At 66.6% G+C, this 56,518-nt stretch carries 52 protein-coding genes and 1 rRNA gene (1 of these 53 cut by a window edge); 39 read left to right on the top strand and 14 right to left on the bottom strand.

Annotated features, from left to right (window positions below; genetic code table 11):
* Positions 1 to 323 carry the end of a diaminopimelate epimerase gene (dapF, locus tag BS38_RS0117305; protein WP_028271942.1) on the top strand. It extends 622 nt beyond the left edge of the window, so 323 of the gene's 945 nt are visible here — the last part of the coding sequence; its start codon lies off the left edge, out of view; it ends in the stop codon at positions 321 to 323.
* Here the strand turns inward: dapF and BS38_RS0117300 are convergent.
* Positions 304 to 918, bottom strand: coding sequence for a class I SAM-dependent methyltransferase (locus BS38_RS0117300; RefSeq protein WP_028271941.1), 615 nt, complete (start codon positions 916 to 918; stop codon positions 304 to 306). The genes dapF and BS38_RS0117300 overlap by 20 nt on opposite strands.
* Positions 919 to 1,365: 447 nt before the next feature.
* Here BS38_RS0117300 and hflX point away from each other — a divergent pair, with 447 nt between their 5' ends.
* Complete coding sequence (hflX, locus tag BS38_RS0117295) at positions 1,366 to 2,934, top strand: GTPase HflX (protein ID WP_028271940.1); 1,569 nt, start codon at positions 1,366 to 1,368, stop codon at positions 2,932 to 2,934.
* The gene (locus BS38_RS0117290; protein ID WP_028271939.1) at positions 2,927 to 4,999 is read left to right on the top strand and encodes an ATP-dependent DNA helicase; all 2,073 of its coding nucleotides are present in this window, start codon (positions 2,927 to 2,929) and stop codon (positions 4,997 to 4,999) included. Before hflX ends, BS38_RS0117290 begins: the two co-directional genes overlap by 8 nt.
* A 12-nt stretch (positions 5,000 to 5,011) precedes the next feature.
* Here BS38_RS0117290 and lexA read toward each other — a convergent pair whose 3' ends face one another.
* Complete coding sequence (gene lexA / locus BS38_RS0117285) at positions 5,012 to 5,761, bottom strand: transcriptional repressor LexA (RefSeq protein WP_028271938.1); 750 nt, start codon at positions 5,759 to 5,761, stop codon at positions 5,012 to 5,014.
* Positions 5,762 to 6,086: 325 nt separating this feature from the next.
* On the opposite strand from lexA, the gene BS38_RS0117280 reads away from it, so the two are divergent.
* From BS38_RS0117280 to BS38_RS0117245, 8 genes are all read left to right on the top strand, one after another.
* Positions 6,087 to 6,545: a LysM peptidoglycan-binding domain-containing protein gene (locus BS38_RS0117280; RefSeq protein WP_028271937.1), complete on the top strand. Its 459-nt coding sequence runs from the start codon at positions 6,087 to 6,089 to the stop codon at positions 6,543 to 6,545.
* 97 nt (positions 6,546 to 6,642) lie between these two features.
* Complete coding sequence (locus BS38_RS0117275; protein WP_028271936.1) at positions 6,643 to 7,761, top strand: histidinol-phosphate transaminase; 1,119 nt, start codon at positions 6,643 to 6,645, stop codon at positions 7,759 to 7,761.
* An 89-nt stretch (positions 7,762 to 7,850) separates the two neighbouring features.
* Positions 7,851 to 8,477: an imidazoleglycerol-phosphate dehydratase HisB gene (gene hisB / locus BS38_RS0117270; protein WP_028271935.1), complete on the top strand. Its 627-nt coding sequence runs from the start codon at positions 7,851 to 7,853 to the stop codon at positions 8,475 to 8,477.
* On the top strand, positions 8,474 to 9,235 hold the full coding sequence (gene hisH / locus BS38_RS0117265) for an imidazole glycerol phosphate synthase subunit HisH (RefSeq protein WP_028271934.1): 762 nt from the start codon (positions 8,474 to 8,476) through the stop codon (positions 9,233 to 9,235). Before hisB ends, hisH begins: the two co-directional genes overlap by 4 nt.
* Complete coding sequence (locus BS38_RS27430) at positions 9,236 to 9,394, top strand: hypothetical protein (protein ID WP_197024972.1); 159 nt, start codon at positions 9,236 to 9,238, stop codon at positions 9,392 to 9,394.
* Between the two features lie 57 nt (positions 9,395 to 9,451).
* Positions 9,452 to 10,198, top strand: a complete 747-nt coding sequence (priA, locus tag BS38_RS0117255; RefSeq protein WP_028271933.1) for a bifunctional 1-(5-phosphoribosyl)-5-((5-phosphoribosylamino)methylideneamino)imidazole-4-carboxamide isomerase/phosphoribosylanthranilate isomerase PriA — start codon at positions 9,452 to 9,454, stop codon at positions 10,196 to 10,198.
* 13 nt (positions 10,199 to 10,211) lie between these two features.
* Entirely contained in the window at positions 10,212 to 11,111 is a 900-nt protein-coding gene (locus tag BS38_RS0117250) for an SseB family protein (RefSeq protein WP_028271932.1), read from the top strand.
* A 58-nt stretch (positions 11,112 to 11,169) separates the two neighbouring features.
* Positions 11,170 to 12,471: an MFS transporter gene (locus BS38_RS0117245; protein WP_028271931.1), complete on the top strand. Its 1,302-nt coding sequence runs from the start codon at positions 11,170 to 11,172 to the stop codon at positions 12,469 to 12,471.
* 161 nt (positions 12,472 to 12,632) lie between these two features.
* Here the strand turns inward: BS38_RS0117245 and BS38_RS0117240 are convergent, their stop codons facing one another.
* On the bottom strand, positions 12,633 to 13,031 hold the full coding sequence (locus BS38_RS0117240) for a DUF1844 domain-containing protein (protein ID WP_028271930.1): 399 nt from the start codon (positions 13,029 to 13,031) through the stop codon (positions 12,633 to 12,635).
* A gap of 387 nt (positions 13,032 to 13,418) precedes the next feature.
* Here BS38_RS0117240 and infC point away from each other — a divergent pair, with 387 nt between their 5' ends.
* From infC to BS38_RS0117220, 4 genes are all read left to right on the top strand, one after another.
* The gene (infC, locus tag BS38_RS0117235; RefSeq protein ID WP_028271929.1) at positions 13,419 to 14,483 is read left to right on the top strand and encodes a translation initiation factor IF-3; all 1,065 of its coding nucleotides are present in this window, start codon (positions 13,419 to 13,421) and stop codon (positions 14,481 to 14,483) included.
* 116 nt (positions 14,484 to 14,599) lie between these two features.
* Positions 14,600 to 14,794, top strand: a complete 195-nt coding sequence (gene rpmI / locus BS38_RS0117230) for a 50S ribosomal protein L35 (RefSeq protein WP_009358635.1) — start codon at positions 14,600 to 14,602, stop codon at positions 14,792 to 14,794.
* Positions 14,795 to 14,912: 118 nt separating this feature from the next.
* Positions 14,913 to 15,371 carry a 50S ribosomal protein L20 gene (gene rplT, locus BS38_RS0117225; RefSeq protein ID WP_028271928.1) on the top strand — a complete coding sequence of 153 codons (459 nt, stop codon included), beginning with the start codon at positions 14,913 to 14,915 and terminating at the stop codon, positions 15,369 to 15,371.
* Between the two features lie 47 nt (positions 15,372 to 15,418).
* The gene (locus BS38_RS0117220) at positions 15,419 to 16,315 is read left to right on the top strand and encodes a TrmH family RNA methyltransferase (RefSeq protein ID WP_028271927.1); all 897 of its coding nucleotides are present in this window, start codon (positions 15,419 to 15,421) and stop codon (positions 16,313 to 16,315) included.
* 139 nt (positions 16,316 to 16,454) lie between these two features.
* Here BS38_RS0117220 and BS38_RS0117215 read toward each other — a convergent pair whose 3' ends face one another.
* A complete protein-coding gene (locus tag BS38_RS0117215; RefSeq protein ID WP_028271926.1) occupies positions 16,455 to 16,721 on the bottom strand; it encodes a GlsB/YeaQ/YmgE family stress response membrane protein in 267 nt (88 codons plus the stop codon).
* A gap of 230 nt (positions 16,722 to 16,951) precedes the next feature.
* On the opposite strand from BS38_RS0117215, the gene BS38_RS0117210 reads away from it, so the two are divergent.
* Entirely contained in the window at positions 16,952 to 17,869 is a 918-nt protein-coding gene (locus BS38_RS0117210; RefSeq protein WP_028271925.1) for a cation diffusion facilitator family transporter, read from the top strand.
* Positions 17,870 to 17,928: 59 nt separating this feature from the next.
* Here the strand turns inward: BS38_RS0117210 and BS38_RS0117205 are convergent, their stop codons facing one another.
* Positions 17,929 to 19,140 (bottom strand): MFS transporter, encoded by a 1,212-nt coding sequence (locus tag BS38_RS0117205; protein WP_028271924.1) that lies wholly within the window; start codon positions 19,138 to 19,140, stop codon positions 17,929 to 17,931.
* 180 nt (positions 19,141 to 19,320) lie between these two features.
* Between BS38_RS0117205 and BS38_RS0117200 the strand changes: the two genes are divergently transcribed.
* The 4 genes from BS38_RS0117200 (at position 19,321) to BS38_RS0117185 (ending at position 22,515) form a co-directional block, all read left to right on the top strand.
* On the top strand, positions 19,321 to 19,773 hold the full coding sequence (locus tag BS38_RS0117200; RefSeq protein ID WP_028271923.1) for a (deoxy)nucleoside triphosphate pyrophosphohydrolase: 453 nt from the start codon (positions 19,321 to 19,323) through the stop codon (positions 19,771 to 19,773).
* Positions 19,774 to 19,931: 158 nt separating this feature from the next.
* Positions 19,932 to 20,912, top strand: a complete 981-nt coding sequence (locus BS38_RS0117195) for a methionine ABC transporter ATP-binding protein (protein WP_028271922.1) — start codon at positions 19,932 to 19,934, stop codon at positions 20,910 to 20,912.
* Entirely contained in the window at positions 20,909 to 21,610 is a 702-nt protein-coding gene (locus tag BS38_RS0117190; protein WP_028271921.1) for a methionine ABC transporter permease, read from the top strand. The genes BS38_RS0117195 and BS38_RS0117190 overlap by 4 nt, the downstream gene beginning before the upstream one ends.
* Before the next feature lie 101 nt (positions 21,611 to 21,711).
* Complete coding sequence (locus tag BS38_RS0117185; protein ID WP_028271920.1) at positions 21,712 to 22,515, top strand: MetQ/NlpA family ABC transporter substrate-binding protein; 804 nt, start codon at positions 21,712 to 21,714, stop codon at positions 22,513 to 22,515.
* Between the two features lie 125 nt (positions 22,516 to 22,640).
* Here BS38_RS0117185 and BS38_RS25515 read toward each other — a convergent pair whose 3' ends face one another.
* On the bottom strand, positions 22,641 to 23,774 hold the full coding sequence (locus BS38_RS25515; protein WP_043439072.1) for an Rv2578c family radical SAM protein: 1,134 nt from the start codon (positions 23,772 to 23,774) through the stop codon (positions 22,641 to 22,643).
* Between the two features lie 79 nt (positions 23,775 to 23,853).
* Here BS38_RS25515 and pcp point away from each other — a divergent pair, with 79 nt between their 5' ends.
* Entirely contained in the window at positions 23,854 to 24,504 is a 651-nt protein-coding gene (pcp, locus tag BS38_RS0117175) for a pyroglutamyl-peptidase I (protein WP_028271919.1), read from the top strand.
* A gap of 64 nt (positions 24,505 to 24,568) precedes the next feature.
* On the opposite strand, the gene BS38_RS0117170 is transcribed toward pcp, so the two are convergent.
* Both BS38_RS0117170 and BS38_RS25510 read right to left on the bottom strand, forming a co-directional pair.
* Positions 24,569 to 25,213, bottom strand: coding sequence for an SIMPL domain-containing protein (locus BS38_RS0117170; protein WP_028271918.1), 645 nt, complete (start codon positions 25,211 to 25,213; stop codon positions 24,569 to 24,571).
* 1 nt (position 25,214) lies between these two features.
* Positions 25,215 to 25,676 carry an eCIS core domain-containing protein gene (locus BS38_RS25510; protein ID WP_043439070.1) on the bottom strand — a complete coding sequence of 154 codons (462 nt, stop codon included), beginning with the start codon at positions 25,674 to 25,676 and terminating at the stop codon, positions 25,215 to 25,217.
* A gap of 303 nt (positions 25,677 to 25,979) precedes the next feature.
* Between BS38_RS25510 and pheS the strand changes: the two genes are divergently transcribed.
* The 3 genes from pheS to BS38_RS0117150 are packed head-to-tail and all read left to right on the top strand — an operon-like array spanning position 25,980 to position 30,323.
* On the top strand, positions 25,980 to 27,041 hold the full coding sequence (gene pheS / locus BS38_RS0117160) for a phenylalanine--tRNA ligase subunit alpha (RefSeq protein WP_028271917.1): 1,062 nt from the start codon (positions 25,980 to 25,982) through the stop codon (positions 27,039 to 27,041).
* Between the two features lie 2 nt (positions 27,042 to 27,043).
* Complete coding sequence (pheT, locus tag BS38_RS0117155) at positions 27,044 to 29,587, top strand: phenylalanine--tRNA ligase subunit beta (protein WP_028271916.1); 2,544 nt, start codon at positions 27,044 to 27,046, stop codon at positions 29,585 to 29,587.
* Between the two features lie 55 nt (positions 29,588 to 29,642).
* A complete protein-coding gene (locus BS38_RS0117150; protein ID WP_028271915.1) occupies positions 29,643 to 30,323 on the top strand; it encodes a 4'-phosphopantetheinyl transferase family protein in 681 nt (226 codons plus the stop codon).
* Positions 30,324 to 30,332: 9 nt separating this feature from the next.
* Here BS38_RS0117150 and BS38_RS0117145 read toward each other — a convergent pair whose 3' ends face one another.
* The 4 genes from BS38_RS0117145 to BS38_RS0117130 all read right to left on the bottom strand — a co-directional run bounded on the left by BS38_RS0117145 (position 30,333) and on the right by BS38_RS0117130 (position 38,079).
* The gene (locus tag BS38_RS0117145) at positions 30,333 to 31,700 is read right to left on the bottom strand and encodes a M1 family metallopeptidase (RefSeq protein ID WP_028271914.1); all 1,368 of its coding nucleotides are present in this window, start codon (positions 31,698 to 31,700) and stop codon (positions 30,333 to 30,335) included.
* A 51-nt stretch (positions 31,701 to 31,751) separates the two neighbouring features.
* Positions 31,752 to 35,657 (bottom strand): Pls/PosA family non-ribosomal peptide synthetase, encoded by a 3,906-nt coding sequence (locus BS38_RS0117140; protein ID WP_028271913.1) that lies wholly within the window; start codon positions 35,655 to 35,657, stop codon positions 31,752 to 31,754.
* A gap of 205 nt (positions 35,658 to 35,862) precedes the next feature.
* A complete protein-coding gene (locus tag BS38_RS0117135; protein WP_028271912.1) occupies positions 35,863 to 36,828 on the bottom strand; it encodes a quinone oxidoreductase family protein in 966 nt (321 codons plus the stop codon).
* A 162-nt stretch (positions 36,829 to 36,990) separates the two neighbouring features.
* Positions 36,991 to 38,079: a fatty acid desaturase family protein gene (locus BS38_RS0117130; protein ID WP_028271911.1), complete on the bottom strand. Its 1,089-nt coding sequence runs from the start codon at positions 38,077 to 38,079 to the stop codon at positions 36,991 to 36,993.
* 214 nt (positions 38,080 to 38,293) lie between these two features.
* Between BS38_RS0117130 and argC the strand changes: the two genes are divergently transcribed.
* From argC to BS38_RS0117080, 10 genes are all read left to right on the top strand, one after another.
* Positions 38,294 to 39,325 (top strand): N-acetyl-gamma-glutamyl-phosphate reductase, encoded by a 1,032-nt coding sequence (gene argC / locus BS38_RS0117125; RefSeq protein WP_028271910.1) that lies wholly within the window; start codon positions 38,294 to 38,296, stop codon positions 39,323 to 39,325.
* Positions 39,322 to 40,488, top strand: coding sequence for a bifunctional glutamate N-acetyltransferase/amino-acid acetyltransferase ArgJ (gene argJ / locus BS38_RS0117120; protein WP_028271909.1), 1,167 nt, complete (start codon positions 39,322 to 39,324; stop codon positions 40,486 to 40,488). The genes argC and argJ overlap by 4 nt, the downstream gene beginning before the upstream one ends.
* 28 nt (positions 40,489 to 40,516) lie before the next feature.
* Complete coding sequence (argB, locus tag BS38_RS0117115) at positions 40,517 to 41,464, top strand: acetylglutamate kinase (protein WP_028271908.1); 948 nt, start codon at positions 40,517 to 40,519, stop codon at positions 41,462 to 41,464.
* Entirely contained in the window at positions 41,461 to 42,765 is a 1,305-nt protein-coding gene (locus tag BS38_RS0117110) for an acetylornithine transaminase (RefSeq protein ID WP_028271907.1), read from the top strand. Before argB ends, BS38_RS0117110 begins: the two co-directional genes overlap by 4 nt.
* Positions 42,762 to 43,769 carry an ornithine carbamoyltransferase gene (argF, locus tag BS38_RS0117105; RefSeq protein ID WP_028271906.1) on the top strand — a complete coding sequence of 336 codons (1,008 nt, stop codon included), beginning with the start codon at positions 42,762 to 42,764 and terminating at the stop codon, positions 43,767 to 43,769. The genes BS38_RS0117110 and argF overlap by 4 nt, the downstream gene beginning before the upstream one ends.
* Entirely contained in the window at positions 43,769 to 44,299 is a 531-nt protein-coding gene (locus BS38_RS0117100; protein ID WP_028271905.1) for an arginine repressor, read from the top strand. The genes argF and BS38_RS0117100 overlap by 1 nt, the downstream gene beginning before the upstream one ends.
* Positions 44,300 to 44,342: 43 nt before the next feature.
* Positions 44,343 to 45,548, top strand: a complete 1,206-nt coding sequence (locus tag BS38_RS0117095; RefSeq protein WP_028271904.1) for an argininosuccinate synthase — start codon at positions 44,343 to 44,345, stop codon at positions 45,546 to 45,548.
* 6 nt (positions 45,549 to 45,554) lie between these two features.
* Positions 45,555 to 46,994, top strand: coding sequence for an argininosuccinate lyase (gene argH / locus BS38_RS0117090; protein ID WP_028271903.1), 1,440 nt, complete (start codon positions 45,555 to 45,557; stop codon positions 46,992 to 46,994).
* 148 nt (positions 46,995 to 47,142) lie between these two features.
* Positions 47,143 to 47,682 (top strand): pyridoxamine 5'-phosphate oxidase family protein, encoded by a 540-nt coding sequence (locus tag BS38_RS0117085; RefSeq protein WP_028271902.1) that lies wholly within the window; start codon positions 47,143 to 47,145, stop codon positions 47,680 to 47,682.
* A gap of 31 nt (positions 47,683 to 47,713) precedes the next feature.
* Positions 47,714 to 48,451 (top strand): maleylpyruvate isomerase family mycothiol-dependent enzyme, encoded by a 738-nt coding sequence (locus BS38_RS0117080; RefSeq protein WP_028271901.1) that lies wholly within the window; start codon positions 47,714 to 47,716, stop codon positions 48,449 to 48,451.
* A 60-nt stretch (positions 48,452 to 48,511) separates the two neighbouring features.
* Here BS38_RS0117080 and BS38_RS0117075 read toward each other — a convergent pair whose 3' ends face one another.
* Together BS38_RS0117075 and BS38_RS0117070 are read right to left on the bottom strand one after the other, a co-directional pair.
* The gene (locus BS38_RS0117075) at positions 48,512 to 49,006 is read right to left on the bottom strand and encodes a methylated-DNA--[protein]-cysteine S-methyltransferase (RefSeq protein WP_028271900.1); all 495 of its coding nucleotides are present in this window, start codon (positions 49,004 to 49,006) and stop codon (positions 48,512 to 48,514) included.
* A gap of 56 nt (positions 49,007 to 49,062) precedes the next feature.
* Entirely contained in the window at positions 49,063 to 50,613 is a 1,551-nt protein-coding gene (locus tag BS38_RS0117070; RefSeq protein WP_028271899.1) for an AlkA N-terminal domain-containing protein, read from the bottom strand.
* A 107-nt stretch (positions 50,614 to 50,720) separates the two neighbouring features.
* Between BS38_RS0117070 and BS38_RS0117065 the strand changes: the two genes are divergently transcribed.
* From BS38_RS0117065 to BS38_RS0117045, 5 genes are all read left to right on the top strand, one after another.
* On the top strand, positions 50,721 to 51,398 hold the full coding sequence (locus BS38_RS0117065; protein WP_028271898.1) for a DNA-3-methyladenine glycosylase: 678 nt from the start codon (positions 50,721 to 50,723) through the stop codon (positions 51,396 to 51,398).
* Positions 51,399 to 51,429: 31 nt separating this feature from the next.
* Positions 51,430 to 51,987: an adenine phosphoribosyltransferase gene (locus BS38_RS0117060; RefSeq protein ID WP_028271897.1), complete on the top strand. Its 558-nt coding sequence runs from the start codon at positions 51,430 to 51,432 to the stop codon at positions 51,985 to 51,987.
* A 180-nt stretch (positions 51,988 to 52,167) separates the two neighbouring features.
* Complete coding sequence (locus BS38_RS0117055) at positions 52,168 to 54,396, top strand: HelD family protein (protein ID WP_028271896.1); 2,229 nt, start codon at positions 52,168 to 52,170, stop codon at positions 54,394 to 54,396.
* A 153-nt stretch (positions 54,397 to 54,549) separates the two neighbouring features.
* Entirely contained in the window at positions 54,550 to 55,863 is a 1,314-nt protein-coding gene (tyrS, locus tag BS38_RS0117050; protein WP_028271895.1) for a tyrosine--tRNA ligase, read from the top strand.
* 513 nt (positions 55,864 to 56,376) lie between these two features.
* Positions 56,377 to 56,518: ribosomal RNA gene (locus BS38_RS0117045) — 16S ribosomal RNA — on the top strand; the annotation flags it as partial.

Below are 56,518 nucleotides of genomic sequence, written 5' to 3'. Positions count from 1 at the left end.
CACCGCACGTCGATCCGAAGCCGGCGAACGGCACCAACGTCGAGTTTGTCGTCCCGTCCGAGCCGCTGGTCCACGACGGCGTCGGCACAGTCACCATGCGGGTCCACGAACGCGGCGTGGGGGAGACCCAGTCCTGCGGCACCGGCGCCTGCGCAGCAGCCGTCGCCATCCGGCACTGGGCCGGGCAGGGCGCGCCGGATGCCTGGAACGTGAACGTGCCCGGCGGCGTCGTCGGCGTTAAATTCTTTGCGGGCCCGGAAGGCCACGAACATGTGGAACTCAGTGGTCCCGCAGTGATCGTGGCTAGCGGGACGCTTTCCTGACCCGGATGATCCTGAAGGACTTCGAGGTGCTCTCGCGGGTGACGGTGAAGCTGCTGTCCAGTTCAGCGGCCAGCCAGCGCTGAAGCGAGTCGGAACCAAGGTTCTTCTGGACCACCAGCCAGGCGGATCCGCCTGCAGCCAGCCGGGGCAGCCACAGCAGCAGCAGGGAGTGAAGCTCGTCCTTGCCGATCCGGATCGGCGGATTGGACCAGATCGTGTCGAACAGGAGGCCGGGATCAACGGCGTCGGGCAGGCTGGCCGTGACGTTGTCCAGTCCCAGCAGGCCGGCGTTCTCGTTGGTCAGGGCGACGCAGCGCTCGTTGACGTCCACGGCGTAGACGTGCGCGTGGGGTGCCCGCAGGGCCATGGTCAGCGCGATGGGACCCCAGCCGCAGCCGATGTCCAGCAGGTTGCCCTGGGGTGACGGGGACGGCACGTCGGCCAGTAGTACGGCAGTTCCCTTGTCGATGCCGTCGGGGCTGAAGATGCCGCTGGACGTCTGCAGCCTGCGGGTTTCACCGGCGAGTTCCACGGTTAGCGGTTTGCGGGTGAACGGCCCGGCAGGCTGGGCGCTGAAATAGTGTGCAGACTCCATAACTCGCCAGATTAGTTGCCCGGCGCGCCGATGGGAAACGAGGACTGGAACGGGGCACGGAAACCCGTCTGCTAATGTTTAATCCATGTTCTTGATCTTTGAGTAGCCGGCACGGGCACCGCCCGTCCCGCAGCGACGCAGGTATTAACCTTCCGCTCAGTGCGCCGTCACGCCGTGATTGTCCGGCAGAACGTCCCGCCCGTACTACTTGGAGTCCAGCAATGCTGATCGTCTGACCATGCGCCCATCCGAAAACGCGCACCCACCGCAACGCCGCCTGCCCCGCACGTCGTCGCCCCGCATACCGTCCGTACCGCCGCCCGCTGCGCCGCAGCCGCCGGCACTCCAGGAGCCCGAATGACCAATAGTCGTCAGCCCAGCGCGAATACCGCCCCGCAGACAAACAATCAGCATTATTCTGAAGGTGTCGAATCTTCAAAGGAGAACATGACCAACCAGCCCAACACCGGATCAGATGCAGCCTCCCAGGACATGAGTCCTGAGGAAATCCAGGCCGTCATCGACCGGATTCTGTCCAAGGATGTCCCGGCCCGTGCCGCCCACTCCGCCCCGGAAAGTTCGCGCGGAGTTTTGGGATCGGCCCAGGCGATTTCCCGCCAGGACAGCGAACACAGCATCTTCGACGGGGACCAGCAGGACCTTGAGGAACGCCGGGCCCTGCGCCGCACGGCCGGCCTTTCCACCGAACTCGAAGACGTCACCGAAGTTGAATACCGGCAGCTGCGCCTCGAACGCGTGGTGCTGGCCGGCCTGTGGACAGAAGGCACCCTCGCCGACGCCGAAAATTCCCTCCGCGAGCTTGCCGCCCTGGCGGAAACTGCCGGCTCGGAGGTTCTGGACGGCATTGTCCAGCGCCGTGCCAAGCCCGATCCCGGCACGTTCCTCGGCTCCGGCAAGGCCCAGGAGCTCAAGGACATTGTGATGTCCACCGGTGCGGACACCGTGGTGGTGGATGCCGAGCTGGCACCGTCACAGCGGCGTGGACTCGAGGACATTGTGAAGGTCAAGGTCATCGACCGCACCGCCCTGATCCTGGACATCTTCGCCCAGCACGCCAAGAGCCGTGAAGGCAAGGCCCAGGTGGAGCTGGCGCAGCTTGAATACCTGCTCCCGCGCCTGCGCGGCTGGGGCGAATCCATGTCCCGCCAGGCCGGCGGCCAGGTGGGCGGCGCAGGCGCCGGCATGGGTTCCCGCGGTCCCGGTGAAACCAAAATCGAACTGGACCGGCGCCGGATCCGCACCAGGATGGCCAAGCTGCGGCGTGAAATCGCCGCGATGAAGCCGGCGCGGGAGACCAAGCGGGCCAACCGCCGTCGTAATTCCGTGCCGTCCGTAGCCATCGCAGGGTACACAAACGCCGGAAAGTCCTCGCTCTTGAACCGGCTGACCGACGCCGGCGTCCTGGTGGAGAACGCCCTGTTCGCCACGCTGGATCCCACCGTCCGCAAGGCGGAAACAGCGGACGGCCTGGGCTACACCCTGGCCGATACCGTGGGCTTCGTGCGGTCCCTTCCCACCCAGCTGGTGGAGGCCTTCCGTTCCACCCTGGAGGAAGTGGCGGATTCGGACCTCATCCTGCACGTGGTGGACGTCTCGCATCCCGATCCGGAGGGCCAGATCGCGGCGGTCCGGGCAGTGTTCAGCGAAGTGGACGCCCGTAAAGTGCCCGAGATCATCGTGCTGAACAAGGCCGACGCCGCGGACCCGTTCGTGGTGGAACGGCTGAAGCAGCGCGAACCCCGCCACGTGGTGGTGTCCGCGCGCACCGGGCAGGGCATCGCTGAGCTCTTGAAGGCGATCAGCGAATCCATTCCGCGGCCCAGCGTCAAGATGGAACTGCTGATCCCGTACAACCGCGGTGACCTGATCAGCAAGCTCCACGAAACGGACGCCGAAATCCTTCGACTGGACCATGAAGAGCAGGGCACCCGCGCCCTGGTCATGGTGCGCGAAGGGCTCGCCGCTGAATTGGAATCCTTCATCAGCAATGTCTGATCCCGGGGCCGGAGAAACCAGCGGCTCCGCCGGCGAGCAGTTCGTCATCGAACTGCTCGACCGGGCGGTGTCCGGCATGGGCGGACAGAGCCGCGACGGCCAGCACGAGATGGCCCGGCAGGTGGCCCGCGCTATCGACAGCGGCGACCACCTGCTGGTCCAAGCCGGAACCGGCACCGGAAAGTCACTCGCGTACCTGATTCCGCTGATCGCCCATTCACAGGTCAGCGACAAACCCACCCTGGTGTCCACCGCCACCCTGGCCCTGCAGACCCAGATCGTGGGCAGGGACCTTCCGCGGCTGCTGGAAACCATCACCCCCGCCCTGGAGCGCCCCGTCAAGGTAGCCCTCGTCAAGGGCAGGGCCAATTACGTCTGCCGGCATAAGCTCGACGGCGGGTTCCCCTCCGAAGAGCCGTCGGAGGGTCAGCTCTTCTCACTGGGGGAGGACACCAGCGTCCCGCACTTCGCCGCCTCCTTGGGCGGTCCGGCATCGCAGCTGGGCAAGGAAGTAGTCAGGCTCCGCGAATGGGCGGAGAAGACCGCCACGGGGGACCGGGACGAACTGATGCCCGGTGTGACGGACCGTGCATGGCGGCAGGTGTCCGTCACGTCGATGGAATGCCTGGGAGCGCAGAAATGTCCCATGGCTGCCGAGTGCTTCAGCGAACTTGCCCGGCATGACGCAGCCGAGGCCGACGTTGTGGTCACCAACCATGCCATGCTGGCCGTCAGCGCCTTCGAGGGCCTGGCCGTGCTGCCGGAGTACGACGTCGTGGTGGTGGACGAGGCGCACGAGCTCCAGGACCGGGTGACGGGGGCAGTCTCCGGCCAGTTGTCTGTGGCCATGGTCCACGCCGCCGCCTCCGGCGCCCGCAAGAACACCGGGATCACGGTGGATGCGCTCAACAACGCTGCCGCCAACCTTGAGCTGGCCATCGCCGGAGTCCCCAGCGGCCTGCTGCCCAACGGCCTCAACGATGAACAACTCGACTGCGTGGACCAGTTGCGGGAAGCCTGCCGCGCCGCCCTGTCCGACTCCAAGGGGGACAGCGCCAACACGGCCGACGGCGGACGCCAGCTCGCCCGGTCGCGCCTGATGGTCATCCTTGAGCTCTGCGAACGCCTGATTGCCGCGCGGGAAAACCGCGAAGTGGTCTGGTTTTCGCGAAACAGCACCTTTGACCCGCAGCAGGGCTACTCCCAGCCGGACGATGCGGCGCCGGCCCTGATCAACATTGCACCGCTGAGTGTGGCTGGAAAGCTCCGTGACGGGCTCTTTGCGGGCCATACAGTGATCCTGACCTCGGCCACCCTCGCCATAGGATCGGCCTTCGAACCCGCCGCCGGCGGGCTCGGGCTCGTGGGACAGGGCGCACCCAGCTGGACCGGAGTGGACGTCGGGTCCCCTTTTGACTATCCCAAGCAGGGAATCCTCTACGTGGCCAGCCATCTGCCGAAGCCCGGCCGGGGGACATCCCCTGAAGCGCTGGATGAGCTGGAGAAACTTATCCGGGCCTCGGGCGGCGGGGCACTGTGCCTCTTTTCGTCGCGGCGGGCCGCCGAAGAAGCGGCAGAAGCCATGCGCCCGCGGCTGGATGTCAGCATCCTGTGCCAGGGCGAATCGACCATGACCGCACTCGTGCGGCAGTTCGCCGACGAACCGGACACCTGCCTTTTCGGCACCATGTCCCTGTGGCAGGGTGTTGACGTCCCCGGCGGGTCATGCCGGCTGGTGGTCATCGACCGGATTCCGTTCCCGCGGCCGGATGACCCGCTCATGACGGCACGCTCCCGGGCCGTGGCCCAGGCGGGCGGCAACGGCTTCATGTCGGTATCGGCCACCCACGCCGCGATCCGGCTGGCCCAGGGAGCAGGCCGGCTGATCCGCTCCACGGGCGACAAAGGTGTTGTGGCCGTCCTGGACTCCAGGCTGTCCACGGAGCGTTACGGGGGCTTCCTGCGGGCTGCCCTGCCACCGTTCTGGCCCACCACTGATCCGGCCATCGCGGTTGCGGCGCTGAGCCGGCTTGCACAGGCTCCGGCAGAGGCCGCTTCCGCCTGAAGGAGTGCGCTGCTACAGCGAGCGAAGGACCGAAACGACCTTGCCCATGATGGTGGCGTGATCGCCCAGGATGGGTTCGTACTGCGTGTTCTGGGGCAGCAGCCAGGTGTGGCCGTCCCGCTGGCGGAACGTCTTGACTGTGGCTTCATCATCGAGGAGGGCGGCAACAATGTCGCCGTTGGCGGCGTCGCTCTGCCGGCGCACCACAACCCAGTCGCCGTCGCAGATCGCCGCGTCGATCATGGAATCGCCGGACACCTTCAGCATAAATAGCTCCCCGTGGCCCACCAGTTGCCGTGGCAGCGGCATCAGGTCCTCGACGACCTGGTCAGCCAGGATCGGGCCGCCGGCAGCGATCCGCCCGACCAAGGGGACCATGGCCGTATCCGTTGCCGTGGCCAGTTCGGAAACAGACAGGCCGCCGACGGTACGCAGCCGGGCAGGCTTCTCCACGCCGGTGATTTTGGCCGTACCCTCGTCCAGGGTCAACGGCATCAGGACTTCCATGGCACGCGGCCGCTTGGGGTCGCGGCGGAGGTAGCCCAGCTTCTCAAGCTGCGAGAGCTGGTGGGTGACGCTGGAGAGGCTGGCCAGCCCCACGGTGTCGCCGATTTCACGCATTGACGGCGGGTAGCCGTTGTCGTTGACGGAGCGCTGGATCGTTTCCAGAATTTTCTTCTGACGTACTGTGAGGCCCTTCGGCTTCGCTGATGACTGCTGGCTCCGCTGCGTAGCCCTGCCGCCGGTGGCTTGTGCTGCCATGTTCGCCAACGCCTTTCCGTTCTCCCCGGCCTCCATCGCTGCAGGTGCCGGGAACTTCCGGCCTGAAATGTCAGACCCTGCTGATCAACTGCAGAAGTGGTTGTTCTGTAGCTCAAACGTAGGCCAGCCCCACAGGTTTTTCAAACATTTGTTCTAGTGAGTCTCGACAATGTTCGTTAATAAGTGCTAGAACAGAACCAGTAAAGTTCGAATATGTGTTCTAGTCGCAACGCTCCTTCGGTTCTATGTTCGAAAACCGGAACGGGCGGTCGCCGGCTTCAGGAACACAGCGGGCAGCACAGTCAGGTCCAGGAGGGCTCAGTTCATGTCAGTTACAAGCGCTATTCACGGTTCGCGTCATGATGGTTCGGCCAAGCAGGGTTTGGGACACCACGGCCCGGAATCTCCCATGCTGGGCTTCAACTGGGAGGAACGCCCGGTCGTTAAGGCGGCGAAGACCAGGTCCTCGCAGCCGCCCCTCCGACTGACCCGCCGCGGGCGCATTGTCCTGGTCGGGATTCCACTGATCCTGCTGTCCGTGCTCCTGATCTCGCTGGCCGGCTTCCTGAACTCGCCGGCGAAGGCCGCGGATTCCGCAACCGAGCTGTCCTTGACTCCCACCGTGTCGGTGACGGTTCAGCCGGGGCAGTCCCTCTGGGAGATCGCCGGGTCCGTGGCGCCCGAACGTGACCCGCGGGACGTCGTGGCCGACATTGTCCAGCTGAACAACCTCGACGGCGGCAGGGTCATGCCGGGGCAGCAGATCTTTGTCCCTTCAAACTAGGGCGCCAGGACTCAATCCAGCCCGTCAAGACCTGCTTGAGACCGGGAGGTGGCGTCACAGTTTCGGCGGCCCGGCCACCCTCACTTAAACTGTTGAAGTGACTGACCAGCTAGAGCGACTGAACCGACTTCCCCTCCGGACCAACCTTCGGGGCCTGAGCCCGTACGGTGCGCCGCAGCTGGATGTTCCCATCCTGCTCAACGTCAACGAAAACACCCATGGCGTTCCGGCCGATGTCCTCGCCGCCATCTCCGAGGCCGTGACCGCTGCCGCGGCGGGACTGAACCGCTACCCGGACCGGGAGTTCACCGAACTGCGTGAGCGCCTGGCGGAGTACCTGGGCCACGGACTGGGCGCTGAGAACATCTGGGCCGCCAACGGGTCCAATGAAGTGCTGCAGCAGATCCTGCAGGCGTTTGGCGGGCCGGGGCGTACCGCCCTCGGATTCCCGCCCACGTATTCCATGTACCCCCTGCTGGCAAGCGGCACCGACACGGGCTACATCGTCGGCCAGCGTGCGGACGATTACGGCCTCAGTGCTGAGTCGGCGGCCCGTCAGGTGCGGGAGCTCCAGCCCAACATCGTTTTCCTGTGTTCACCGAACAACCCCACCGGCACGGGCCTGGGGCTGGACGTGGTGGAAGCCGTTTACGCCGCGGGCGAGGCCAGCCAGACGGTCGTGATCGTCGATGAGGCCTACCACGAGTTTGCGCACGACGGGACGCCCAGCGCCCTCATCCTCCTGCCGGGCCGTGAGCGCCTGATCGTGTCCCGCACCATGAGCAAGGCCTTTGCCTTGGCCGGTGCAAGGCTCGGCTACATGGCGGCCGCCCCCGAGGTTACGGACGCACTGCGGCTCGTTCGGCTGCCGTACCACCTGTCCGCCATCACGCAGGCGACCGGCCTGGCAGCCCTGACACACCGCGAAGCCCTCATGGCCGACGTCGAGGACATCAAGCGGCAGCGCGACCGGATCGTCACGGAGCTGACCCGGATGGGACTCAAGCCTGCCGCTTCCGACTCGAACTACGTCTTCTTCGGCGGGCTCGAGGATCCCCACCGCGTCTGGCAGGGACTGCTGGACGCCGGCGTCCTGATCCGGGATGTCGGAATCCCCGGCCACCTGCGCGTCACGGCAGGCACTGAGACGGAAACCACAGCCTTCCTCGAAGCCCTGGAACTGATCCTGGCCGGGCAGCCCAGCGTCCCGGCCTAAACTTGAGTCAGACCCCGGTTTCCCAGGGAGCCGGTTCCGCAGACTTGCACACAGACGGTATTTCTCCTTACATCCAAAGGACACAACACATGAGCACCACCGGATCCATTGCTGCCGAGGCCCGGACCGCCCGTATGGAGCGTTCCACGAGCGAATCATCCGTGCTCGTCGAGATCAACCTTGATGGCACGGGCATCTCGGACATCAGCACCTCGGTTCCGTTCTACGACCACATGCTGACCGCACTGTGCAAGCACTCGCTCATCGACATGACCGTCAAGGCGACCGGTGACATCCACATCGACGTCCACCACACGGTGGAGGACGTCGCCATCACGTTTGGCGAAGTGCTTCGCACCGCGCTGGGCAACAAGGCCGGGATCCGCCGTTTCGGCGAAGCCACCGTACCCCTGGACGAAGCCCTGGCCCATGCCGTCGTCGATGTCTCGGGGCGGCCCTACCTGGTGCACGGCGGTGAGCCCGCCGGGCAGGAATACCACCTGATCGGCGGCCACTTCACCGGTTCGCTGACCCGTCACGTCTTCGAGGCGATCACCCTGCACGCCGGTATCTGCCTGCATATGAACGTCATCGCAGGCCGGGACCCCCACCACATCGTGGAAGCCCAGTTCAAGGCCTTCGCGCGTGCCCTGCGCGCCGCCGTGGAGCCGGACCCCCGCGTGGAGGGCATCCCCTCCACCAAGGGTGCGCTGTGACCGGGCCGATCCTCCAGGACGGGGCAATCCTGGATCCGGCCGGAAACGCCAAGCCGGCGTCACCCGAGGGCAAACCCACCGTCACAGTCCTGGACTACGGCTCCGGCAACGTCCGCTCGGCCGTCCGTGCGCTGGAGCGTGCGGGCGCCGAGGTCATCCTCAGCGCCAAGCCCGAGGACGTCCTGAATGCCGACGGGCTGCTGGTCCCCGGCGTCGGAGCCTTCGAAACGGTCATGCGCGAGCTCAAGGCCGTGGACGCCATCCGGATGATCGGCCGGCGTGTCGCCGGCGGCCGTCCTGTCCTCGGCATCTGCGTGGGACTCCAGGTGCTGTTCGAGGCCGGCGTCGAGCACGGTACCGAAGCCGAGGGCATGGGGGAGTGGCCCGGCAAGGTGGAACTGCTGCCCGCCGAGGTCGTACCCCACATGGGCTGGAATACCGTGAAGGTTCCGGAAGGATCCCGGCTCTTCGAGGGCGTTGAAAACGAGCGCTTCTACTTCGTCCACTCCTACGGTGTGCAGCACTGGGACTTCGACGTCATCCAGCCCCGCATGGCGGCGCCGCTTGTCACCTGGTCCGAGCACGGCGCACCGTTCATCGCAGCCGTGGAGAACGGGCCGCTGTGCGCCACCCAGTTCCACCCGGAAAAGTCCGGCGACGCCGGCGCCCGACTCCTCCGCAACTGGGTCAACAGCCTGCGCCACGGCAAGGCGGCCGCCACGGAAGCCGCTGCCGCGAGCAGCGGACCGGCCGCCTAGATGTGGTCCATAGTCCTGATGGGCCTCGCCGGCCTGCTGGTTGGCGGGGCGCTGTCCTTCAGGCAGCAGCACAAGCCGCTCTGGACCCAGGTCGTTTTCTACGTTCTGGCCGGAATGTCGCTGCTGGCCGCATACCTTCTTACCCTGCCGGCCAACTAGCCGGGCCCGCACCCCTGCCTGTTCACCACAGCTTCACTACAACCTGAGGACCTGAAGATGACCACCGAAACGCCGCTGCCCGTCCTGGAACTGCTGCCCGCCGTCGACGTCGTGAACGGCCAGGCGGTCCGCCTGGTCCAGGGCGAGGCCGGCAGCGAGACGAGCTACGGCACGCCGCTGGAAGCTGCGCTCAACTGGCAGGAACAGGGCGCCGAGTGGGTGCACCTGGTGGACCTGGATGCAGCCTTTGGCCGCGGATCCAACGCCGAACTGCTCCGCGAAGTGGTGGGGCGGCTGGACATCAACGTTGAACTGTCCGGCGGCCTGCGCGACGACGAATCACTCGAAAAAGCCCTGGACCTCGGCGTCGCCCGGGTGAACCTGGGCACGGCGGCCCTGGAAAACCCGGAGTGGACTGCACGGGCCATCGACCGCTTCGGTGACAAGATCGCCGTCGGCCTCGACGTGCGCGGAACAACACTGGCGGGCCGCGGCTGGACCAAGGAAGGCGGCGACCTGTGGGACGTGCTGGCACGCCTCGAGGAAGCCGGCTGCGCCCGCTACGTGGTCACGGACGTCACCAAGGACGGCACCCTGCAGGGCCCCAACGTTGAGCTGCTCCGCCAGATGGTGGAGAAGACCGGCAAGCCGGTGGTGGCCTCCGGCGGCATCTCGAGCCTGGAAGACCTCAAAGTGCTGCGCTCCCTCGTCCCGCTGGGCGTTGAAGGTGCCATCGTGGGCAAGGCCCTGTACGCCGGTGCCTTCACGCTGCCGGAAGCGCTTGACGTAGCAGGCCGCCGCTAGGCCGGCAACCACCATGGATCAGCGACCTCCAGCGGAACAGCGCCCCCCGGCCCCCCGGCAGTTGCCCGGCCACATCGCCGCTGCGCTTGCCGGCTCAGGCGGGGCCACGGATTCCGCCGGCCAGCCCTGGGCCGGCCGAAGCCTGGCCGGCGAGGATGCGAAGATCCACAACTTCGAGGACGACGACGGCACGGCCGATGCCGGTTACCTCGCCGCTGTTGACGCCCTGCGCTCCGCTGCCGGCAGTGAGGCTGCGGTGGTTGCGTCCCTGGCCACTGCCCGGGTGTTTGTTCCGATCGTTGCCCAGCTGGCCGAAGAGAGCGACCACGGGACGCACGACCATACGCTTCACGGGGACAAGCAGGCGGACATGGCGCTCGTAACGCTGAAAGCACCGGACGGGCGGACCGCCCTTCCCGTCTTCACGTCGGCAGCGGCATTGGAAGCGTGGCACCCGCAAGCCCGACCGGTGGCGGTGTATGCCGCCAGGGCCGCACTGTCCGCCGTGGCCGAAGGCGCCGAACTCCTCGTGCTGGACCCCGGTTCCGAATACACGTTCGTTGTCCGCCGGCCGGCCGTCTGGGCACTCGCCCAGCAGCAGGAGTGGCTTCCGTCCTACGCAGATCCGGAACTTGCGCGCGCCATGGCGGATGCAACGGCCGGCTATCCGCCGGTAAGGCGCGTGGAACTCGAGCCGGGCGGCGGTGTCGCGTCGTCAACAGCCGGCGGTGCGGTTGTCCCCGGCGGCGGTCCCGGCCCGGAGCTGCGTGTCGTGCTGTACCTGGCAGACGGACTGGACGCGGCGGCCGTCCAGGCAGTAGTGGCCGGACTCAACACCGAGTGGTCCCGGAATGCGGTCTTTGCCGAGCGGGTTGATTCGATAGAGGTAAAGTTGCAGCGCGCAGCAGAGTAGCTGACGGCAGGCGGGTCACATCCCGGTCCTGCCGTCGGCAGGATGAAGGACGTAACCCGTGAATTTCGCTCTCTACAAGGAGCTTCTTGCAGTCAGGCCCATCAGGCGGCTGCTGACCGTCGGAATGATAGCCCGGATACCGCATTCAGCGGCCGGGGTACTGCTGACCCTGCACATCGTCCTCACCCTGGGCGAGGGGTATGCCGCCGCCGGTGCCGCAGCAGCGGTCATGACCATCGGCATCGCCGTCGGGGCCCCCTGGCGCGGCCGCCGGGTGGACACCGTCGGCCTGCGCAAAGCACTGATTCCTTCCGTCGTCTCCGAGACCGTCATCTGGTCCGTGGTTCCGCACGTCTCGTACGAGTGGCTGCTGGCGCTGGTCTTCGTCGGGGGACTCCTCACGCTGCCCATCTTCAGCGTGGTGCGCCAGTCCCTGGGCGTGCTGGCAAGCGGGGAGCAACGGCGGACCGCCTTCGCGCTGGATGCGATCGCCACGGAGCTGGTGTTTATGCTCGGCCCCGCGGCCGGCGCCATCGTGGCCACTGCCGGATATTCGGTGGCAGGACTGACGGTGGTGGGTGTGTGCACGTCCGTGGCCGGCCTGTTCCTGATGTGGTTCAACCCTCCCACGCGCAGCGCGGTGCCGGATGCCGAGTACGAAACGGACCAGCAGGAAGGCGCGGAAGTGGCGGTCGTCGCCGCGGCTCCGGCGCACCTGCAGGAGGCTGCTGCCGAACTTGCTCCGGTGGCGGCCGGTGAGCTCCGCCGCTCGGGCCTGCGGCACAGGGTGGCACACAACTTTGCCTGGTTGACCGCCGCGGTGGCGGCGGTCTTTGCCGTGGCCGCCGGGGCAGGAATGGTCCTGAGCGGCACCGACGTGGGCATTGTTGCCGCTCTGGAGACCGGCGGACACCAGGCCGAGATCGGCCTGGTCTTCGTCTTCTGGTGCGCGGCTTCCGTTGTCGGCGGGCTCCTCTACGGCGCCATGCACCGGCCGGTTTCCCCGATCGTCCTGTTACTCGGGATGGCCGCCCTCACCATCCCGATGGGCTTCGCCCGGGACACGCTGACCCTGTGCCTGCTGTCGCTGCTGCCAGGGTTGCTGTGCGCGCCGGTCCTTTCCTCTGCCTCGGAAAAAGTGGCCGAGCTCGTGGAGGAGGGCCGCCGCGGAGAGGCCATGGGTTGGTACGGGTCTGCACTGACCGCGGGGGTGGCCCTCGGCGCACCGCTGGCCGGTGTCTTCATTGATGGAATCGGACCGTCCGCCGGATTTGTCTCGGTAGGAGCTGCGGGTGTTGTCCTTTGCCTGTTCGGCCTGGTGCTGCTGCGCCACCGCCGCCGGCGCACCCTGGCCGCCTAGAGCGGGACCGGCTCCCGCCTGATCCAACGACAGGATCGCGGCCACCGGCCTGATGCGGTGACGGCGCTAAATCTTCGGGCCTCAAACGACGACGGCGGCGGGCAGACCCCGTTGGTCCGCACGCCGCCGTCGATATGCCGGTTGAAAGCCTGGATTGGCTCCTAGTTGACCGGGCCGGTGTACTTTTCCCCCGGGCCCTTGCCCGGCGCGTCAGGAATGATGGACTCTTCGCGGAAGGCCAGCTGCAGGGAGCGAAGTCCGTCGCGCAACGGACCGGCGTGCTGGGAACCAATTTCCGGAGCGGCAGCAGTCACGAGTCCGGCCAGGGCGGTGATCAGCTTGCGGGCCTCATCCAGGTCCTTGAGCTCCTCGGCATTGTCCTCGGCGGCAAGGCCGAGCTTGACGGCCGACGCGCTCATCAGGTGCACAGCGGCGGTGGTGATGACCTCGATGGCGGGAACCTCGGAGATGTCCCGGATCTGCTGCGAGACCTGCTCCTGGCCGTCCCGCTGACCGGCGGCGGGCTCGAAAACGTGTGAATTACTGTCTGAAGTGCTCATACTGGTAAGCTTGTCACAGACCGACTGAATGTCGTTATTTTGCTATGTGAAACTCGTAACCGCCGATGTGCAGTTTTTGGGGTTCCTTCGGTAGGATTGACTTTCAGTTTGCAAGCGGAGTTCTCTCCCACCCGCGTCAGCCGATTTCCCGGAAGTAGTTTCCCGCGGAAGCAAGGTTGCCGGGTACCTGGTCGGGCGGTCCACAGCAGCGTCAGTTGCGTGGAACGCGTACAGCCTCCCCGGAGGCGGTGTACATCCGATCTTCGAGGCCTTCGATTGCTCCGGCAATTGGGGGCCTTCTCTATTTGCCGGTGGAGTACTCATCTCAACCACAGGAGTTCTAACATTAGCGAGCCAAGAATCAATGAGCGTATCCGCGTCCCCGAGGTGCGGCTGGTCGGCCCTGCAGGTGAACAGGTAGGAATCGTCCGTATTGAGGACGCCCTGCGTTTGGCTGCCGAGTCCGACCTTGATCTCGTTGAAGTTGCACCGCAGGCCAAGCCTCCGGTGTGCAAGCTGATGGACTTCGGCAAGTACAAGTACGAAGCCGCCGTCAAGGCACGCGAGGCCCGGAAGAACCAGACCAACACGGTTCTGAAGGAAATCCGTTTCCGGCTGAAGATCGACACCCACGACTACGAGACCAAGCGCGGCCACGCCCTCCGCTTCCTCGGCGCCGGGGACAAGGTCAAGGCCATGATCCAGTTCCGCGGCCGCGAACAGCAGCGTCCGGAAATGGGCATCCGCCTGCTCCAGCGCTTTGCTGACGATGTCGCCGAAGTCGGCGTTGTCGAGTCCAGCCCCCGCATCGATGGCCGCAACATGGTCATGGTTGTTGGTCCGCTCAAGAACAAGGCTGAGGCCAAGGCAGAAGCCCGCCGTGCGACGCAGCGCGCCGAGGCCAAGGCCCAGAACGAAGCCAAGGCCAGCGGCCGGGTGGACGTCAGCCGCGACCAGCCCGCCATGACGCAGTCCCTTGCGGACCTGCTTCCTGAGGGTTTTGCCGTTACGACTGAAGAAGCAGCACCCGAGGCGAACACTGAGGCCGCGGCTTCAACCAGCGCCGAGGCACCTGCGGAATCGGTTGCGGCCCCGGAAGCAGAAGCCCCGGTCAAGGAAGCTCCGAAGCAGGAAGCTCCCGCTGAGGAAGCTCCGAAGCAGGCAGCGCCCGTCAAGGAAGCGCCTAAGCAGGAAGCTCCGAAGCAGGCAGCACCCAAGCAGGAAGCTCCGAAGCGCGAAGCCCCCAGGGCAGCGGCAGCGCCGCGTCCTGCGGTAAGCAAGCCCGCTGTGGCCAAGGCGCCGGTTGCACCGAAGCCCGCAGAGGCTGCCCCCGTGGCGCCGAAGCCGGCCGGGGTTCCCGCACCGCCGCCCAAGCCGGTAGCCCGGCCTGCGGCACCGAAGCCTGCAGCACGACCTGCTGCTCCCAAACCGGGCAGCAAGAAGACTAACTAGTTCAAAGCTGTGCGAAGCATCGCCTGAGCACAGCAAGCAACCAGCACGCCGCCCGCAGGGGTGGCTGCACGAAAGACTGCAGACTTGTCTGCGGATACGTAAGGAGATCGGTTCCCATGCCGAAGATGAAGACCCACAGTGGTGCTAAGAAGCGCTTCAAGCTGACCGGCAGCGGCAAGCTGCGTCGCCAGCAGGCCAACCGCCGCCACTACCTCGAGCACAAGTCCTCCAGGCTGACCCGTCGCCTCGCCGGCGACAAGATCGTCTTCAAGGGCGACGCCAAGGTCATCCGGAAGATGCTCGGCATCTAAGTTCCAAGTTCTCTGACTGTTGCCACCTGGCAGCGGTCAACTACCAAAAAGGCTTCTCAGGCCAGCCGGTTGTACCGGCAGTAGATGCTTGGGATCAGATTTTCGAAGGAGTACGCACGTGGCACGTGTGAAGAGGGCGGTCAACGCCCACAAGAAGCGCCGGGTTATCCTTGAGCGCGCCAAGGGCTACCGTGGACAGCGTTCACGCCTGTACCGCAAGGCCAAAGAGCAGCTGCTGCACTCGTTTGTGTACAGCTACGGCGACCGCAAGAAGAAGAAGGGCGACTTCCGCCGCCTGTGGATCCAGCGCATCAACGCTGCTTCCCGCGCCAACGGCCTGACCTACAACCGTCTGATCCAGGGCCTGAAGGCCGCTGAGGTCGAGGTTGACCGCCGTATGCTGGCCGAGCTTGCCGTTTCTGACGCCAACGCCTTTGCTGCGCTGGTACAGATCGCCAAGGACTCGCTGCCTGCTGACACTTCCGCGCCGGCCGTCTCGGACGATGCCGCCCCGAAGGCCAAGGCTCCCAAGGCGAAGGCTGCAAAGAAGCCGGCCGCCGAAAAGGCTGCCAAGTAGCATTCCGCAGTTCAGGGACCGGTGGCAATAGCCACTAAAGTTCTTATATGAACGAAACCGGGCGCCCGCAAGACTTTCCACTCTCCAACCCCCGAGCTGATCGGGTGAGGGATGTGGCAAAGCTTGCAGGGCGCCCGGCCCGTTTAAAGCGCGGGCAGTTCCTGGCCGAGGGCCCGCAGGCGGTCCGGGAGGCCCTGGTGCTCCACCGGAAGAGGACTGCCGCGGGGGAGCCGGGCGTGGTCCACGAAGTGTTCGCCAGCGAGAGCTGCCTGGACCGCTATCCCGAGTTTGATGAACTCGCCGAGGGCGTCAATGCCCGGCTCGCTACCGACGAGGTGCTTGCCGCGATGGCGGACACCGTCAATCCCCAGGGCATCATCGCCGTCTGCGCCTTTGTGGATGTGGACCTCAACGCAGTGCTCGACGCCGGTCCACGGCTTATCGCCGTGCTGTGCCAGGTGCGGGACCCCGGAAATGCGGGCACCGTGCTGCGGGCAGCTGACGCCGCCGGAGCCGACGCCGTCGTCCTGACAGCCTCCAGCGTGGACATATACAACCCCAAGGCCGTCCGCTCCACCGCGGGCTCCCTGTTCCATCTCCCCGTGGTGCTGGGAACGGACCTTGCCGACCTGGCCGCCGCCTGCCGCGAACGCGGCATCGGCATCCTGGCCGCCGACGGATACGGCCAGCTTGACCTTGACCAGCTCCAGGATGAAAACGCGGCACGGAGGCTGGGTGCCTCCGGCACAGCCTCCGTGTACGAGCTGGAGCGGCCCACGGCATGGTTGTTCGGCAACGAGGCACAGGGGCTGACCGAGGCTGAACTCGCACTGGCGGACCACCGGGTGGCGGTACCGGTCTACGGGGCCGCGGAAAGCCTGAACGTCGGCACGGCGGCAACGGTGTGCCTCTACGCGAGTGCGCGTTCGCAGAAGCGGGCCTGAACGCCCGTACGCGGCTGGGCAGAACCCGGCTTCAACGAAAAACGGCCTTAACGCAACAGCGGGGCCCGCCTTCCGGTGGGCCCCGCCGTCGTACTCCTCACTGTCAGGCACCTGGTGCCCTCAGTGGTGGTGGGTGAATTTATGAGGTCTTGCTGCGGCCGGTGATGAAGCCGTAGATGCCGGCTACTACAAGGCCGCCGACGATGGCGAGAAGCCAGGAACCGAGGTTCCAGAATTCCATTTTGCCGCCGCCGAACAACAGGTCGCCGATCCAGCCGCCGACGATGGCGCCGACGACACCAAGCACGAGGCTGGTGACCCAGCCGCCGCCGACCTTACCAGGCATGATTGCCTTGACGATTGCTCCTACAATGAGTCCGAGAATGATCCAGCCAAGAAAGCCCATGTCTCCTCCTACATAATCGTCGGAACTCACTACGGGTCCCGATTATGTTCAAGCTAACACAGGTGTGTTTCCTTGTCAGCAGGCTTATTTTCAATGTTTTTGGTGTCGTCCGCTGTGACCCGTGGTGTGTCCGGGAGCGGCGGGCAGGTACCGTGATCCTTGCGGGCATCAGCATTGCGCGGTGATCGCACCTGCAATTTTCCGGCAATCCCTGAAGAGGTGAAGCTCACTTGGCTGCAAATGGCGGTACCAAGGCGATCGTCGCGGCTCTGGCTGCAAACCTGACCATCGCTGTACTGAAGTTCGTCGCGTTCATCCTGACGCTGTCGTCGTCAATGCTGGCCGAGGCCATCCACTCCGTTGCCGACTCCGGCAACCAGGTCCTCCTGCTGGTGGGCGGCAAGCGGGCCCAGCGTGCCGCGAGCCCCGAGCACCCCTTTGGCTACGGACGCGAACGTTACATCTACGCGTTCATCGTCTCGATCGTGCTGTTCAGCGTGGGCGGCCTGTTTGCACTGTACGAGGCGTGGGGGAAGATTCAGCACCCGCACGCCATCGAAGGCGACTTCTGGTGGGTACCGCTGGCCGTGCTGATCGGTGCGATCGTCGCTGAGTCCTTCTCGTTCCGGACGGCAATTGCTGAGTCAAACCGCATCCGCGGCAAGCAGAGCTGGGTGCACTTCGTCCGCAACGCCAAGCAGCCGGAGCTCCCCGTCATCCTGTTGGAGGACCTGGGGGCTCTGCTGGGCCTGGTGTTCGCTTTGTTCGGCGTGGGCCTGACGCTGATCACCGGCGACGGCATCTGGGACGCACTGGGAACGGCGATGATCGGTTTCCTGCTGGTTGCCATCGCCATCGTCCTTGCCCTCGAAACCAAGTCGCTGCTGCTCGGGGAATCCGCCACCAAGGCGGACGTCGCCAGGATCAGCACCGCGCTTGAGGCCGACGGAACCAGGATCATCCACCTGAAGACCATGCACCTGGGTCCGGAAGAACTGTTGGTCGCTGCCAAGATCAGCGTCGGCGCCGCGGCCACCGGAGCGGAGATCGCCACGGTCATCGACGACGCCGAAAAGCGCATCCGCGAGGCCGTGCCCATTGCACGGGTGATCTACCTTGAACCGGACCTGGTGCGCGCGAGCGTCTGATCCGTACTCCGGGGTTTGCACCCGCACGGGGCCGCTGGACCGAACCCTGCCCGGGCAGGTTAGGACACCAGTGGCCTTTTGCGTTCCAGCAGGCCGCTGATGACGGCAACGCCAAGCCCAAGAACGGCCAGTACGGCGCCGACGAGTGCCGGTGCAACGTAGCCCCAGCCCCAGGCGATGACCAGGCCGCCGAGGAAGGCGCCGAGCGCGTTGGCGACGTTCAAGGCTGCGTGGTTCAGCGAGGAGGCCAGCGACGGGGCGTCGGGGGAGGCATCCAGCAGCCGGGTCTGCAGGGCGGGTACCAGCAGTGAGCCGGCACCGCCCACCACAAACACCATCACGAAAGCGGACCACGGCCAATGGACAGCTACGGCGTACACCACCAGGGCGGCGGCGATTCCTGGCAGCACCCAATAGATGGTGCCCATGACCGACTTGTCCGCGATGCGGCCGCCCACGATGTTGCCGGCCACCATGCCGAGTCCGTAGAGGGCCACCACCAGGGGGAGGAACGACGCCGGGATCCCCGCCACGGACGTCATGGTGTGCGCGATGTAGGTGTAGGTGGCGAAGAACCCGCCGAAACCCACGATGCCGATGAGGATGGCGAGCCACACCTGGAGCCGCTTCAAGGCGCCAAGTTCCCGCCGGATGCTGGCATCCGGGTGCGCTTCCTGGAACGGGACGAACTTCCAGAGCATGGCAAGTGTCACCAGCCCGATCACACCGACAAGCACGAACAGCAGGCGCCACCCGAACGCCTGGCCCAGCCAGGTGGCGAAGGGAACGCCGATGACGTTTGAGATGGTCAGGCCGGCCATCACCATGGAAATCGCCCAGCCCCGCTTTGTCGGTGCAACCAGCGAAGCGGCAATGACGGCCGCCACGCCGAAGAACGCTCCGTGGGGCAATCCGGCCGCGAACCGGGACACCAGCATGGTGCCGTAATCCGGAGCGATGAATGACGTGAGATTAGCGAGGCTGAAGAACAGCATGAGGCCCAGCGCGAGGTGCTTGCGGGGAAGCTTGGCGCCGACGGCTGCCAGGAGCGGCGCCCCGATCACGACACCGAGCGCGTAGGCCGAGATGAGGTGGCCCGCTTCCGGAGTACCGATGTTCAGGCCCTGTTCCACCTCCTTGAGCAGCCCCATCATGGTGAATTCGGTGACGCCGATGCCGAATCCGCCCATCGCGAGGGACACGATGGCCAAGGCGACGTTGCGGGGTCCGGCCTTCGGCTTGACGGGGCTGAGGGTGGGCGTGAAGGTCATTGGCCTGCTTTTCGAAAGTTCTGGTTCATCGGGGATTCAGTCAGCGCGAAGCATAAAATCTGATTACTGCAACATTGGAGGAGGCGGCCGTATTCCGGGTCACCGGTTCCTGGGTGACTGCCGTTCCGGGACGACGCCGGCGGAACCGGCCACCACCATTGTCCCCCATAGACTGTTGCGGTGACTGGACTCATCAATGTAGTTGGCGGAGCTGTTGTGGATTCCCTGAGTGCCCCGGCCCGGCTCCTGGTGGCCCGCCGGACGGCGCCACCGCAGTTCGCCGGGATGTGGGAGTTCCCGGGCGGCAAGGTGGAGCCGCTCGAAGCTGCCCAGGATGCCCTGCACCGCGAGCTCAGGGAAGAACTGGGCATTGGCGTCCGGCTGGGCGCTGAGCTGCTGGCGGAGTCCGCTTCCGGCTGGCCGCTCAATGCCAAGGCCACCATGCGCGTCTGGTTTGCCGAGATCGCGGACGGCGAACCCCGCCCGCTGGAAGACCACGACGAACTGCGCTGGATCAGCTTGACGGAAAGTGGCGAAGCTCTCACCCTTCCTTGGATCCCGGCGGATTTCCCGATTGTCCGGGCCCTGCTCGCTGCAGTTGCCGGTTCAGAGCGGGTTCCGCTGGATTCGTGAAATTATCCGAGTGCTGAAACCCGTTTCTGCGGAATAAATTCGGATTGGGCGCCTTCAATGGCTTCTTGGCAGAATTCTTAAGTTGGGTGCGGACGTTGTCCGCACCCGCTTTTGCGGACAATCGTTCCGCGAGGATTTGAGCCATCACAGGGAGCCCCATGATTTCCGTAGAACGGGTGTCGAAGAGCTACGGCTCCGGTGAGACGGCGGTTCGTGCGCTCGACGACGTTTCGCTGGCAGTCGGACGCGGTGAGATCTTCGGCGTCGTCGGGCAAAGCGGTGCCGGCAAGAGCACGCTGATCCGCACCATCAATTCGCTGGAGCGCCCCGATTCGGGATCTATCGTGGTGGATGGCCGCGACGTCACGTCCCTGACCGGTGCCGGGCTGCGCAGCGCCCGGCACAACATCGGCATGATCTTCCAGCACTTCAACCTGCTCAGCAGCCGGACAGTGCAGGCCAACGTGGAGCTGTCCCTCGAAATTACCGGAGCGGGGCGCGCCGCGAGGCGGTCACAGGCCTTGGAGATCCTCGAGCGGGTGGGCCTCCACGGAAAAGCGGCCGCGTATCCGGCGCAGCTGTCCGGCGGTCAAAAGCAGCGGGTCGGGATTGCCCGTGCGCTGGCTTCCAAGCCATCCGTTCTGCTCAGCGACGAGGCAACATCCGCGCTGGACCCCGAAACCACCACCCAGATCCTGGACCTCATCAGGCAGCTCAGCAAGGACATGGGCCTCACGGTGCTGCTCATCACGCACGAAATGGACGTGGTCAAACGCATCTGCGACGCCGCCGCCGTCATGAGCGAGGGCAGGATCCTGGAACAGGGGCCCGTGGAGCAGTTGCTGACCACCGAGAAGTCCTTGCTGGGCCATGCGCTCTTCCCGCTCGGCGACATACCGGAAACGGACAACACCATCATCGAAATCACCTTCACCGGAGCCACCTCCGACAGTCCGGTCATTGCGCGGCTGGCCCGCCGGCACGGCATCGACGTCGGGATCCTCGGCGCGGCCGTGGAAACCATCCATGGCCGGCAGACCGGCCGCACCCGGCTGGAACTGCCGGGCGAACCATCGGCGGTTGCCGCCGCAGTGGCCGATCTTCGGGCCCAGGGACTCTTTGTGGAGGTCGTTAAATGATTGACCGCGACGACCCGTACTTCTGGCGCGACCTGTTCGAGACGATTCTCAAGGGCACCGGCGAGACGTTCTACACCGTGGGCTTCAGTCTGCTGTTCACGGTGGTGTTCGGCCTGGCCGCCGGTGTCCTCCTCGTGACCACCGAGCCCGGCGGACTCCTCGCCAAGCCGTTCGGCAGCAGGATCCTCGGCACGGTCATCAACCGCCTGCTGGACGTGGCAGTGAACATTGGCCGGTCCATCCCGTTCATCATCCTGATGATTCTGCTGATTCCCTTCACCCGCCTGGTGGTGGGCTCCTTCATTGGCGCAACAGCCGCGATCGTGCCCCTCACCATCGCCGGCATCCCGTTCTTCGCCCGCCTCGTGGAGATCGGCATCCGCGAAGTTCCCCGGGGGCTGATCGAAGCCGCCGAATCGCTGGGCGCCACCCGGTGGACCATCCTGACCAGGGTGATGGTGGCCGAGGCCGTTCCCGCCCTGGCGCTTGGGCTGTCCACCACCGTTGTTGGATTGATCGGATACTCCGCCATGGTGGGTGCCGTGGGCGGCGGCGGGCTCGGCGACGTTGCGTTCCGCTACGGTTATCAGCGCTACAGCCCCGAGTACATGTTCGGTGTGGTGATCCTGCTGATCCTGCTGGTGCAGGTCTTCCAGTCCCTCGGCAACTTCGCCGCACGCCGCCTCTCACACCGCTAGCGGCTCGTCATCCGGCCGTAAGAACGCGCCGGTGCTCCCTCCTGCGTCATTTCCCGCCCAACTTAACATCCCCTCATGATCCATTCCGCGAAAGAGTTCCAATGTTCCGATCACACGTCCTGAAAGCCGCCGCAACCGGAGTAGCCGCCATACTCGCCCTGTCTGCCTGCGGCGCCGGCACCTCTGCCGGATCCGCCGAAACCATCAAGGTGGGTGCCCTGGCCGTGCCGGCCGGCGACATGCTCAAGCATGTCCAGCGTGAGCTCGCCCCCAAGGAGGGCCTCACGGTGGAGTACAAGGAATTCAGCGACTACAACACGCCGAACCCCGCTGTAAGCGACGGCGATATTGACGCCAACCTGTTCCAGAATTCGACCTTCCTGGAAACCTACAACAAGGCTTCCGGCAAGAACCTCGTGAGCGTCGGCAAGGTCTACCTGCCCCCGATGGCCCTTTACTCCAACGACATCGCCAGCCTGGAGGCCCTTCCCGACGGCGCCTCGGTGGCGATCCCCAACGATCCCACCAACGAGTCCCGCGCGCTGAAGCTGCTGGCGTCGAAGGGGCTCATTGAAGTCACCGAAAACCCGATCACGCTCAAGGACGTCAAGGCGAACCCGAAGAACCTGGCGTTCACCGAAATCGAGAACGCCAGCCTTCCGCAGGCGCTCAATGACAAGGACGCCGCCATTGTGACGCTGGCCTTCGCCCTGCCCGCCGGGCTGAGCGCCGACAAGCAGCTGCTCGTGGAGGGCAAGGACAGCGCGTACTACAACGTCCTGGCGGTCAAGGCAGAGATGAAGGACGACCCGCGCGTGCAGAAGCTCTTCAAGATCCTGACGTCGCAGGAGATGAAGGACTTCATCAACACGAAGTTCAAGGGCCTGGTCATCCCGGCCAGCTAACCGGCAGCAGCCCGCCAGCCATTCCGGCCCCCGGCCCGGACACTCAGGCACGCACACCGGCTCCGGCCCTGCCCATGGCAGAACCGGAGCCGGAAGCGTTTAACCCGCAGGGATGGAATGCCGGGTCAGAAAAGCGTGGGCTGTGCGGATTCCACACCGGAATTCGCGCCGGGCCCGGTACGGGCTTCGGGGATGCTGCCGGCGGGATACTGTGCTTCTTCGTCCCTGGCGTCCTGGGCCAGGTCGCGGTGGCTGAAGCCGTGCGAACCGGAAAAGCCGTGCCGGGCCTTGAAGTAGCGGATCCGTCCCGCGAGCCATTCGCGGTACTCCTTGGAGGCGTAGGATCCTGTGCCGTACAGCCTGCGGTAACGGCCCGCCAGTTCGGGATGGCGGGCGGCGATCCATTGCATAAACCACTCGCGGGTGCCCGGCTTGAGGTACAGGGCGCCGGCCGTCACACCCGTGGCGCCTGCCGCGGCGAGCGAACCGAAGAGTGAGTCCAGGGCGTCGTCGCTGTCGGAGAGCCACGGCAGGATGGGCATGGCCATGACGCCGCACGGCAGGCCGGCTTCGCGCAGCCGTGAGACCAGCTTGAGCCGGGCCCTGGGACCCGGCGTTCCGGGCTCCACGGCCTCCGACAACTGTTCGTCGGTCATGGCCAGCGAAATACCGATTCCGACCGGCACCTGGGCAGCGGCGTGCTTCAGCAGCGGGATGTCCCTGGCCAGCAGGGTCCCCTTGGTGAGGATGGAGAGCGGCGTCCCCGAATCGGCCAGCGCGCGGATGATGCCGGGCATCAGCTGATAGCGCCCCTCGGCGCGCTGGTACGGATCGGTGTTGGTGCCCAGGGCCACGTGGTGATGACCCCAGGACGGCTTGGCAAGTTCCTTCCGCAGGACATCGGCCGCGTTGATCTTGACCACAACCTGGCTGTCGAAATCCAGGCCGGCGTCAAAGTCCAGATAGGTGTGGCTTTTGCGGGCAAAGCAATAGACGCAGGCATGGCTGCAGCCGCGGTAGGGATTCACGGTCCATTCAAAGGGCATGCGCGAACCGGCTGCCACTTTGTTGAGCACCGATTTGGCGGTGACCTCATGGAAAGTGACCCCGGCAAATTCGGGGGTTGAGACGGAACGCACAAGCCCGGCCAGCGGCAGCAACGCGTCAGCGGCTGGGGCGGCCGCTGACGCGTTGCCTGCGCTGTTGCCCGCGTTGTTGCCCGCAGGCGCCGGCCGGAGTGCTTGTGCGTCCCATCTCATGGTTACTATTCGAAGGTATGTTCGAATGGAAGTCAAGGTCCCTGGTTAACCGTGCGGGTGGTCTTGCTACGCTGGGCCCATGATTCTCCTGACCGGGTTCGAGCCGTTCGGCGGCGAAACCACCAACCCGTCGTGGACCGCCGCGGCGGCCGCCTCGGAAATCCTGCGGGCCGAGGGCCATGCTGTCGCTGCCCTTGAACTGCCGTGCGTGTTCGGGCAATCCGTCACGGTGCTGGAGGATGCCCTGCGGCGCCATAGCCCTGGGCTGGTGATCTGCGTAGGCCAGGCCGGCGGACGGCCGCGGATTTCCCTGGAGCGGGTCGCCATCAACTGTGACGACGCCCGTATCCCGGACAATGCCGGAAACCGCCCCGTGGACGAGGAAGTGGTCCCCGGTGGCCCGGCAGCCTATTTCAGCTCACTGCCCGTGAAGGCGGCGCTGGGGGCACTTCGGGCAGCCGGGATCCCCGCCGAGGTTTCCCAAAGCGCCGGCACCTACGTCTGCAACCACATTTTCTATGCACTGATGCACTCGCTGAACACCGGAGTGGGCGCCTCCGCAACGCGGGGCGGATTCATCCACGTCCCGTATGAGACCAGGCAGGTGCCCAAAGGCGGCGGTACCCCCTCGCTGCCCGCAGCCGTGATGGCGGAGGCGCTCGCCGTCGTCGTCCGTACCGCCCTGGCCACCACGGCGGACGTCAAGCTGTCCGCCGGCACCGTCCACTAAAGCGGCACTGTCCACTGAGCCGGCACAGTCCGCTCACCTGCCGCGGCGCTCGCAGGCGGCTGCGCTAGCTGTGGTCGCGAAGTTCCCAGACGACGCCCACTGTCGCCGACACGCTCGATTGCCCGGCCTCAATCCCTACGGAGTCTGTGGCCATGGCCCGCTGCATCTTCGCCACCGGAATCGGAGCCGAGGCCGCGGGCTGCTGGGTGACGGAAACAACCGGTCCGAGTTCCGTGCCGGCCAGCGAGGCAAACTGCGTGGCCGTGGCGAGGGCATCCTGCCAGGCGGCTTCGCGTGCCTGCGCCGTGACTGCGGCCGGATCTGCGAACCCCAGCTCCAGTCCGTTCAGCCTGACATCGTTGCCGCCTGCGGCCACCGCCGCTGCGATGACGTCCGAGGAACCGGGAACATCCCGCAGCCGCACGGCCAGGACACTTGAGGCAACGTACCCCGTCACGGTCTGGCCCTGGCCCTCTTTCCACACCACGTCCGCCCGGACGTTGAGGCCCGAGGTGCTGATGTCCGGGTCCGGTACGCCGTGCTCACGCAGGACCGCCGAAATCGCGGCCGCGGCCCTGCCTGCCGCCGCATACGCAGCGCCCACGTCCTCCCGGCGGCATTCCACGCCGATGGAGACGCTCAGTAGGTCGGGCACAGCTTCGGCAGTGCCGGAGCCGGTTACTGTGACGGTCCTGGCGAAGTGGGTCATCTCAAGCCTCATTTCCATCGGGAGCAGCGTTGCCCTTGCGGCGTTTGCTTCTGCGTGTGCCTGACCGGGGGTAGTAGCCGCCGGCCTCCAGCCCGGCCAGGCGTTCAAAAACGTTGGCGGACCCCGGGTTGCCCGTCCGCAGCTGCGACCACCCGGCCGCGATGAAATACAGGGGAAGGAACGGCAGGCCCAGGCACCAGGCATACTGGCTGCTGTGCCGTTCCTCGTGGCCCAGCAGAACCTTGTTGGACAGCGCCTCCGTCGCCTCCGCCCGGAACAGCACCACGTTGCCCACCGTGAACGCCTGGGCGAAGGGGAGCCGCCACCGGTACCCAGTGGCGATCAGCAGGCCACCCGGACCGGTGCGCACAGCAGTCCGGGCGCACCTGGCCAGCAGCAGGCCCAGGAGCGTCGTTGCATTCAGCAGGTTGGCGATCTGCCGAAGCCGCTGTCCGGAGGTCATGAGGCCATGGTAGCGGCAGGCGGTAATCCCCGTCCCTCCCGCTGTGCGTCCCTGCGGGGTCCCGCCCACCTGCCTGCGGGGGCGTCACGTCCGTGCTCTGGCGCGTCCAGCGTGGCGCGTTCAACTAGACTGGGGGAGAGTGCCCGCCGGACGAATGCCGGCGAGCCCTGCCCTTTGTCACTTCATACGGCTCCTCGAAAGGGCCGTGCGGAACGACAAGCCAGTGACGGACACGCTGCCGGTGGACCCGAATGCAGCTGGACAGCTCGCTGGCGAGACCCGACTCGTAGCTAAGAACAGTAGATGACTGAAACTTTGCCGGGCGCTGCCATCCCGAACCCTCTGGATGAAGCCGCCATTACTGCCGCCGTAGACCACGCCGTTGCCGCCATTGCCGCTGCCTCCACCCTTGACGAGCTCAAGGCCGTGAGGCTGGCGCACACGGGCGAGAAGGCGCCGCTGAGCCTTGCCAACCGCGAAATCGGCGGCCTGGCAAAGGACCAGAAGGCCGCCGCCGGAAAACTCATGGGCGCCTCCCGCGGACGCGTCAACAAGGCGCTCGCGGACCGCACCGCCGAGCTCGAAGCTGAAAACGACGCGCGGATCCTCGTCGAAGAGACCGTCGACGTCACGGCCGCTCCGCGCCGCCGCCGTGCCGGTGCGCGCCACCCGCTCTCCACGCTGCAGGACCGTGTGGCGGACATCTTCGTGGGCATGGGCTGGGAAATTGCCGAAGGCCCCGAGGTCGAATCCGAGTGGTTCAACTTTGATGCCTTGAACTTCAAGCCGGACCACCCTGCCCGCGAAATGCAGGACACCTTCTTTGTGGAGCCCCCCGAGGCCCACCTGCTGATGCGCACGCACACCTCGCCGGTGCAGGTCCGCTCCATGCTGGAGCGCGAAGTGCCCATCTACGTGCTGTGCCCGGGCAAGGTGTTCCGCACCGATGAACTGGACGCCACCCACACGCCCGTGTTCCATCAGTTCGAGGGCCTGGCCATCGACAAGAAGCTGAGCATGGCGGACCTCCGCGGCACGCTGGAGCATTTCGCACGCCAGATGTTCGGCGACGAGGCCCAGATCCGCCTGCGCCCCAACTACTTCCCGTTCACCGAGCCGTCCGCGGAGCTGGACATCTGGCACCCGGGCGCCAAGGGGGGTCCGCGCTGGATCGAGTGGGGCGGCTGCGGCATGGTCAACCCCAATGTCCTCCGGGCAGCCGGCATCGATCCGGACGTCTATTCAGGTTTTGCCTTCGGCATGGGCATCGAGCGCACCCTCATGTTCCGCAATGAGGTGGGCGACATGCGCGACATGATCGAAGGCGATGTACGTTTCAGCGAGCACTTCGGGATGGAGATCTAACAGTGCGTATCCCACTTTCCTGGCTGCGTGAGTTCGCGCAGGTACCGGCCGGAGCAACGGCCGAAGACGTTATGGCAGAACTGGTCAAGGTCGGTTTTGAAGAAGAGGCCGTCCACCGCCCCACGGACGCACTCCGCGGTCCCGTTGTGGTGGGCCAGGTCCTGAGCCTGGTCAAGGAACCGCAGACCAATGGCAAAACCATCAACTGGTGCCAGGTCCGCGTGGTCCCCGAGGGCCAGGAGCAGACCCTCACCGGCAAGGGCATCGACCCCTCCGGTGTCCAGGGCATCATCTGCGGCGCCCACAACTTCGTGGAGGGCGACAAAGTAGTGGTCACCCTTCCCGGCGCCGTGCTGCCCGGAGACTTCCACATCTCAGCGCGGAAGACGTACGGCCACCTGTCCGCCGGCATGATCGCCTCCGTCCGCGAGCTGGGCATCGGCGAGGACCACGACGGCATCCTGGTGCTGTCCCGGATCGGCCTGGACCCGGAAATCGGGACCGACGCCATGGAACTCCTGGGACTCTACGACCAGGCCGCCGAAATCAACGTGACGCCGGACCGCGGCTACGCGTTCTCCATCCGTGGCGTGGCCCGCGAGTACGCCCACGCCACCGGTACGTCCTTCACGGACCCGGCGTCGAAGGTGCAGGCGCCGGCTGGACTGGCCGGCGGCTACGGCGTGAAGCTCAACGACGACGCTCCGATCTACGGAAAGCCGGGCTGCGACCGCTTCGTGGCCCGCACCGTCCGCGGCGTCGACGCCACCAGGCCGACGCCCCCGTGGATGGTCTCGCGCCTCAGGCTGGCCGGCATCCGCTCCATCTCGCTGCCCGTGGACATCTCCAACTACGTCATGCTGGAACTCGGCCAGCCCACGCACTGCTACGACCTGGACAAGCTGTCCGGCGACATCGTAGTCCGGCGCGCGGTTGCGGGGGAGAAGATCACCACCCTGGACGACAAGGAGCGCACGCTCGACGTCGAGGACCTCCTGATCACCGACAGCTCCGGAGCGATCGGCATCGCCGGCGTGATGGGCGGCGCCGCCACGGAGGTGAGCGATTCGACGTCGAACGTCCTGGTTGAGGCAGCTCACTTTGACGAGGTGTCCATTGGCCGTTCCCGCCGCCGGCACAAGCTGCCCTCCGAAGCGTCCAAGCGTTTCGAGCGCGGTGTTGACTGGCAGGTTGCCGGCATCGCCGCGCAGCGGGTGGTTGATCTCCTGGTCGAGCTCGCCGGCGGCACCGCCGATGAAGCCGGCACCGACGTCGGCACTGCGCCTGACGCCGTCACGATCGAGCTGCCGGCGGCTTTCGCCGCGGCCCGGATCGGCATCGACTTCACCGAAGAGCAGATCGTCACCTCGCTCGAGGACCTCGGCGCCGCCGTGGTGAAGCACGACGCCGGCTGGACGGTCACTGCCCCGAGCTGGCGGAACGACCTGGAAACCAAAGAGGACCTCTCCGAGGAAATCGCCCGGCTGGTCGGCTACGACAACATTCCCGCCACACTGCCGGTGGCGCCCCCGGGACGCGGCCTGACGCGTGTGCAGCAGCAGCGCCGCCGCCTGGTGCAGGCCCTGGCCGATGCCGGGCTCACCGAGGTCCTGGCCTACCCCTTCGTGTCCAAGGCCGCCAACGACACCTTTGGCGTGGCCGAGCACGGGGCAGAGCGCAAGGCCGTCAAGCTGGCCAACCCGATCAGCGAGGAACAGGGCTACCTGCGGACGTCCATCCTGCCCGGCCTGATCGAGGTGGCCAAGCGCAACCACTCGCGCGGCTTCCGCGACCTGTCGGTCTTCGAAGCCGGACTCGTGTTCCTGCCGGGTGACACGGTGGGAACGCCGTCCATCCCGCCGCTCGGCGTCAAGCCCTCCGATGAGGTACTGGACGCACTGTACGACGGCGTCCCGGACCAGCCGCTGCATATCGCTGCGGTCCTGACCGGCCATGACTCGCCGGCGGCCGCCGCCCACACGCCGCGTGCCTGGGACTGGGCCGACGCAGTGGACATCGCCCGCCTCGCCGGAGACGTCCTCGGCGTCGAAATCGTGGTCAGCCAGGGTCAGCACCAGGCCTACCACCCGGGACGTACAGCCCAACTGTCGCTGCGCTCCGGTGACGTTGTGGGCTACGCCGGTGAACTGCACCCCAAGCTGCTGGCCGCGCACGACATGCCGGCACGTTCGGTGGCGCTCGAGTTCAACGCAGACGCACTGTTCGAAGCGGCAGCCGACGTCATCGTCGCGAAGCACATTTCCGGCTTCCCGGTGGCCACCCAGGACGTTGCCCTGGTGGTCCCCAAGGAGATCCCGGCGGACGACGTCCTGGCCGCCCTCCGCGAGGGCGCCGGCGAGCTGCTGGAAGACGTGGCACTCTTTGACGTGTACGCCGGAAAGGGCATCGAGGACGGCAAGAAGTCGCTGGCCTTCGGACTCCGCTTCCGTGCGGCGGACCGGACGCTCACGTCGGACGAAGCATCAGCCGCCCGTGAGAGCGCCGTAGCGGTTGCTGCCGAGCGCTTCGGGGCCGTTCAGCGCTAGAGCGCTCAGCGTTCAACTGTTCGGCCGTTCAAGGCTAAGACCGGAAGGGCGGGCCATGGCATCACACCTTGTTGTGCGTGCCTGCCCGCCCTTCCGCGTCCCCGGGCAGGATTCCGCGCCGGCGGTTGCGGCCCTGGAGCGTGAAGCCCTGCAGTTCCTGGACCCGCCGGAGCTGGAGCGAGCCCGCGCCATGATGCCCGCGCCACGGCAGGACTTCCTTGCGGCCAGGCTGGCCCAGCGGCTGTTGGCCGCAGAACTGCTGGGCGTGCGTGCCCGGGACCTGACGGCCCGTTACCGTTGCCCCCGGTGCGGCAGCGGTCCCGGTGTCACCCACGGGATGCCCGGCTATGAACTGGCGGGGCTGCGGGCGCCCCTGCTGCTGAGCCTGTCCCGGGCGGCTGGCTGGACCCTGCTGGCAGCCGTGGCGGAACCGGGGCCGGAACAGCGGCTGGGCGTTGACGCCGAGGATCCGCAGCGGCTGGACTTCGACGGCTTCGACGCCGTGGCCCTGACCCCGGCCGAGCACCAGGCGATTGCCCCGTTGCGGGGGAGGGCGCTGCTGCGCGAGCGTGCCCGGCTGTGGGCGCGCAAGGAGGCCTTCCTGAAGATGACCGGAGAGGGCCTCAAGCGGCGGCCGGAGACCGTTGACGTCCTTAACCGAGCAGGTGTCCGGGACCTGGCCCCCGCCGAGTCGGGGCTGCCGGACGAGCTGGTGGCCGCCGTCGCCCTCGGATGACGTGTTGGCCTACCGCACAGGCAGGGCAGGCAGCGGCTCTTCGAACAGCCAGGGGTGCAGCAGGGCTTCTGAATCAATTCCGGTGACACGGTCCGCAGTCTGGATGAACCCGGCGGTGGAGACGGATGCGTGGCGGTTGCTTGCGGCCCAGTCGTGCAGCAGCGCAAAGAAGGCGAGGTCGCCGCACCGGATCCGGAGGGCATGCAGCGCGAGGGCGCCGCGTTTGTACACCCGGTCATCGAACATCAGCTCGGGCCCGGGGTCACCGACCATGAGGTCCTGGTTCCCGGCGTCGAGCTTCCGCCAGGCGGCTGCGGCGCGGTCCGCTACGCTCATGACTCCGGCCGCCTCGGACCAGATCCACTCCGCGTAGCAGGCGAACCCTTCGTGCAGCCAGATGTCCCGCCAGGACGCGACGGTCAGGGAATTGCCGAACCACTGGTGGGACAGTTCGTGGGCGATCAGCCGCTGTGCGTTCCAGTCCGGGGTGAGATGGTTGGGGCCCACGATGGACAGTGTCTGGGCTTCGAGCGGAATTTCGAGCTCGTCCTCTGCCACCACCACCGTGTACTCCTGGAAGGGATAGGGGCCGAAGCTGTTGACGAAGGTGCGCATCATCTCCGGCTGGCGTGCCAGCCCCCGGCGTGCCGCGTCGGCCAACGAGGCAGGCACAGCCACATGCTGCGGGACGCTGCCCGGAACCGACGTCGTATCCAGGGTCAGGACGTCATACCGGCCGATCTGCACCGTGGCGAGGTAGGTGGCCATCGGCTCGGCCTGCTCATACGTCCAGGTTTCCCGGCTGGAGCCTGATTTTCGGGAGATCAGCAGGCCGTTGCAGACTGCCCGGTAATTGGCATCCGTGGTGACGGCGATCCGGTAGCTGGCCTTGTGCTGCGGATGGTCGTTGCAGGGAAACCAGGAGGCGGCGCCGTTGGGCTGGCCCGCCACCAGCACGCCGTCGGTGAGTTCCTCCCAGCCCACTTCGCCCCAGAGGCCCCGCCGTGGAGACGGATTTCCCTCATACCGGATGTCCAGGGTGAAGCGGTCGCCCGGGAGCAGGGCCGCGTCGGGAACGATCACCAGCTGCTCGGCCCGCTGGCTGAACCTGCGCACGCGTTTGCCGTTCAGCGACACTTTGACGGTGCGCAGCCCCGCGAGGTCCAGGACGACGGCGGATGCCGCCCGGTCCGCCTCCGCGTGCAGGACGGCCTGGCCGTTCAGCCGGTTACTGGCCAGCTTGTAGTCAAGGTCCAGTTCGTACCGCGTGACCCGGTAGGCGTTTGTGCCGTGCCCGGGGACGTAGGGATCCGGGGAGCCGGAGGGCTCGTCGGGCCGGCGTGGGCCGCCGGGACCGGCTGGTGCTGCAAAACTCATAAACTGGCCTTCGTATTGCGGATGGTCGGAGCCGGGCTGGCCGTGCGGGAGCTACTTGAGCCGCCGGGCCGGCACTGCCGGGCCCGCCCAGGGGCTGACCGGATTGCCCATCCAATACGTCGCTGCCGGAACTGTTTCCCCGCGCATGACCAAGGATGCCGGGCCCACCGTGCCGCCCTTCGCGATGCGTGCCCGCGGGAGGATGACGCCATGTGGGCCCATGGTGGCTCCGTCTTCGAGCGTAACAGTGTCAATGCTCATGATCCGGTCGTGGAAGAGGTGGGTCTGGACGACACAGCCGCGGTTGACCGTTGAACTTTCGCCCAGCGTGACAAGGTCCGCTTCCGGCAGCCAGTAGCTCTCGCACCACGTGCCGCGGCCGATTTTCGCACCGAGCCCGCGCAGCCACCACACGAGGGCCGGAGTACCCGAGGCCGAGCGGGCGAACCACGGTGCGCTCACCATTTCGATGAAGGTATCCACTACTTCGTTCCGCCAGATGAAGGAACTCCACAGGGCATGCTCGCCGGGCTTGATCCTGCCCACCAGCAGCCACTTGGCGGCCACCGCGCTGGCGGCGGCTGTGGCACCGGCGATGAGGACCACGATGCCGCCCAGCAGCGCCGCGATACCGTAGCCCCACGCCGAAGCGAGCCAGTCGAACGCGAGCATGACGCCGGCGGCCAGGCCGACGGTGAGCACCACGGGAATGAACCGGCAGAGTTCCCACAGGGCGCGTGCCAGCTTCAGCCGCAGTGGAGGCTGGAACGTCAGGGTGTTGTCGGTGGCGATAGCCGTGCGGCGCAGCCGGACCGGGGGACTGCCCAGCCAGGAGGTGCCTGATTTGGCTTTGGCAGGAGTCGCGGACAGGACAGCAACCAGCGAGTTCTTGGGCACGCTTCGTCCGGCCCCCGTCATCCCGGAGTTGCCCAGGAAGGAGCGCTTTCCGATCTTGGCGGGGGCAATCCTCATCCAGCCGCCGCCCAGTTCGTAGGAGGCCACCATGGTGTCGTCCGCGAGGAAGGCGCCTTCGCCCACGGTTGTCATTTTGGGGAGCAGGAGGACGGTGGAGGCCTCCACGTTCTTGCCCACCTTGGCCCCCAGCAGGCGGAGCCAGACCGGGGTGAAAAGGCTGGCGTAGATGGGAAACAGGACATCCCGGGCCAGGTCCAGGACGCGTTCGGTGGCCCACACCTGCCAGCCGATCCGGCTCCGCACCCTGAAGTAGCCTTCCTTGAGTCCGACGCCCAGCAGGCGGGTGGTGGCAAGGATCAGCAGGAGGTTGGCGGCGAACCAGGTGAGGGCCGCCAGCGGCAGTGAGGTAAGGACCTGGGGGAGGGCGGCCGTCAGCGATTCGCTGCCGCGGATGAACAGGAACACCACGAACGCCCCGGCTGCTGCGGACAGCAGGGGGATGGTGGCCAGGACCGCTGAGGCTGCAGCGAACGCCGCGAACCATAGCCGCCCGATCAGCGCGTGCGCCGGCGGCGTGTCCGGCCATGCCTGTTTGGCCTTGCCGATCCGCTCGGCGGGGGAGCCGGACACCAGTTGCCCGGCCTTGACCTTTCCGAGGACCGCCGATCCCGGCTCCACCTGCGCCCCGGCGCCGATACTGGCTCCGGGCATGAGGGTGCTGCGGGCACCCACGGTGGCACCCGCTCCGACATGCACCCGGCCGATGTGGACGGTATCACCGTCGATCCACCAGCCGGAGAGGTCCACCTCAGGTTCGATGTTGCTGCCGCGCCCCAGCGAAAGCATTCCGGTGACCGGCGGCAGCGAGTGGAGCTGGACATCATTGCCGATTTTCGATCCGAGGGCCTTCGCATAGTAGGGCACCCAGGGGGCACTTGCCAGGCTGATGGCGCCGGACAGGTCCTGGATCTGCTCCGCCAGCCATAGCCGCAGGTGTACCTTGCCGGACCTGGGGTAGGTGCCGGGAACCACGCGCCTCAGCAGGGTCCTGGCGGCAAGCACAGAGAGCGCCATCCGCCCGGCCGGGCTCACGAACACCAGCCACGACGCCGCCACCCACCACCAGGAAACAACCGGAGCCGCCGTGAAGCCGGCGAAGGCCGCCAGGAGGTTGTTGGCCACCATCACGTAGGTCAGCCAGCGCATGCCCACCAGGATGTGCAACGGGACACCCATCAGTGTCTGGAAGACCTGCGATTTCAGGGCCGTGGGGCGGACGTTCCGTTCCGGCGCCGGCCCGGCTGCCCCCTCAGGCAATGACTGCCGGGCGGCATCGATGAGCGCGCCCACGCGGGGTGTGGCGTAAATGTCGGCCACCGTGATGGTGGGGTAGCGGACACGCAGGGCAGACACGAGCTGTGCTGCGGCCAGGGATCCTCCGCCGTGGGCAAAGAAGTCCGCGTCCAGGCTCGACGCCGGTGTTCCCAGCACGCTGCCCCACTGCTCCACGATCCAGCCGGCGTCGTCCGGCAGGTTCAGCGGGGCGTTGTCCGCGTCGGCCGCCCCTGCTCCTGCCAACGGCCAGGGCAGGGCATGGCGGTCAACTTTTCCGCTGGTTTTGGTGGGCAGGGACTCCACCACGGTCAGGAGCGGGATGAGCGCGGCCGGAAGGCTGGCCCCCAGCCGTTCACGGGCGGCGGCCAGGTCGATTTCCGCGGTGCCCGCAGGCGCAAGGTAACCCACCAGGATCTGGTTCCCGGCCGCCGTCGTACGGACAGCGGCCGCTGCGCCGGCAATATCAGGCAGCGCCTGCAGCGCGGCGTCGATCTCACCGAGTTCAATGCGCCGGCCACCGAGCTTCACCTGTTCATCCGCGCGCCCCATGAACACGAGGCCGGCCGCTTCGTAGCGGACCAGGTCTCCGGACCGGTACGCCCGGGCCCAGCCGAGGGACGGCATCGGCGCGTACTTTTCCGCATCCTTGGCGGGGTCAAGGTACCGGGCAAGCCCCACCCCGCCGATGATCAGCTCACCCACCTCGCCCTCCGCCACCGGAACGCCGGAAGAATCAACCACGGCAATGTCCCAGCCATCGAGCGGCAGGCCGATCCGGACGGGCCCGGGTGTGCCAAGCGGTGCCGCGCAGGCCACCACTGTGGCTTCGGTCGGCCCGTAGGTGTTCCACACTTCCCGGCCGTCGACGGCGAGCCGCTCCGCGAGCTCCGGCGGGCAGGCCTCGCCGCCGAAAATCAGCAGCCGCACGTTCTCCAGCGCTTCGGCCGGCCACAGCGCGGCGAGGGTGGGCACCGTGGACACCACGGTGATGCCGTGGCTGATCAGCCACGGACCGAGGTCCATTCCGGTCCGGACCAGGGACCGGGGAGCGGGGACGAGGCAGGCGCCGTAGCGCCAGGCCAGCCACATCTCTTCGCAGGAAGCGTCGAACGCCACGGATAGTCCGGCCAGGACCCGGTCCTGGGGACCGATGGGTTCGTCCTGCAGGAAGATCCGGGCTTCGGCATCCACGAAGGCGGCCGAGGACCTGTGCTGCACGGCGACGCCCTTGGGTGTACCTGTGGAACCGGACGTGAAGATCACCCAGGAGTCGTCGTCGGCCTGGGGCATCCGCGGGTGCGGGAACGGCCGCGGACGCTTGCTGTCCGTGACGATCTCGCCGTCCGCCCGGACGATGGCGGCCACGCGGGCCTCGCTGAACACCAGCTTGGCACGCTCATCGGGATCATCGGCATCCACTGGCACGTATGCCGCCCCGATCAGAAGGATGGCCAGGATCGACACGTAAAGCCGGTTGGTGCCGGAGGGGATCCGCACGCCGATCTTGTCGCCGGCGCCGAGGCCCGCGAGATGAAGCTCACGCGCCGTGGCCCTGACTTCCGACATCAGCTGGGCGTAACTCAGGCGCCGGCGGCCGTCGTCCAGGGCCGAGGCTTCCGGATATGTGCGGGCCGTCTCCTCGAGGATGTCGATCAGCGTCCGCTCGGGCGGCGCCGCGGCGCCGCCCGGCAGCTGCGGCAGATACACGTTCCGGACGCCTGGACGGGCAGTGCGTCCTTCCGTGCTTCCTTCCGTGCTTCCTTCCAGGAGGCCGGTCTCTGGCGCCGGCGCGGTTCCGGGAGCTTGCGGTAGTTCAGTCACGGGGTGATTCTTTCCGCACAAGATGAACAAAAGGTGTCGCAGTTCGCCGGAGGTTCACGCCTTGTTTACCGGATCAGGGGATTTGGCCGGATCAGGGGACGAGGATGATCTTGCCGGTGGTCCGGCGCTGTTCCAGGTCGTCGTGTGCCCGGGCAGCGTGGGCAAGGTCGTAGCGGCCGCCGATCCGGACCTTGAGGCTCCCGTCTGCAGCTGCTGCGAAGACCTCGTCCGAGCGCCAGCGGCGTTCCTGGGCGTTGCGGAGGAAGTGGTTGATGGTGGGTCGGGTCAGGTACAGCGAGCCGCCGGCGTTAAGCCGCTGCGGATCGAACGGCGGAACGGGGCCGGAAGCGGCACCGAAAAGAACCAGCGTGCCGCGGACGCGCAGCGCGGAGAGGGAACCGTCGAACGTGTCCTTCCCGACGCCGTCGTACACCGCATCCGCTCCGGTGCCGTCGGTCAGCTCCCGGACTTTGGCGGAGAAGCCCTCGTAGGGGATGACATGATCGGCGCCGGCTTCGCGGGCCAGCTTCGCCTTGTCATCGGTGGAGACGGTGGTGACGACCCGGGCCCCCTTAGCCTTGAGCAGTTGAATGGCCAGCAGTCCCACGCCGCCGGCCCCGGCGTGGAGCAGGATGGTGTGGCCGGGTTCCACCCGGAACGAGGAATTGATCAGGTAGTGCGCCGTAATTCCCTGGAGCGGGAGGGCGGCAGCGGTGAAATCGTCCACGCCGCGGGGGACCGGCAGCGCTTTGTCCTCGTCCACCAGGATGTAGCCGGCGTAGCAGTTGGCGCCTTCGGCGGTGGCCACGCGGTCGCCCGGGGAGAACACGGTGACGCCGTCGCCGATTTCCTCCACGGTGCCGGCTGCCTCGGAACCCGGGGTAAACGGATAGGCCACTTTGTAAGTGCCGCTGCGCTTGTAGGTGTCAATGAAGTTCACGCCGGTGGCTGACACCTTGACCAGCAGCTGGCGGGGACCCGGTACCGGGCGCTCCACCTCGGCCAGTTCCAGGACGTCGGGTCCGCCTGCCTGGCGGGCCACAATTGCGTGCATCATGTGTCTCCTTCCCTGGGCTGGGATTTCCAGGCCCGGATACAGGAACCATCCTAGGGACACCGCCGCCAACGACGAAGTGACGGCCGGTAACCGGCCGTCACTTCGGGTCAAACGTGGATCAGGGGGCTCGCCCCGTAAGCGGCTGGGCGCCGGCGGCGGCGCCTAGTAGCGGCGGGTCACCGTGGCCATGGGGCACTCGAAGTGCCGCCCGGCGCTGAGGCCCACGTCGTTGAGGTAGCGGACGATGATGCCGTAGGACTGCAGCAGGGTGGTCTCCGTGTAGGGGACCTGGTGCTTGGCGCAGAACTCCCGGACGATCACGGCGGCCTTGTCCAGCTGCGGGCGGGCCATGTCCGGGAAGAGGTGGTGTTCGGCCTGGCGGTTGAGTCCGCCCATCAGGATGTCCATGAAACGGCCGCCGGAGATGTTCCGGGAAGTCAGCACCTGGCGGCTGAAGAAGTCCACGCGGCTGTCCGCCGGCAGGACCGGCATGCCCTTGTGGTTCGGGGCGAAGGAAGCGCCCATGTAGAAACCGAAGACAGCGAGCTGGACTCCGATGAACGCCAATGCCATACCCCACGGCAGGAAAGTGAACGTGAGGACGGGCAGCAGGCTTAGGCGGGCCAGGAGGATTGGAAGTTCAACCCAGCGGTGTGTGACCTTTGCGCGGCGGAAGACGAACTTGACCGAATCGATCTGCAGGCCGAGGCCCACCAGGAACAGCAGCGGGAAGAAGAACCAGCCCTGCTTGCGGGTCAGGAAGGCGAACCGTCCCTTCCGGTCTGCCACCGCTTCCGTGTGGAAGGCGATGGGTCCGGGCGCGATGTCGGGATCCTTGGAAATGACGTTCGGGTGGTTGTGGTGGGCGCCGTGCTTCTGCTCCCACCAGGAGTAGCTCATGCCGGCGACTGACGTGGCCAGCAGCCTGGCGGCCCAGTCGTTGGCGCGGCGGGAGGCGAAGATCTGGCGGTGCCCGGCTTCGTGCGCCAGGAAGCTCAGCTGCGTGCAGAGGATGCCGATGGCGGCGGCGATGAGGAGCTGGAACCAGCTGTCACCGATGAGTGCGAAGCCGAACCAGGCGGCCGTCATCAGGAGCACCAGGACGGAGAAGACCGTGATGTAGAACCCGACGCGTCGTTCGAGCAGGCCGGCGGCCTTGACGGTCTTGAGGAGTTCGGAATAGCTCAGGACAACCTGGTTGGGCTGCCGGACACGCGTCTGCGGGCGCTCCGAAGTAGTGGTGGGGGTCATGGACTCGGGGCCTCGTAACTGTTACGGGCAACGCTGCAGCCGACATTCGGACCGCGCGGTCAGGATCACCCTTCTCCAAGCATACGCTGACGCTCGCAATGCGGGCTTGACGCGAGCGTGAGCGTGAGCGGGGATCAGCGCTTGAACGGGCGCAGGTGCCAGCGCATGCATAAATATCGGGTTCTATGCATAGTCTTGCTGTATAGTCGTTTCCATGACTATTTCTGTTGCCGTTTCCGGTGCCAGCGGTTACGCCGGCGGTGAGGTGCTTCGCCTTCTGGCCGGGCACCCCGACGTCACCATCGGCGCCATCACAGCACACAGCAACGCCGGTTCAAGACTAGGCGAATTGCAGCCGCATCTCCATGGTCTGGCCAGCCGCATCCTTGAAGACACCACGGTGGAGAACCTCTCCGGCCACGACGTGGTGTTCCTGGCGCTCCCGCACGGGGCGTCTGCCGAGATCGCGGCCCAGCTGCCCGACGGCACGGTGGTGATCGACGCTGGTGCGGACCACCGGCTGGAAGATCCCGCAGCCTGGGAAAAGTTCTACGGCTCCGCGCACGCCGGAACCTGGCCCTACGGGCTCCCTGAGCTGCCCGGCCAGCGGGAAAAGCTCAAGGGCGCCAAACGGATCGCCGTACCGGGCTGCTACCCGACGTCGTCCCTGCTGGCCCTTACGCCCGGCTTCGCCGCGGGTCTCCTCCAGCCCGACGACGTCGTGATCGTCTCTGCCTCGGGCACCTCGGGTGCCGGGAAAGCCGCGAAAGTGAACCTCATTGGCTCCGAGGTCATGGGGTCGATGAGCCCCTACGGCGTGGGCGGCGGCCACCGGCACACCCCCGAGATCGAGCAGGGCCTGGGCAACGCCGCGGGCGAAGCCGTGACGGTGTCCTTCACGCCCACCCTCGCGCCGATGAGCCGCGGCATCCTCACCACGGCAACCGCCCGGGTGAAGCCCGGTGTCACGGCGGCAGAGCTGCGCGCCGCCTGGGAAGAAGCGTACGACGACGAACCGTTCGTGCACCTGCTCCCCGAAGGCCAGTGGCCCGCCACCAAGTCCGTGCAGGGCTCCAACCACGCCGTGATGCAGCTGGCTTTCGACGCGCACACCGGCCGCGTTATTGTCACCTGCGCCATCGACAACCTGACCAAGGGGACGGCCGGCGGCGCCGTGCAGTCCATGAATATCGCCCTTGGCCTGGCGGAAACCGCCGGCCTCAACCTGCAGGGAGTTGCCCCGTGACCGTTACCGCCCCCAAGGGATTCCGCGCCGCCGGCGTTAAAGCCGGCCTGAAGGCGTCCGGGAATCCGGACCTTGCCCTGGTTGTCAACGACGGCCCCTCCAAGGCCGCAGCCGCCGTGTTCACGTCCAACCGCGTGGCCGCAGCACCGGTGCACTGGTCCCGCGAGGTGGTGAAGGACGGCCGGGTCGACGCCGTGATCCTCAACTCCGGCGGCGCCAACGCCTGCACCGGCCCGCAGGGCTTCCAGAACACCCACACCACTGCTGAAAAGACCGCCGAAGCCCTGGGCGTCTCGGCCACGGACATCTTTGTCTGCTCCACCGGCCTGATCGGCGAGCAGCTGCCCATGGACAAGATCATCCCGGGCATCAGCGCCGCCAACGCCGCCCTCAGCGCTGACGGCGGCCCGGCCGCGGCCACGGCCATCATGACCACCGACTCGGTGTCCAAGGAAGCCGTGTTCACTGGCAAGGACGCCGAAGGCAACGAATACACCATCGGCGGCATGGCCAAGGGTGCCGGCATGCTTGCTCCCGGGCTGGCCACCATGCTCGTGGTCATCACCACCGATGCGGAAGTCCAGCCGGAAATGCTCGACGTCGTCCTCCGCGATGCCACGCGCGTCACCTTTGACCGGGCGGACTCGGACGGCTGCATGTCCACCAACGACACCGTGGTGCTCCTCGCTTCCGGCGCATCCGGGGCCGTGCCCTCGGCCAAGGACTTCGGTGCCGGGCTGACGCAGGTCTGCGCCGAACTGGCCCGCAAGCTGATCGGCGACGCCGAGGGCTCCAGCCATGACATCGCCATCCGCACGTTCAACGCGGCCAGCGAGAAGGACGCGGAGATCGTGAGCCGGGCCGTGGCCCGCTCCAACCTCTTCAAGACGGCCATTTTCGGCAAGGACCCCAACTGGGGCCGCGTGCTCTCCGCCGTCGGCACCACTGACGCCGCGTTCGAGCCGGACCAGCTGAACGTTTCCATGAACGGCGTGCAGATCTGCCGGAACGGATCCATCGGCGAGGACCGCAGCCTGGTGGACCTGGAACCGCGGGAAGTCCTTGTTGAGATCGACCTCCAGGCCGGCGACGCCGAGGCAACGATCTGGACCAACGACCTCACGCACGACTACGTCCACGAAAACAGCGCCTACTCCAGCTAGGCGAAGCACCCACCTTCCGGGGAGACACATGAGCACCCAGACACGCGCGACCACATCTATCGGCCCCGATACAACCAAAGCTGCCCAGGACAAAGCCGGCACGCTGATCGAGGCCCTGCCCTGGATCCAGCGCTTTGCGGGCACCACCATGGTGATCAAGTACGGCGGCAACGCCATGGTCAACGAAGAACTCCGCCGTGCTTTCGCCGAGGACGTCGTGTTCCTGCACCATGTGGGCATCCACCCCGTGGTGGTCCACGGCGGCGGCCCGCAGATCAACTCCATGCTCAGCCGGCTCGGCATCGAGTCCGAGTTCAAGGGCGGACTGCGCGTTACCACCCCCGAGGCCATGGATGTTGTGCGGATGGTCCTCACCGGCCAGGTGGGCCGCGAACTGGTGGGCCTGATCAACTCGCACGGCCCCTACGCCGTCGGCATGTCCGGTGAAGACGGCGGCCTGCTGCGTGCCGTCCGCACCGGAACCGTCGTGGACGGCGAAGAAGTGGACCTGGGCCTCGTCGGCGAGGTTGTGGGGGTCAACCCGGAAGGCATCGTTGATATCCTGGCGGCCGGCCGGATCCCGGTGATTTCAACCGTGGCCCCGGAGATCGCCGACGACGGCTCCACCACCGGGCAGGTGCTCAACGTGAACGCGGACACCGCGGCGGCCGCCGTCGCGTCCGCCCTGGGCGCGTCCAAGCTGGTCATCCTGACCGACGTCGAGGGCCTCTATGCGAACTGGCCGGACAAGTCGTCGCTGATCTCGTCCCTGACGGCGTCGGAGCTGCGCGAGATGCTGCCGAGGCTTGAATCGGGCATGATCCCCAAGATGGCCGCCTGCCTGAAAGCGGTTGACGACGGCGTGGAACGCGCCCATATCGTGGACGGCCGGCTGCCGCACTCCATGCTGCTGGAAACATTCACCACCGCGGGTATCGGCACGCAGGTGGTCCCGGACGAGGAAACGAACGCATGAGCCAGATTGAAAAGTCCCCGGTAGTCGAGCTCGTCGAAACCAAGGGCCACCCGACCGGTGCCGAGTGGCTGAACCGGTACTCCTCGTCCCTCATGGGCGTTTTCGGCACCCCGCAGCGTGTCCTGGTCCGCGGCGCCGGATGCCTGGTCTGGGACGCCGACGGCAAGGAGTACCTGGACCTGCTGGGCGGCATCGCCGTGAACGCGATGGGCCATGCCCATCCGTTCGTGACGTCGGTGATCTCCAGCCAGCTGGCCACCCTGGGCCACGTCTCCAACTTCTTTACGAGCCCCACACAGATCGCGCTGGCCGAGAAGCTGCTTGAGCTCACCAAGGCGCCGGCGGGGTCCAAAGTGTTCTTCGCCAACTCCGGCACGGAAGCGGTGGAGGCGGCGTTCAAGCTGGCCCGCCGCAACTCCGGTGCGGAGGCGCCCACCGGCACCTCCGGAAACGGCACCGCCGGCCCCGGCAGCGTCGTCAAGCGGCGGACCAAGATCATCGCGCTCGAGGGCGCCTTCCACGGACGCACCATGGGCGCTTTGGCACTGACCGCCAAGGCTGCCTACCGGGCGCCGTTCGAACCGCTTCCCGGCGGCGTTGTCCACATCCCGTTCGGGGACATTGACGCCCTGCTCGGGGAAATCGACGAAACCACCGCGGCGGTCTTCCTGGAACCGATCCAGGGTGAAGCGGGCGTCCGGCCGCTGCCCCCCGGCTACCTGCAGGCAGCACGCGAGGCCACGACGAAGGCCGGCGCGCTCCTGATCCTAGACGAGGTCCAGACCGGCATCGGCCGCACGGGCACGTGGCTGGCCAGTGAAGACGCCGGGATCGTCCCGGACGCCGTGACCCTGGCCAAGGGCCTGGGCGGCGGCTTCCCGATCGGGGCGCTGGTCACCTTCGGCCCTGAGACGTCCTCGCTCCTCACGGCCGGCCAGCACGGCACCACCTTCGGCGGGAATCCGGTGGCAACGGCCGCGGCACTGGCCACCCTGCACGCCATTGAAAGCCAGCGCGTCCTGGACAACGTCCGCACCGTGGGCGAACTCCTCCGTTCCAAACTCGCCGACGTCGACGGCGTCACGGAAGTGCGCGGCGAAGGCCTCCTGATCGGCTTTGACCTGGACGCGGACATTGCCCCCGCCGTAGTGACCGCAGGGCTGGATGCCGGATTCATCGTCAACAGCCCCGGTCCGCGCACCATCCGCCTTGCCCCGCCGCTGATCCTGACGGCCGAACAGGCCGACAGCTTCATCCAGGCCCTGCCCACGCTCCTCCAGACCGCAAAGGATGCCCAGTGACCAGCTCCGCAACCACCCGTCACTTCCTCAAGGACACGGACCTCACGCCGGCCGAACAGGCCGAGGTCCTGGATCTCGCGGTCCGCATGAAGGCTGCGCCCTACAGCGTGCAGCCCTTTGCCGCCGCGGGCAGCGGACGCAAGACCGTCGCCGTCATCTTCGATAAGACGTCCACCCGGACCCGGGTGTCCTTCGCCACCGGCGTGGCCGACATGGGCGGAAACGCCCTCATCATCAATCCGGGTGAGGCGCAGATCGGCCACAAGGAATCGGTGGAGGACACCGCCAAGGTCCTCGAGCGCATGGTCTCCACGATCGTCTGGCGCACCGGGGCGCACTCCGGGCTGGTGGCCATGGCCGAGAACTCCAAAGTTCCGGTCATCAATGCCCTGTGCGATGACTACCACCCCTGCCAGCTCCTCGCCGACCTGCTTGCCGTCAAGGAACACAAGGGCGAGCTCAAGGGCCTCACCATGAGCTACCTGGGCGACTCCGCCAACAACATGGCGAACTCGTACCTGCTGGCCGGCGTGACCGCCGGGATGCACGTGCGCATTGCCGGACCGGACGGCTACCTGCCGGCCGCGGACATCGTCGCTGCCGCGGAGGAGCGGGCCGCGGAAACGGGCGGTTCGGTGCTGATCACCACGGACGCCGCGGAAGCCCTTAAGGGGGCCGACGTCGTCGCCACCGACACCTGGGTTTCCATGGGACAGGAAGCCGAGAAGGAAGCCCGGCTCCAGCTGTTCCGCGACTATTCCGTGGATGAAGCGGCGATGCAGCTCGCGGCGCCGGACGCCGTCGTGCTTCACTGCCTGCCGGCGTACCGGGGCTATGAGATCTCCGCGGGGGTCATCGACGGTCCGCAGTCGATCGTCTGGGATGAGGCGGAAAACCGCCTGCACGCCCAGAAGGCGCTGATGGCGTGGCTCATGCACCGGTCGGGGCTGGCCTTCGTCGACGGTCTCTCGCCCGTTGAAGGAACCGGGGAGAGCACGTTCTAGTGTCCACCAACCCGTCGGTACCGGGCGCGAGCCCGGCCACCAAAACGGCCAGGCTGGCGCGGATCACCGCGATCCTGACCGGTGAATCCGTCCGTTCGCAGGCAGAGCTTGCCGCGCTGCTGGCGGACGACGGCGTCCAGGTCACCCAGGCCACGCTTTCCCGCGACCTCGTGGAACTCGGCGCCGTCCGGGTCCGCGGCAAGGACGGCGTGCTGGTGTACGCCGTTCCGGGGGAGGGCGGGGAGCGTGCAGCCAAGGCCGGAGTCACCCAGGAGATCCTGGATGCCCGGCTCGCCCGCCTGTGCGGCGAACTGCTGGTGACGGCGGAGGCCTCGGCCAATATCGTGGTCCTGAGGACCCCGCCGGGCGCCGCTAACTTCCTGGCACTGGCGATCGACCACTCGGTGATGCCGTCCATCCTGGGGACCATCGCCGGTGACGATACCGTGTTGCTGGTCACGCGGGACCCGCTGGGCGGAGCGGACGTGGCCGCCCGCTTCCTGCAGTTTGCCGAAGAAGCCGGCCAATAAGCTTGAAGACAACCAAGAACCAAACAACTAAGGAGCATTTGAAGTGACTGAGCGTATTGTGCTGGCCTACTCCGGTGGCCTGGATACTTCCGTAGCGATCGGCTGGATCGGTGAAGCGACCGGTGCCGAGGTGATCGCCGTTGCGGTCGACGTCGGACAGGGCGGCGAGTCGCTGGAGACCATCCGCCAGCGTGCCCTGGGCTGCGGCGCCGTCGAGGCCTACGTGGCGGACGCGTCCGACGAGTTCGCCAACGAGTACTGCATGCCCACGCTGAAGGCCAACGCCCTCTACCAGGGCCACTACCCGCTGGTTTCCGCGATCTCCCGCCCGGTGATCGTCAAGCACCTGGTCAAGGCCGCCCGCGAATTCGGCGCCACCACCGTGGCCCACGGCTGCACGGGCAAGGGCAACGACCAGGTCCGCTTCGAAGTGGGCATCCAGACCCTCGGGCCGGACCTGAAGTGCATCGCCCCCGTCCGCGACCTCGCCCTGACCCGCGACAAGGCCATCGCCTTCGCCGAGGAAAAGGGACTGCCGATCGAGACCACCAAAAAGAACCCGTACTCGATCGACCAGAACGTCTGGGGCCGCGCCGTCGAAACCGGCTACCTCGAAGACATCTGGAACGCCCCCACCAAGGACATCTACGACTACACCGCCACCCCGGAATTCCCGCCGGCACCGGATGAAGTCACCATCTCCTTCGAAGCCGGCGTTCCGGTAGCGATCGACGGCGTCAAGGTCACCCCGCTGCAGGCCATCAAGGAACTCAACCGCCGCGCCGGCGCCCAGGGCGTGGGCCGGATCGACGTCGTCGAGGACCGCCTCGTCGGCATCAAGTCCCGCGAGATCTACGAGGCCCCCGGCGCCATGGCGCTGATCACCGCGCACAAGCACCTCGAGGACATCACGGTGGAGCGCGAGCAGGCCCGCTTCAAGGCCACCGTGGGCCAGCGCTGGGCAGAACTGGTCTACGACGGCCAGTGGTTCTCCCCGCTGAAGCGCTCCCTCGACGCCTTCATCGAAGACACCCAGAAGTACGTCTCCGGCGACATCCGCATGACCCTGCACGGCGGCCAGGCGATCGTCAACGGACGCCGCTCCGAGACCTCGCTCTACGACTTCGACCTCGCCACCTACGACACCGGCGACACGTTCGACCAGTCGATGGCGCGCGGCTTCATCGAACTGTGGGGCATGTCCGCCAAGGTTGCCTCCGGCCGCGACATCCGCGTCGCAGGAAAGTAAGAATCGGTGGTTGAGCCCGTCGAAACCAAGAAGGCAGAAGCCACCAACACGGGTGCGCTGTGGGGCGGCCGGTTCGCCGGCGGCCCCGCCGACGCCCTCGCGGCGCTGAGCAAGTCCACGCACTTTGACTGGCGGCTGGCCCGCTACGACATCGCCGGGTCCAAGGCGCACGCCCGCGTGCTGCACAAGGCCGGGCTGCTGGACGACGCCGAGCTCGAAGGCATGCTTGCTGCGTTGAGCCAGCTGGACGAGGACGTCGCGTCCGGCGCCTACCTGCCGGCGGAGTCCGATGAGGACGTCCACGGGTCACTGGAACGCGGACTGATTGAGCGTGCCGGTACCCAGCTCGGCGGCAAGCTCCGTGCGGGCAGGTCCCGCAACGACCAGGTGGCCACGCTGGGGCGGATGTTCCTGCGTGATCACGCCCGGATTGTTGCCCGGGGTGTCCTGGCCACGATCGACGCGCTGGTGGACCAGGCCAAGGCGCACCATGGTGTGGCCATGCCGGGCCGCACGCACCTCCAGCACGCCCAGCCGGTCCTGCTCAGCCACCACCTGCTGGCGCACGCCTGGGCGCTGCTGCGCGATGTGCAGCGGCTGCAGGACTGGGACAAGCGCGCAGGGGTTTCGCCGTACGGTTCGGGGGCCCTCGCGGGCTCCTCGCTGGGCCTGGACCCGGAGGCCGTGGCGGCGGACCTGGGCTTCTTCTCGGCCACGCACAACTCGATCGACGGCACCGCCTCGCGCGATGTCTTCGCCGAGTTCGCCTGGGTGTGTTCGATGATCGGGGTTGACCTCTCCCGCGTGTCGGAGGAAGTGATCCTGTGGGCCACGAAGGAGTTCTCCTTTGTGACCCTGCATGATTCCTATTCCACGGGGTCCTCGATCATGCCGCAGAAGAAGAACCCGGACGTTGCCGAGCTCGCGCGCGGCAAGGCCGGCCGGCTGATCGGCAACCTGACCGGGCTGCTGGCCACGCTCAAGGGCCTGCCGCTCGCGTACAACCGCGACCTGCAGGAGGACAAGGAGCCGGTGTTCGACGCCGCCGACACCCTGGAGCTACTGCTCCCGGCCGTCTCGGGCATGATCGCGACGCTGAAGTTCAACACGGAGCGGATGGAGTCCCTGGCACCCCAGGGCTTCGCGCTGGCCACGGACATTGCCGAATGGCTGGTCCGCCAAGGCGTTCCGTTCCGTGAGGCGCACGAGCTTTCCGGAGCAGCGGTCAAGCAGGCGGAAAGCCGGGACGTTGAGCTGTGGGACCTGACGGACGAGGAATACGCCGCCATCTCAGAGCACCTGACGCCGGAGGTCCGTACGGTCCTGTCCACGGAGGGGTCGCTCAACAGCCGCAACTCCCAGGGCGGCACCGCACCCGCCGCCGTCGAACGCCAGCTGCTCGCCCTCGAGGGCGAGCTCGCCGGCGTGCGGGAGTACGCCGGGTAGCAGTCAGACGCTCTCTCACTTCCTGCCGCTTTTGGGCCCTCGCTCTCTCACTTTCCGCAAGAAAGTGAGAGAGCGTTGGCGGTTTTCGCGCAGGAGCTGAGAGAGCGTTGTGCGTTAACCGCCGGGCGCGCCCCGCTACGATGGCGCCATGAGCGAATCCTTCCGCCGGTACCTCCGCGCCCTGCCGGATTTCCCCGACAACCTGCCGGATTTTGACCCCGCGGTTGCCCCTGCGGACCCGGCCGAGCTGTTCCGGCAATGGCTCGGGGAGGCGCTGGCCGCCGGGGAACGCCAGCCCCATGCGTGCAGCGTGGCCACCGTGGGAGCCGATGTCCAGCCGTCGTCCCGGATGCTGATCCTGAAAGACATCGACGACGACGGCTGGCACATCGCGACGTCCCGCACCTCACGTAAGGGCCAGGAACTCGCGGCGACGCCGAACGCAGCGCTGAACTTCTACTGGCCGCTGCAGGGCCGGCAGGTCCGGGTGGCCGGCCCCGTCGTGGAGCTGTCCGCGGAGGCATCGGCGGCGGACTGGGCCGCCAGGCCTGCGGCGGACGGCAGCGGGAACCCGGACTGGCAGGTCTATGCGGTCCAGCCGCACGAGGTCGAGTTCTGGCAGGCCCGGCACGACCGCCGCCACGTGCGCCACCGCTATGGCCGCGGCCAGGAGCCCGACCTGCGTTAACTGAGATTAACTGTCCGCTACGATGGCGGGTATGACCGCAATCACAACGGACGCGCTGCTCGCCGAACTCCACAAAGCCGCCGACGTCGTTGCCTCCCAGGCCGGCAAACTCACCGACGAGGACGTCCCGGCATCCTCCCTGCTGCCGGGCTGGACACGGGGCCACGTGCTCGCGCACCTGGCCGGTATTTCGAACGCGATGGCCCGGCAATTGGAATTCGCCGCCCGCGGCGAAACCGTGGAACTTTACGACGGCGGCCAAGAGGGCCGCACCAAGGCCATCGAAATGGCAGCCGGCCACAGCCTGGCGGAACACCGGGCCGATCTGGATTCTGCGCTGGAGCGCGCCATGCGTGCCTTCGATTCCTTGGACGCCGGAGCCTGGCAGGTTCCGATTTCCTACCGCGGGGGAGTGGTGCAGGACGGCGGGTTCGCGCTTTGGCAGGAACTCGTGATCCATGCCTCGGACCTGAACACCGGCCTTGGCCCGGAAACCTGGAGCCGGCCCTTCTGCGAGCACCTGTTCGATTTCCTGGCAGCCCGGGTGCCGGACGGGCAGCGGTTCGTGCTACAGCCCCTCGGCCTTCCGCCCGTGACCATCGGCACCGGAAACCGGTCCACCGTCATCAACGGAATGCTGACGGACATCGCGGCCTGGCTCGCGGGGCGCGAACCTTCCCTTGGCAGCCTGCGGGCGTCTGCTGCCGCCGACGGCGTGGATCTTCCGGCGTTGCTGCCCTGGCCCTCGGGCGTTCCGGCCAGCAAGTAGGCCGAGCACCAAGTAGGGCCGGCCGACAGGTTGGCCCCCCGGCCGCCGCCACCGGTCCCGTCAGCCCTTTTCGCGTCCCAGCAGGCTTTCCTTAACAGCGAGTCCCCACCTGAATCCGCCCAGCGTTCCATCTGTGCGTACCACGCGGTGGCACGGCACGAAGAGGGCGGCCGCGTTGAACGCGCAGGCACTCGCCGCAGCCCGGACGGCCCGGGGGTTTCCGGACAGCTCCGCGTATTCGGTGTAGGTGACAGGCCGTCCCGGGCTCACCGTGCGGAGGACGTCCCAGGCATGGCTGCGGAACGGCCCCGATTTCTGCAGGACGGGCACCCGCATGGCCGGTGCCGGATCGCCGTCGTAGAAAGCCTTGACGGCGTCGGAGATTTCGCCCAGGTCCGTGACGGCGACGAATTCATCCGGCAGCAGTTCGGGATGGATCTGTCCGGTCAGCTCCGCAGTCTCGGCAGTCCAGCCGGAGGCCAGGACGGCACCGTCGCGGGCAATGATCGTGAACGGACCGTCCGGAGTGGATATGGTCAGAAGTTCGGCTTTCATTTCTTCACTTTCCTGGGTTAAATCTTCGGTTTGAACTTCGGGGCTGAATCGGCGGCTTAACTCTTCAGGGTTAAATCTGCGGTACGGCGGACAGCTGACGGCGCCGACGCCTGCCGGGCCCGCCTGGGCTTCGGGCTGATGGCGGCCGCCCGCCAAAGGTGCATGGTGGCATATGAACGCCAGGGGCTCACTTCGGTGAAGTCCGGTGTGCCGGCGCCCGCCGGGTTGCCGGCGCTGAGGGCGAGGATGCCGTTGCGGACAGCCGCGTCATTGGCCAGGAACACGTCCGGCGCACCAATCACGCGCATGGCGACGTAGCCCACGGTCCAGGGCCCTACGCCGGGCAGTGGAAGGAGCTTTGATTGCAGGCCGGCGAGGTCGTCCCCGTAGCCGAAGTCAAGGTCACCGGCGGCCATGGCACTGGCTGCGGCCCGCACGGAATCGATCCGCCGTTGGGGTCCACGCAGCAGGCCGAAACCCGGGTCGGCAATCTGGGCAGCTGTGGGAAAGAGCCGGTGCAGTCCGTCCGCGGGCGCCAGGCTCTCGCTCCCGCAGGCAGACAGCTGGGTGAGGGCGGTCCGGGCAGCCGCGACAGTGATCTGCTGGCCGATCATGGCCCGGATCAGCAATTCCTGCGGATCCACGGCCCCGGGCATCCGCATGCCCGGGAAGGTCTTGACGGCAGGGGCCAGCCGCGGATCCGCGGCCAGTGCGCCGTCGATGGCCACAGGGTCGGCGTCGAGATCCAGGAGGCGGCGGACCCGGCTCAGCAGTGACGGCAGGTCCCGGAGGTCCACCGCACCAATGGTGAGGACGAGTGGCCGCCCCGGGGCGCCGGCGTCGTACGTCACGCCAAAGCGGGCGTCAGCGTGCGGGAGCCGCAGGGTCCTGGCGTAAGAGGATGCGGTGCCGGCCTCAATCCCGGGAATGGCCCGGACGGCAAGGAAATCGAAAACGCCTGGGTCGAACGGTTCACGGTAGGGCAGGTTCAGTGTCAGCGCCGTGGTCGCGGCGGGCGCCCGGTGGGCGGTCCCCCGGAGTGCGCTGCCCCGGAGTGCCGTGCCCCGGAGTGCCGTCGGCGTCATGGCGAAGACCTCGCCGATGGTTTCATTGAACTGGCGGACGCTGCTGAACCCCGCTGCGAACGCGACATCGGCGAGCTTCATCTGCGTGGATACCAGAAGCGTCCGGGCGGTCTGGGCCCTGCTGGCCCGCGCCAGCGACAGGGGACCGGCGCCCAGTTCGTGGCTGAGGATCCGGTTGAGCTGCCGGGACGAGTAGCCGAGCCGCGAGGCGAGCCCCTCCACGCCGTCGCGGTTGATCACGCCGTCGTTGATGAGCCGCATCGCCCGCCCCGCAATGTCGGAGCGGATGTTCCACGCCGGCGTGCCCGGAACGGCTTCCGGCAGGCACCGCTTGCACGCCCGGTACCCGGCATCGTGGGCCGCAGCGGAGGTTTCGTAGAACGTGACGTTCTCCGCCTTCGGCGTCCTGGCCGGGCAGGAGGGCCGGCAATAGATGCCGGTTGTCCGGACAGCGGTGTAGAACTGCCCGTCGAAACGGGTGTCGCGGGCGTCGATTGCCCGGTAGCGCTGCCAGAAGTCCATGGCTCCATCCTGTCAGGTCCCCGCAGCGGGGGCTAGCGGAAATCGGACACGGCCGTGGAGGCCCTGGTGCGGCGGCGCTTTGTCAAAGGCTTTGTTAAAGTCAGTGCATGAGCAGCAGGCCGCCGCGCCCCGGACACGAACACGCCGTGCGGCAGGTGCTGTCCGGGGACGCCCGGCACGTGGCGCCCCTGGTGCTTGGCGCTGTACTCACCCATAACAGCCCGGAGGGTGCGGTTTCCGTACGGATCACCGAGGTGGAGGCCTATCTGGGCCCCCATGACTCCCCGCACCCGGACCCCGGTTCCCACACCTTCCGCGGACAGACCGGCCGCAACAAACCCATGTTCGGCCCCGCCGGGCACCTCTACGTCTACTTCACCTACGGCATGCACTATTGCGCCAACATTGTTTGCGGACCGCCCGGAACGGCGTCGGCACTGCTGCTGCGGGGCGGGGAAATAGTGGGCGGCGAGGAGCTTGCCCGGGCCAGGCGGCCGACGTCGAAGTCCTCCAAAGACCTGGCCAGCGGCCCGGCCCGGCTCGCCACGGCACTGGGACTGACGACGGCGGACAGCGGGCGGGACGCCCTCGGTGAACCGTTCAGGCTGGAACTGCCGGTGGCACGGGCACGCGACATCAGCACCGGGCCGCGCGTGGGGGTTTCGGGTGCTGGCGGCAGCCATGCGTATCCGTGGCGGTTCTGGCTGACCGGCGATCCCACCGTCTCGCGCTACAAGGCAGCGAAAGTGCGCCCGGACCGCCCCGAGGCCGCGCCCGGATCGTGAAGAATGGCCTCCACCGGCATAGGGTGGATGCGTGAATCTAAGCGAGCCGGGCCAGGCCAGACGAAACGTTCCCGTGGACCAGCTGATCAACAGCCTCTGCGCGACGGTGCCGGACTACCCCAAACCCGGAATCATTTTCAAGGACCTGACTCCGGTCTTCGCCAACGGTGCCGCCTTCCACGCCGTCGTGGACGCCCTCGTGGAGCCGTTTAAGGGCCAGTTCGACGCCGTTGCCGGAGTGGAGGCCCGTGGCTTCCTCCTGGCGGCCGCTGCTGCCTACGCCACCAACACCGGCGTGATTACCGTACGCAAAGCCGGCAAGCTCCCCCGCAAGGTGATCTCGGAGGACTACGCGCTGGAGTACGGCAGCGCAACGCTGGAACTGCACACCACCGACCTGCCGGCCGGAAGCCGGGTGCTGATTCTCGACGACGTCCTTGCCACGGGCGGCACGCTCGGGGCCGCGACGCGGCTCTTTGAGCGCTGCGGAGTGCACGTTGCCGGAGTGGGCGTGGTCATGGAACTCGGCGAGCTTCGCGGCCGTTCGGCCCTGAGCGGCCACCGCGTCCGCTCGCTCATCCGGATTTAGCGTCGGCCCCGCCGGGCCGTTGAAACCGGGCCGTTGAACCGGCGCCGGTGAACCGGCGCGGGTGTGGACCCGGCGGCCGATGCGGGGAGCGGAAACCCGGGGAACTGAATTGTTTCAGGCGCGTTCAACAAAATGGTTGTAGAATGGACGGTCTGTCTTTTGCGATAGGGGAAAGTCTCGATGCTCGACGCTGATTTGGCCCATGAACGGGACTATGTTGCGGGACTGTATGCCCGCCTTGATGAGTTGCGCGAGGAAAAGCGCACTCAGCTAGCCCAGGTCCGCCGTGCCGGAGCCGTGGGAACAATGCAGAACGTTTCCGAACGGGACGCGTTTGCGGCCCTTTATGAGGACCGCCTGGCGCAGTTGGACGCCGTGGACGACCGGCTGGTTTTTGGCCGCCTTGACCTGGACTCGGGGGAGGCGCAGTACATCGGCCGTATCGGCCTGACGACTGATGACCTCCAGCGGCTCATGGTTGACTGGCGCGCGCCCGAAGCCGGGCACTTCTACCAGGCCACTGCCTTCGACCGCCAGGGCGTGCGCCGCCGCCGCCACCTGATTCTGCAGGGCCGCGAGGTCAAGGCCATTGAAGACGACGTCCTGGACGCCGACATGCTGGCCGACAACGAATCCCTGCAGGGAGAGGGCGCGCTGCTGGCCGCCCTCAACTCCAAGCGCACCGGACGCATGTCCGACATCGTGGGCACCATCCAGTCGGAACAGGACCGGATCATCCGCTCCTCCATCTCCGGCGCCGTCGTCGTCCAGGGCGGCCCCGGAACAGGCAAGACCGCTGTTGCCCTGCACCGTGCCGCGTACCTCCTGTACACCCACCGCGACCGGCTCAAGACGGCCGGTGTGCTCCTTGTGGGCCCGTCGTCGTCCTTCATGAAGTACATTGAGCGCGTCCTGCCGTCACTCGGCGAGACGGGTGTGGTCATGGCGAGCGTCGGGCGGCTCATGCCGGGCATCAATGCCGTACCGGAGCAGGAAGCGGACGTCGCGGCCGTCAAGGGACGGCTGGACATGGCCGAGGTCGTGGCCAATGCGGTGTCCAACCGGCAGCGCATTCCGGCCGAGAACCGGATCCTCGAAGTGGACGGCCGCAAGCTGGTCCTGACCCCGCGCCAGGTGCGCCGGGCCCGGGAGAAGGCCCGCGCCACCCACAAGCCGCACAATGAGGCGCGCCTGACGTTCGTGAAGATCCTGCTGCGCGAGCTGACGGAACAGATGACCGAGCTCGTCGAGGCCGGCAGCATCGGCAATAACGCCGACCGCTCGTACCTCGCCGAGGACGTCCGCACAGCCCGCGATGTCCGCATCGCGCTGAACCTTTGCTGGATGCCGATGACGCCGGAGAAGCTCATCTCCGAGCTGTTCAGCAAGCCGGCCATCCTCGAAGCCTGCACGCCCCAGCTGACCGATGCTGAACGTGCGCTGCTGGCCCGCCCTGCCGACAGTCCCTGGACCGAGGCCGATGTGCCGCTGCTGGACGAGGCCGCCGAACTGCTGGGCGAGCTTGATCCCGCAGCGGGGCGTGGCCTGGCCCAGCAGGAGCACGACCGCGCCCGGGACATCGCCAACGCCAAGCAGACGCTGGTGAACATGGAAACCGCCGGGGTGGACGTCCTGATGACGGCCGAGGAACTCGTGGACCAGAACCAGGAGCGCGAAGCGCGGCTCACCGCGGCGGAACGGGCCACCAGCGACCGCACCTGGGCGTTCGGGCACATCGTTGTCGACGAGGCCCAGGAACTGTCGCCGATGCAGTGGCGCCTGCTGGTCCGGCGCTGCCCGCTGAAGTCGTTCACGATTGTCGGCGACATCGCCCAGACCAGTTCCGTGGCCGGGGCCAAGTCCTGGCAGAGCGCGCTGGAGCCGATGTTCGGCGACCGCTGGCAGCTCGAGGAACTCACCGTCAACTACCGCACGCCGTCGCAGATCGCGGAGGCAGCAGCCAGGATGGCCACTGCCGCCGGACTGGTGATTTCGGCTCCCAAGGCTGTCCGGGAGGGACGCTGGTCGCCGATCATTGACCGCGTGGAGGACGGGGCAGTCGTCAGCCGGCTCGTTGAGGTCCTTCCGGATGAACTGGACGCGCTCGACGGCGGCCTGCTTGCGGTGATTGCCGACGGAGAGCTCCTCCCGCAGGCCACGTCCGCGCTGCGCGCCGCCTACGGCCGCCGGGTCGGTACCGGTGCCGGCAGCTACGAGCAGGACATTGTGGTCATCAGCCCGCGCGAGGCCAAGGGCCTGGAGTTCGACGGCGTAGTGGTGCTCGAGCCGTCCATGATGCTCAACCACGAACACGGACGGGTGGGGGACCTCTACGTTGCCATGACCCGGCCCACCCAGCGGCTGCGGCTCATCTCCGCCGCTCCGGTGCCGGCAGGCATCGAACGCTGATCGCGGCGGTACCCGCTGGGTCCCGGCTGGAACTCGGCTGGCGGGAGGACCGGATTATTCCGGCCTCCCGCCGGTCCGGAGGCACTGTCACGCAACGCTCATTTGACGCCTGCGCAGCGCTGGGGACCGGCCAATCCTGCTAACTTAGATCACGTGTCCCAACTAAATGATCTCGAGTCCCAGCAGAACGATCCGACCTTTGCCAACATCTGGCAGGAGCTCAACTGGCGCGGCCTGGTCCATGTGTCCACTGATGAAGTGGAACTGGAAAAGCTGCTCGCCGGGGACCCGATCACCTATTACTGCGGATTCGATCCCACCGCTCCCAGCCTGCACCTGGGCAACCTCGTGCAGCTGCTCCTTATGCGCCGCATCCAGCTCGCCGGCCACAGGCCGCTGGGCCTGGTTGGCGGATCGACGGGCCTGATCGGTGACCCGCGCCCGACGGCGGAACGTACCTTGAACACCAAGGACACAGTTTCCGAATGGGTCGGGTACCTCCAGGCACAGGTCCGCCGCTTCCTCAGCTTTGACGGCGAAAACGCAGCCAGGATGGTTAACAACCTGGACTGGACCGCTCCCTTGAGCGCCATCGACTTCCTGCGCGACATCGGAAAGCACTTCCGGGTCGGCACCATGCTCCGCAAGGACGCCGTCGCCTCCCGCCTCAGCTCGGATGAAGGCATCAGCTACACCGAGTTCAGCTACCAGATCCTGCAGGGCATGGATTACCTCCAGCTCTTCCGTGACTACGGTTGCGTGCTGGAAACCGGCGGCTCCGACCAGTGGGGCAACCTCACCAGCGGCACCGAACTCATCCGCAAGGTTGAGGGCAAGCACGTGCACGCGCTGGGCACGCCGCTCATCACCAATTCGGACGGCACCAAATTCGGTAAGAGCGAAGGTAACGCCATCTGGCTCGATCCGGAGATGTGCAGCCCGTACGCGTTCTACCAGTTCTGGCTGAACACGGCCGACGCCGACGTCGCCGCTCGATTGAAGGTGTTCACGTTCCTGACCCGTGCCGAGATCGAGGCCCTGGAAGTTTCCATCGCGGAACGCCCCTTTGCCCGCGAAGGCCAGCGCCGGCTTGCGTTCGAAGTGACCTCCCTGGTCCACGGCGTGGAAGCAACGGAAAAGGTCATCGCCGCTTCCGCTGCCCTGTTCGGCGGCGGGGACCTTGCGGCGCTGGACGAACGGACCCTCACGGCTGCAACCGCCGAGCTGCCCTCGGCCCGTGTTGCCGCTGATGGCCTTGGCATCGTGGATCTGCTCGTGGCCTCCGGGCTCTCGGACAGCAAATCGGCTGCGCGCCGGACCGTGGGCGAAGGCGGTGCCTATGTCAACAACACCAAGGTGACCGATCCTGAAGCGGTCATTCCGGGCAGTGAACTTCTGCACGGACGCTACCTGCTCCTGCGCCGCGGGAAGAAGAACCTGGCAACCGTGGAAGTGGCAGCCTCCTAGGGCTGGCAGCTTCCAGGACGTCAAATGCACGCTCCTTTCCGGCCGATTTGCGGGGCCGGGGAGGAGCGTGTATTGTTTTCTGAGTCGCCGCCGCTGAGTGGTGACAGACCCCCTTCAAATGAAAAGCAATTCTTTATGCGCAAGTCGCAGAAATGAAAAATTGCTTCATATTTTGCTGGGCGGATTCACTCCACCAAGTGAACTTCGGAAGAATATCCGGATTTGCAAAGTGGAAATGAATGAAATAAGCTAGAAACATCGCAGCGAAGAAATGATAACAAAGAATTCATTGGAATTCAAGTAATTGTTTGAAAAGTATTCGAATGTGTCTGTTGTTTGAGAACTCAATAGTGTGCCAAGTTTGTTGATACCAATTTTTTGTATTGAATTGGTTGAATTGACTGGATTGTCCATCCCGTGGATGGTCTGGTTTTTACAGCTGGTTTCAAATTTTGTGCATTGTGTGTATCCCGTTTTCCCGGGGGCGCATGGTGTGTCTGTTTTTGTTTTACTTCAACGGAGAGTTTGATCCTGGCTCAGGATGAACGCTGGCGGCGTGCTTAACACATGCAAGTCGAACGATGACCTCCAGCTTGCTGGGGTGATTAGTGGCGAACGGGTGAGTAACACGTGAGTAACCTGCCCTTAACTCTGG

Origin of the sequence: Arthrobacter sp. UNC362MFTsu5.1, from assembly GCF_000685965.1 — a bacterium.
Taxonomy (GTDB): Bacteria; Actinomycetota; Actinomycetes; order Actinomycetales; family Micrococcaceae; genus Arthrobacter.
This window is presented reverse-complemented; position numbering and strand designations above follow the sequence as displayed.

What these genes read in the sequence shown, in the direction of transcription:
- BS38_RS0117300 (WP_028271941.1), bottom strand. Translation starts at nt 918, where the DNA reads ATGGAGTCTGCACACTATTTCAGCGCCCAGCCTGCCGGGCCGTTCACC.
- hflX (WP_028271940.1), top strand. Translation starts at nt 1,366, where the DNA reads ATGACCAACCAGCCCAACACCGGATCAGATGCAGCCTCCCAGGACATG.
- BS38_RS0117290 (WP_028271939.1), top strand. Translation starts at nt 2,927, where the DNA reads ATGTCTGATCCCGGGGCCGGAGAAACCAGCGGCTCCGCCGGCGAGCAG.
- lexA (WP_028271938.1), bottom strand. Translation starts at nt 5,761, where the DNA reads ATGGCAGCACAAGCCACCGGCGGCAGGGCTACGCAGCGGAGCCAGCAG.
- BS38_RS0117280 (WP_028271937.1), top strand. Translation starts at nt 6,087, where the DNA reads ATGTCAGTTACAAGCGCTATTCACGGTTCGCGTCATGATGGTTCGGCC.
- hisB (WP_028271935.1), top strand. Translation starts at nt 7,851, where the DNA reads ATGAGCACCACCGGATCCATTGCTGCCGAGGCCCGGACCGCCCGTATG.
- BS38_RS27430 (WP_197024972.1), top strand. Translation starts at nt 9,236, where the DNA reads ATGTGGTCCATAGTCCTGATGGGCCTCGCCGGCCTGCTGGTTGGCGGG.
- priA (WP_028271933.1), top strand. Translation starts at nt 9,452, where the DNA reads ATGACCACCGAAACGCCGCTGCCCGTCCTGGAACTGCTGCCCGCCGTC.
- BS38_RS0117250 (WP_028271932.1), top strand. Translation starts at nt 10,212, where the DNA reads ATGGATCAGCGACCTCCAGCGGAACAGCGCCCCCCGGCCCCCCGGCAG.
- BS38_RS0117240 (WP_028271930.1), bottom strand. Translation starts at nt 13,031, where the DNA reads ATGAGCACTTCAGACAGTAATTCACACGTTTTCGAGCCCGCCGCCGGT.
- rpmI (WP_009358635.1), top strand. Translation starts at nt 14,600, where the DNA reads ATGCCGAAGATGAAGACCCACAGTGGTGCTAAGAAGCGCTTCAAGCTG.
- BS38_RS0117220 (WP_028271927.1), top strand. Translation starts at nt 15,419, where the DNA reads ATGAACGAAACCGGGCGCCCGCAAGACTTTCCACTCTCCAACCCCCGA.
- BS38_RS0117215 (WP_028271926.1), bottom strand. Translation starts at nt 16,721, where the DNA reads ATGGGCTTTCTTGGCTGGATCATTCTCGGACTCATTGTAGGAGCAATC.
- BS38_RS0117205 (WP_028271924.1), bottom strand. Translation starts at nt 19,140, where the DNA reads ATGACCTTCACGCCCACCCTCAGCCCCGTCAAGCCGAAGGCCGGACCC.
- BS38_RS0117195 (WP_028271922.1), top strand. Translation starts at nt 19,932, where the DNA reads ATGATTTCCGTAGAACGGGTGTCGAAGAGCTACGGCTCCGGTGAGACG.
- BS38_RS0117190 (WP_028271921.1), top strand. Translation starts at nt 20,909, where the DNA reads ATGATTGACCGCGACGACCCGTACTTCTGGCGCGACCTGTTCGAGACG.
- BS38_RS0117185 (WP_028271920.1), top strand. Translation starts at nt 21,712, where the DNA reads ATGTTCCGATCACACGTCCTGAAAGCCGCCGCAACCGGAGTAGCCGCC.
- BS38_RS25515 (WP_043439072.1), bottom strand. Translation starts at nt 23,774, where the DNA reads ATGAGATGGGACGCACAAGCACTCCGGCCGGCGCCTGCGGGCAACAAC.
- pcp (WP_028271919.1), top strand. Translation starts at nt 23,854, where the DNA reads ATGATTCTCCTGACCGGGTTCGAGCCGTTCGGCGGCGAAACCACCAAC.
- BS38_RS0117170 (WP_028271918.1), bottom strand. Translation starts at nt 25,213, where the DNA reads ATGACCCACTTCGCCAGGACCGTCACAGTAACCGGCTCCGGCACTGCC.
- BS38_RS25510 (WP_043439070.1), bottom strand. Translation starts at nt 25,676, where the DNA reads ATGACCTCCGGACAGCGGCTTCGGCAGATCGCCAACCTGCTGAATGCA.
- pheS (WP_028271917.1), top strand. Translation starts at nt 25,980, where the DNA reads ATGACTGAAACTTTGCCGGGCGCTGCCATCCCGAACCCTCTGGATGAA.
- BS38_RS0117150 (WP_028271915.1), top strand. Translation starts at nt 29,643, where the DNA reads ATGGCATCACACCTTGTTGTGCGTGCCTGCCCGCCCTTCCGCGTCCCC.
- BS38_RS0117145 (WP_028271914.1), bottom strand. Translation starts at nt 31,700, where the DNA reads ATGAGTTTTGCAGCACCAGCCGGTCCCGGCGGCCCACGCCGGCCCGAC.
- BS38_RS0117135 (WP_028271912.1), bottom strand. Translation starts at nt 36,828, where the DNA reads ATGATGCACGCAATTGTGGCCCGCCAGGCAGGCGGACCCGACGTCCTG.
- BS38_RS0117130 (WP_028271911.1), bottom strand. Translation starts at nt 38,079, where the DNA reads ATGACCCCCACCACTACTTCGGAGCGCCCGCAGACGCGTGTCCGGCAG.
- argC (WP_028271910.1), top strand. Translation starts at nt 38,294, where the DNA reads ATGACTATTTCTGTTGCCGTTTCCGGTGCCAGCGGTTACGCCGGCGGT.
- argB (WP_028271908.1), top strand. Translation starts at nt 40,517, where the DNA reads ATGAGCACCCAGACACGCGCGACCACATCTATCGGCCCCGATACAACC.
- BS38_RS0117110 (WP_028271907.1), top strand. Translation starts at nt 41,461, where the DNA reads ATGAGCCAGATTGAAAAGTCCCCGGTAGTCGAGCTCGTCGAAACCAAG.
- BS38_RS0117085 (WP_028271902.1), top strand. Translation starts at nt 47,143, where the DNA reads ATGAGCGAATCCTTCCGCCGGTACCTCCGCGCCCTGCCGGATTTCCCC.
- BS38_RS0117080 (WP_028271901.1), top strand. Translation starts at nt 47,714, where the DNA reads ATGACCGCAATCACAACGGACGCGCTGCTCGCCGAACTCCACAAAGCC.
- BS38_RS0117075 (WP_028271900.1), bottom strand. Translation starts at nt 49,006, where the DNA reads ATGAAAGCCGAACTTCTGACCATATCCACTCCGGACGGTCCGTTCACG.
- BS38_RS0117070 (WP_028271899.1), bottom strand. Translation starts at nt 50,613, where the DNA reads ATGGACTTCTGGCAGCGCTACCGGGCAATCGACGCCCGCGACACCCGT.
- BS38_RS0117065 (WP_028271898.1), top strand. Translation starts at nt 50,721, where the DNA reads ATGAGCAGCAGGCCGCCGCGCCCCGGACACGAACACGCCGTGCGGCAG.
- BS38_RS0117055 (WP_028271896.1), top strand. Translation starts at nt 52,168, where the DNA reads ATGCTCGACGCTGATTTGGCCCATGAACGGGACTATGTTGCGGGACTG.